Genomic DNA, 47,168 nt, shown 5'->3' on the forward strand with positions numbered 1-47,168 from the left:
AAATTAGCGGCACGGCCACGTGGGGCTATTCGCGCGCGCACACGGCGGAGACCTTCCTCGATCTGTACCGCGACCTGCTATTTGCCGTCAACAACACCTTCATGTTCAGCGGTTTTTGCTACACCCAGTTTGCCGACACGTTCCAGGAAGCGAACGGCTTGCTGTGCGCCGACCGCACGCCGAAGGTGCCGCTCGACCAGATTTACGCGGCCACCCGCGGCGTCAAATATTTACACACAGGGGAGGGGCCGGGACCCGGTGGTGCCTGAGCCGCCCGGCGGCGGCCGCTGGCCCCAGGTCCCTTGCAGCAAGTCATTCTTCAGATCACGCGACGCCCGCAAGGGGCGAAAAGGAGCAAGCATGAAAACGATCGTCGTCTTTTGTCACCTGCGCTGGGACTTCGTCTACCAGCGGCCGCAACAGTTACTGACGCGGCTGGCGCAACATTACCGCATCTTGTACGTCGAGGAGCCGGTGTTCGATGACGCCGCGCCCTTCATGGAACAGACCAGTCCGGCCCCGAATGTGACGGTCTGCCGCGCCCATACGCCGATCCTGGCCGGCGGCTTCCACGACGATCAGATTCCGCTGCTGCAGCCGCTGCTGGCGGACCTGGTACCGCCAGGCGAGCAACCGATCGCCTGGTTTTACACACCGATGGCGCTGCCGCTGCTGCAACAACTGCAGGCGAGCCTGGTGGTGTATGACTGCATGGATGAACTGGCGGCGTTCAAGAATCCGCCGAAGCAAGTGCTGCAGCGCGAAAGCGCGCTGCTGAACCTGGCCGACCTGGTGTTCGCCGGCGGCCCCAGCCTGTACGAGGCCAAGCGCGAGCGCCATGCCAACGCCCACTGCTTTCCGAGCAGTGTCGACGGCGCCCATTTCGGCCAGGCTCTGGCGCGCGCGGCGAGCCATCCGGCGCAGCGACATATCCCCCATCCGCGGCTTGGCTTCTATGGCGTCATCGATGAACGTTTCGACGCCGCACTGACGGCGGCGCTGGCCGATGCGCACCCGGAGTGGCAGATCGTACTGGTCGGCCCGGTGCTCAAGGTCGATCTCGCCAGCCTGCCGAGCCGGCCCAACATCCATTACCTGGGCCAGCAGCCGTACCAGGCGCTGCCGCAAATGCTGGCCGGCTGGGACGTCTGCCTGCTGCCGTTTGCACTGAACGAGGCGACCCGTTTCATCAGCCCGACCAAGGTGCTGGAATACATGGCCGCTGAATTGCCGAGCGTGAGCACGCCGATTGCCGACGTCGTCGAGCCATATGGCCACGTCGTCGCGATCGCCGCCGGCGCCGCCGAATTCATCGCCGCCTGCGAGGCCGCGCTGGCGATGACGCCGGAACAGCTCGAAGCGCAGCGGGCATCCATGCGCGCCATCGTTGCCAGCACGTCGTGGGAGGTGACGGCCGACGCCATGCGTGAATTGTTGATCAGCACGGCGCCGCGTCAGGCGCCGGCGCGCTTCGCGGCGCGCGGCGCAAACGGCGCCGCCGCCACGGCCGCCGCCGCATCGCCGAAAGTCAATCCCTTGCGTTCCCAGGGTGGCGCGCAGAACGTGCGCACCGTTATCGTCGGCGCCGGGCCGACCGGGCTGTCGGCGGCCTACCACTTGCGCGAAGGCGCCGTATTGCTCGACAAGAACGCCAATGTCGGCGGCTGGTGCCGTTCGATCGACGACCACGGCTTTACGTTCGACTACGCCGGCCACATCATGTTCTCGAACGACCAGTATGTCCTCAAGCTGTATCAGCGTTTACTGGGCGATAACGTGCACTGGCAGGACCGTGAAGCGTGGATTTACAGCAAGCAGGTGTACACGCGCTACCCGTTCCAGGGTGCCTTGTACGGCTTGCCGCCGAAGGTGATCAGCGAATGCATCGTTGGCGCCGTCGAAGCGCGTTTCGGGGCGCTCGAATCGGTCGGCAGCGCCTCTGCAGGCACGGCAGCGCCCGTCAAGCCGATCGACGATTGCTGCGCCGACGGCACCGCCGGTGTTGCCAATACGACCGCCATCGCGCCGCGCAAACGCGACACCCAGAACTTCGAGGAATTCATTTACAAGGTATGGGGGAAGGGCATCGCCAAACACTTTGCCATTCCATACAACCGCAAGCTGTGGACGCTGCCGCTGACAGAGATGGAAACGTCGTGGCTGGGCGGTCGGGTGCCGCTGCCCGACCTCGAACAGATCATCGAAGGCGCGCTTGAGCCAGTGGCCAAGCCGATGGGCCCGAACGCGCGTTTCGGCTACCCGCTGCGCGGAGGCTTTCAGGCGCTGATGGAAGGGTTCCTGCCGCACATTATGGGCAAGCTCGAATTGGGCGCGGAGGCGGCGCAATTGCTGCCGCGCGAACATGTGCTGGTGATGGCCGATGGCAGCCGCTACCGTTACGAACATCTGGTCAGCACCATGCCGTTGCCCGAACTGGTCAAACTGGCCGGCGCCGAAGTGCCGGAAGAGGTGCGCGCCGCCGCACGGGGCCTGCGCCATTTGTCGGTGCGCTGTGTCAATCTCGGCGTGGCGCGCGAGAAGCTGACCGACAAGCACTGGATCTACTATCCGGAAGAGACGATATTCCACCGCATTTTCGTGCAGGGGAATGCCAGCCCGCATTGCAACCCGCCAGGCGGCTTCGGCTTGACGTGCGAGATTTCGTATTCGCCGTGGAAGTCGCTGCCGGTCGATGGCCAGGAACTGATCGAGCGCTGCATCCAGGATTGCATCGACGTGACGATGCTGCGGCCGGACGACAAGATCATCACCGCCAACATGGTCGACATGCCGTACGCGTATGTTGTCTACGACCACGCGCGCGCCGCCAATGTGGAACTGGTGAAGGCCTGGCTGGCCCGCTACGACATCATCCTGGCGGGACGTTACAGCGAGTGGGAATATTACAACTCGGACCACGCATTCTTGGCCGGCAAGAAAGCTGCCGAGACCGTACTGGCGCAACGCGCGGACAGGGCGAAGACGGTCGGTTCAGACTGATGTGCAGCGGCTTCGACCGAGGCCGGCGATCAAATTGCCGGCATGCGTCAAGTTCTGGCCGGTCTCTTGGGCAGGGCTGTTCGGCTCGCGCCGGTCACAACTAGCGGTACTTCATGCGAGGAGATGACCCGTGTTGCGCTAGCGTGCATGACAGCTTTGCCTGTTGCGCGAAACTCGGGTGATGCGGGGATCAACTTCCGCGCCTCACCCGATCTCCCTTTTAGGGCAGGGGCCTGGGTGCGCGCCTGCCCGCGGCTCGGGTGGTGCGCCGCGGCAGTCGACTCCATCATCTGCGTCGTGACTGCTTATAAACCGTCATCTGTGTCGCACGTGCTCACCGTCTCGACTGCTCCCAAAAATTAATCTGCTTTCGCGACTGTTTACAAGCCATGATCTGCGCCGGGACTGCTCACGAACATCATCTGCATTGCGACTGCTCACTCGCCATCATCTGCGTGGCGAGTGCTTGCAAGCCGGTCCCTTGCGCACGGCACGTGACGGCGGTTAGTGGGCGCATCGCGCAATCGGCAAACAAGTACGCGACTTCATCGCCAAAACCAGAATGGACCGTTGATCTGCTTGACCGCGGACCCGCTTCCCCTGCATGCGTGACCCGCGCGACGCCGGCCCGCATGCCGCTGCTGGGAAGCGGATGCCGTAGCCGCTCGCGTCAGTGGGAGATCGCGCCGTCGGTCATATTGACCCGGTCGCCCATGCGGTAGGTTGGAGGAGTTGCCTGGGTCACGACCAGGGTCGTGCCATCGTCCATGCGCAGCGTGACGCGGTACATTCTGTCCTCGCCCATCGACGATGAGCCGGTGGAGCCGGTGCCGCCGCTGCTGCCAACCGCGCCCGTACCGCTTTTGGGCACCGCTTCAATTGCCATCACCATGGCGTTGGGCGCCATCGTGCCGGCAGAAGACGAGCCGGTCGGCGGAGTTTGTTGCGACTGGCCAGCCGCACTGCCGCTGGCGGTGCCCGCCATGCCGCCTGCGCCACCTTCGGTTCCCATGGTGCTGGTCGAACCAGTGGTGCCAGTGCCGGTGGTGGTGCCCGAGCCGCTGGTGCCGCCACTCCCAGTGCTGCTACCGCTGCCCATGCTGCTGCCACTGCCGCTGCCGCTGGTGCCGCTGCCGATGCTGCTGCTGCCGCCGCCACCGCTGCTGGTGCCGCTACCCGTGGCGCCTGAGCCATCGTCCGACATCTTTCCGCGCATCGTGCCGCAGCCTGCCAGCGCCAGTGCCAGCATGCCCGCCAGTACCGCGCTCTGTTGTTTTCGATTCATGATCAACTCCTTATATTTGATGTCTTACAGTGGGTGTGTGCGTGACGTGCCGCTTGCCACGAGGGTAAGAGGGGCGAACCGCGCGTACGTTCGGCGGCACCGGGCAGCACCTGACGCAAATCAAACGAAGCTTGTCTCGTTCTGGTTGCTGCCACCGTGTTGCGGCCGAAGTCTGATCGACATGTTGCAAGTCCTCGGACGCACCGCCGCGATTTCTAGTTCTGAACGCTTCCTGCCCCTGCGCCGGTAGTGCTCCTGGCAGTCGTGTTGCCAGCGCCGGCATCACCGGTACTGGCGGCCGGAGGCGTTCCGGCGCTTGGACTTGCGGCCGGGCTGGTGCCGCTGGTGTTTCTCCAGGGGAGATAGCTGCACGCCGCCAGCGATAGCGCCAGCAGGCCCAGGATCACGCTTTGTGTACGCTTCATATTCAACTCCTCGATTGTTGGTGTTTTCGATGTGTGTGCGTGACGATGCCGCGTGCCACTGGAGTAAGAGGGGCGAATCGGCGCGATGTTCCGGCTGAGCGGAGGCCGCGTGAGGCAGATCAAACTGTCGAGCAGTTAGTTTCTGGCTGTTAATGTTTAGCGCGTGCTTGGCGTGTTGGGCAGGACGGCCCACAGCAGGGCGGAGGTGACGGTTGCGGCGCTGCAATCGACCAGCCAGTCACCGATCGAGGCGCCCCGATAAGGAAACATGCTTTGCAGCAGTTCGTCGCCGGCGCCCATCAGTGCAATCGTCAGCAGCGCTTTCAGCGCGCGCCTGCGCATGCTGCCTTCGCTGCCGGCAAACACAAGGAACGTCAGGCCGGCATAAGCCAGCGAGTGCAACACCACGCCGGTGGCGTACTGGCCGATTTCGGCACGGGCGCCGGGAATCGAGCCCATCACCAGGATTGCCGCATAGATCAGCAGCGCGCACAGATAGCGCAGTTTGCGCAGCTTCGGGTCAAGTACGAGCAGGGAAACGAGGGCGTGCATCACGGCAACCGGGGCGAAAGCGACAAGGATAGCATGTCGCCGCGAACGCCCTGGCGGGGCGGACGGCTTGTTGCCGCCGGCTCGGTAATCAGATTGTCAACGCACTGGCGCCGTTGGGATAATGGGCGTCAAAACAGCCGTGGCAGCTGGCGCAGAACAGGTGGGCGGACCGCACGCTACGTTGGCGCAGCACCAATTTCAGGTGGGTTTGGGCGCACTTTGGGCAGGATTCGCGAATGCTGCCGCAGGTGGTCAGGTTGATGGGCGTATCGTCGTCGTCGAGATGATCGATGGCGGCGCGCGGATCGAGTTCAGTCAGGATCAGGCGATCTTCATCGCGTGGCTGGCGCCGGCTGTGAACCGGAATGGATTCACTCGCGTGGTTCGATGTTGTTTCATAGGCGAGAAAGCTCATTCGATAGACTCCCTTTACTTCCAGGTGTTGATAGATAAACCAGTCGGAGGAACTTCATCATAGTAGATGCTGCGCCAGGTTCAAGCTGTTAATCCTGCTATCTAGCTGATGTGTCTCAAAGCGGGTTGCTCGAAAAAAAAATGCCCACCGGCTAAGGCGGGCAAACCCAAGATCGGGCCAAGAGAGGGGAAACCGGAGTGGCGTGCCGCCGTTAGAGGAAGACACGCCTGGCTGCGATCACGCATATCGGTTGCGTGTATGCAGGTGAATTAAGTATAGGGAGCGCGTGTGACGCGGGCATGACAATGATCAAACGTGCATCGCTTTGCTGGCGAACCAACTGGGCTGAATTTTGTCGCAGCCGGCGCCGGACAAAAAAAAGCCCGCTGGTGAAAGCGGGCTGAAGACTATTTTCTTGGAGGAGAATAGTGGAGACAAGGCAGAGTATGCTGCAGTGCCACATATATGTCCAATTGTAAATTTAGATATCTGACATATAAAATAGCTATAACTACTGTGGATTCACCGCGATAGTGACTTCGACATTGCCGCGCGTCGCGTTCGAGTAGGGGCAAACCTCGTGCGCCTTGGCAACGACCGCTTCGGCCGCAGCTTGGTCTATGCCAGGAGTGGACACCGTCAACGTCACTGCCAGGCCGAAACCGCCGGCGCCGTTCGGGCCGATGCCGACCTGGGCGCCAACACTGGCCGTCGCCGGCAGCGGGGTCTTCAGGGAACCGCCGACGAGCTTCATCGCCGACAGGAAGCACGCCGCGTAACCGGCCGCAAACAACTGCTCAGGATTGGTGCCTTCGCCGCCCGCACCGCCGAGTTGCTTCGGGGTCGACAGCGCCACGTCGAGCACCGTGTCGCTGGAAGTGGCGCGGCCGTCTCGGCCTCCGGTGGCGGTAGCTTGTGCGGTGTAAAGAACTTGCATGGATGACTCCTGGAGTATGGGGGAAGGCAGATGCGACTGCCAATGAAGCTATGGTATAGAGCAATTAAATTGTGTGCAATCTATTTATCGCTATCAGCGCCATAGGCATTGCCATCGGTGCTCACACGCTGTCGTCGATCGACTTGAACAAGGCGTCGCGCACCGCCGACAGTTCAGCGCGCAGGCACCCGAGCGCGGCCGCTTCCTGGCCACTGGCACACAGCAACTGTTCCGGGATCGGCAGCGCCTTGGTGCGCAGCGCACGGCCCGCGGCGCTGAGCGAGATGCGCACCTGGCGCTCATCGTGCTGGTCGCGGTTGCGATCGACCAGGCCGTTCGCCTCGAGCCGTTTGAGCAGCGGGGTCAGGGTGCCGGAGTCGAGAAACAGGCGGGCGCCGATGTCCTTGACGAGGATGCCATCCTGTTCCCATAGCACCAGCATCACCAGGTATTGCGGGTACGTCAGGCCGAGGCCGTCGAGCAGCGGCTTGTAGGTGCGCGTGACCGCATGCGAAGCGGAATACAGCGCAAAGCAGAACTGCTTGTCGAGCGCCAGCATCGGCGATGGCGCCGTACCCGCGGCGCCGTCCTGCTTCGGCCGCTTGGTCATGGCTTCACCGGCACCGTGTAGTTCAGCGCCAGCCGGCCGCCGTCGGCGTAGATGGTCTGGCCGGTCATGTAGGAAGCGTCCTCGCTGGCAAGGAAGGCGGCGATCGATGCGACTTCTTCCGGCTCGCCGCAGCGCCCCAGCGGAGTGCGCGACAGGATGGTGTGACGCGCCTCGGGGCTGCCCAGCACGGCTTTCTTGGCCAGCTCGGTGAGGATGGTGCCAGGGCCGATGCCGTTGACGCGGATGCCGTGCGACGCCAGGCTCAGCGCCATGACGCGGGTCAGCTGGTTGACGCCGCCTTTCGAGACGACGTACGGGACCTGGTTCGGAATCGCCAATTCAGAGTTGACGCTGGACATGTTGATGATGCAGCCGCTTTGCTGCTTGACCATCTCGCGCGCCGCTGCCTGGCCGCACAGGAACATCGATTTCAGGTTGATCCGCAGCACGCGGTCGAAATCGTCTTCATCGAGGTCGAGAAAATCGGCGGCGTGGGTGACGCCGGCGTTGTTGACGAGGATGTCGATGCGGCCGAACGCCTGCAAGGTGGCGGCGATCATCGCGTCGACGTCCACTTTCTGGCTGACATCGGCGGCGAAAAAGCGCGCCGCGTCACCGATCTGGGCGGCGGCCTGTTCGCCCTCCGGCCTGATGTCGACCAGCATCACGCGCGCGCCCTCGCGCACCAGGCGCTGTGCGCAGGCCAGGCCGATGCCCTGGGTGGCGCCGGTGACAATCGCAACTTTTTCGGCTAGCTTCATGGATCGCTTTCAAACTGTTCGGTAATAGCGAATTTTACCTACAGCCGGCGACCCATGTGCGGATTTCCTGCAAGGCGACTTACATGAGGATCGGTTGGTCCGACAGTTCGTTGGCGCGATCGCCGTTGGTCGGGAAGTGCTGGCGCAACAGGGCGTTGACATGCTCCACGGCAGCGATGCTGCTGTCGTGGAAATTGCCGCGCCCGAAGCCTTCGGTCATGGCGCGGCACACCGCCTGCCATATGGCGCTGTCGATCTTGCGATTGACGTTGCGGTCCGCCACGATCTCGACCTTGTGTTCGGCCAGGTTCACGTAGATCAGCACGCCGCAGTTGTCTTCGGTATCCCACACGCCGTGCTCGGCAAACAGTGCCAGGGCGCGCTGGCGCGTGGTGACGTCGTCCCAGATGGCGTCGAACGGTATCGAGGCCTCGACGATCAGGCGCAGTTCGCCGCGATGGGTCTGCTCGCCGCCGGTGATGGCGGCCGCAATGGCAGCCAGCGTTTCCTGCGGAAAGGCGCGGCGTCCGACGGCGGCGCTGGTTTTCCAGTGCCGCAAGGCGCGCGACATGCGGTCGATGAAGCTGCTCATCACCAATCCCCCGAGGCGCCGCCGCCGTCGAAACTGCCGCCGCCGCCGGAAAAGCCGCCGCCGCCAAAACCGCCGCCGCCGCCGCCGCCACCACGGCTCAGGCTACCGAGCGCGGTGCCGAGGATAAAGCCGGTTGCGCCGCCGCCCCAGCCGCCGCGCGACAGGCGCGAGCGGCGGGGCCGGAAGATCGACATTAGCACGAAGGCGCCGAACAGCAGCAACGGAATCAGGAAACTGCCGCCTTCCGACTGGGCCTGGCGCTGGCGCTGCTGTTCTGGCGCGGCGGGAAATTGTTCCTGGTTGAGCAGGGTGGCGATCGCGCCGATGCCGGCGACCAGGCCGTCGTAATACTGGTTCTGCTTGAAGTGGGGCGCGATCACATCTTGCAAGATGCGCTTGGACTGGGCGTCGGTCAGCACACCTTGCACGCCGCGGCCGGCTTCGATGCGCAGGCGCCGCAGCGCCGCCGGATTGTCCTTGGCTACGAGCAGCAGCACGCCGTCGTCGACGCCTTTGCGCCCGAGCTTCCAGGCATCGGCCACGCGGATGCTGTACTGCTCAATCTGTTCGGGCTCGGTCGAATTGACCAGCAGCACTGCGATCTGGCTGCCGGTCTTGGTTTCATAGTCGGTCAGCACCGCCTCGAGCTTGTCGCGCTCGCCTGGCCCGAGCATGCCGGCCTGGTCCGTCACATGGCCGGTTAGCGGCGGCACCGCGGCCAGCTGGGCATGGGCGGCGCCGCCACACAGCAGCGACAGCGCCAGCACGGCGGCCCACAGGAAGCGCAACCTCGTCATCATCTTACTTGCCGAAATTAACGGTCGGCGCGGTCGAGATCGCCTTTTCGTTTTCCACCGTGAACGATGGCTTGACCTTGTAGCCGAAGATCATCGCCGTCAGGTTGTTCGGGAAGCTGCGCGTGAGCACGTTATATTCCTGCACCGACGCGATGTAGCGCTGGCGCGCCACGGTGATGCGGTTCTCGGTGCCTTCGAGTTGCGACTGCAGGTCGCGGAAGCTGGCGTCGGCTTTCAAATTCGGGTAGTTCTCGGTCACCACGAGCAGGCGCGACAGTGCGCTCGACAGTTCACCTTGTACCTGCTGGAACTTGGCGAACGCGGCCGGGTCATTGAGCACCTCGGGCGTGACCTGCATGCTGGTGGCGGCGGCGCGCGCCTTGGTCACCGCTTCGAGCGTGTCTTTTTCGTGCGAGGCGTAGCCCTTGACGACGTTGACCAGGTTAGGGATCAGGTCGGCGCGGCGCTGGTACTGGTTGACCACTTCGCTCCACGCGGCCTTGGTCGCTTCGTCCTTGGACTGGAACTGGTTGTAGCCGCAGCCCGAAAGCAGTGCGGACATGAAAGAGAGTGTCAGCAGCAGGCGAGTCCAGCGGGCAAATCCGTGATTGGTCATGATGTCTTTTCCAGGCAAGTTGTCGAATGTATAAAAATATACCCTAAATGATTCGACTGCGCCTGTTCAATAGTGCGCCGCCCGGGGCCGGCTGGCCCGGGTGGACGCGGTACAATGCCGCGTTTGCAAAAAAATGAACGAGGGTCATGCCGTGAATTTCATCAACAAGCTATCCGCCGCATGGGCCGGCAACAATTCCCTGCTGTGCGTCGGGCTCGACCCCGACCTGGGGCGCATTCCGGCGCACTTGCAGCAGCGGCCGGACGCCATTGTCGCGTTCTGCAAGGCGATCATCGATGCGACGGCCGACCTGGCGTGCGCCTTCAAGCCGCAGATCGCCTATTTTGCAGCGCTCGGCGCCGAGGACCAGCTCGAAGAAATCTGCGCCTACCTGCGCCAGCACCATCCGCACATCCCGTTAGTTCTGGACGCCAAGCGCGGCGACATTGGCGCGACCGCCAAGCAATATGCGCGCGAAGCGTACGACCGCTACGGCGCCGACGCGGTCACGCTGAGCCCGTACATGGGCTTCGATTCGGTCGAACCGTATATGGAGTGGAGCGGGCGCGGCCAGATCATCCTGTGCCGCACCTCCAATGCCGGCGGCTCCGACTTGCAGTTTCTCAATGTCGACGGCAAGCCGCTGTACCAGCACGTGGCGGCGCTGGTGGCCGACAAGTGGAACAGCAACGGCCAGTGCGCGCTGGTGGTGGGCGCCACGTTCCCTGAGGAACTGGCGCAGGTGAGGGCGATTGTCGGCGACATGCCGGTATTGGTGCCCGGCATTGGCGCCCAGGGCGGTGACATCGAGGCGACCATCGCAGCCGGCAAGAACGGCGCCGGCGCCGGCATGATGATCAGCTCGTCGCGCGCGATCCTGTATGCAACGCCGGCTGCCGACGAAGACTTCGCCGCGGCCGCCCGCCGCGTCGCGCTGGAAACGCGCGACGCCATCAACCTGCACCGCTAGGCTCGACAAAAAGCTGGGCAGCGTTTTTCCGCCGGCGCGTAGCGCTAGCGCCGGCTCGGCGCGATCGACTCCGCATAATCGTACAGCGCGCCGAGGATGTCTTCGGCGCGCTCATCGGCGTTTTCCGATAGCGCGTCGATCTCGCCGAACAGCTGCTCGATGGTGCGGGCGCCACCGTCGCCGTCGAACAGGCGGGCGGCGCGGTGCTGCTCCCACTGCGTCGACTCGGCCGGAGTGAGCGTGTGCGGAAAATTGCGCGCCCGGTATCGGAAGAACAGCTCCGTCAGGCGCTCGTCGTCGAACGCCGGGCGCACCGCCGCCAGTTTCTCCGGCGTCTCGGCGCGCAGCGACTCGAGCTTGCGGCGATCGTTGTTGCCGACGAAGCCGCCATATAAATCCTCGTCGACATCGGCCGCCGGCGCCGCCGGCCGGCGGTAGACTTCGGCCCAGATGGCAGCCATGTCGGGTCCGGCCGCGGCGGCCTGGGCGTAGGCGCGGCCCTGGTCGAGGTCGATGCCCCAGCGCTGGGCCATTGCAGGATTCAGCGTCTTCAGGTTACCGACAAGCATCGGCGACTTGTTGACGTGCACGCTCTTGATCGGCAGCCGCGTCATCCCTTCCGGCAGGTCGGCACTGCGGCTGAACAGGCGCAGGCGAATGGTGTCGGCGTCGAGCGTGAACAGCTCTGCCGGATCATGGCTGCAATCCCATACCAGCACCTCGTTCGTGTTGGTCGGATGGGTCGCCAGCGGCCACACCAGTGCCAGGCAGCCGCGCTCGGTCGGGAACATGCCGGACACGTGCAGGAACGGCTGGCGCGTGGTCGCTTCCAGGTGCATCCCCATCTCGGAGGAAACCTTGTCCTTCTTGTGCAGCCCTAGGCAGAAATCGAACAGCTTCGGCTGGTGCTCGCGGATCAGGCGCGCCAGCGCGATCGTCGCGCGCACGTCCGACAGCGCATCGTGGGCGGCCTCGTGCAGCAAGCCGTTGGCGCGCGCAAGGTCTTCCAGCCGGAAACTTGGCTTGCCATCCTCGCGCAGCGGCCATTCGATGCCTTCCGGACGCAGCGCGTACGTCATGCGGATGACGTCGAGCAAGTCCCAGCGGCCGCAATTGTTTTGCCACTCGCGCGCATACGGATCGATCAGGTTACGCCAGAACAAGTGGCGGGTGATCTCGTCGTCGAAGCGGATGGTGTTGTAGCCGACGCCGATCGTGCCCGGCTGGCTGAACGCGGCCTCGACCGTCTTGGCGAACTGGTGCTCGGGCACGCCCCATTCAAGGCACTGCTGCGGCGTGATGCCGGTAATCAGGCACGACTGCGGATCGGGCAAAAAATCGGGCGCCGGCTGGCAATACAGCATGATCGGGTCGCCGATTTCGTTCAGGTTCGCGTCGGTGCGGATCGCGGCGAACTGGGCGGGTCGGTCGCGACGCGGCACGGCGCCAAAAGTTTCGTAGTCGTGCCAAAGAAAGGTATGGGTCGTCATGTATGTCAGTCGGTGGGCGCGGTCGCGCGGCGGCTCGTATGGTGTCACAAAAACGGCCGGCGCGGCGTCGGTGGCGCCAAGTTTCGGCCAACGGATCGGGGTCAGACCTAGGTCTGACCCCAAATTTACAGGTCGTCATGTATGTCAGTCGGTGGGCGCGGTCGCGCGGCGGCTCGTATGGTGTCACAAAAATGGCCGGCGCGGCGTCGGTGGCGCCAAGTTTCGGCCAACGGATCGGGGTCAGACCTAGGTCTGACCCCAAATTTAGACCTAGGTCTGACCCCAAATTTACAAATTTATGTTTCTACAAGGAGACGCGGTCGCGGCCGGCTTCCTTGGCGCGGTACAGCGCGGAATCGGCGGCGGCCAGCAGTTGCATCTCGTCCATGTCGGCGCCGAGGCAGGCCACGCCGAAGGAGCCCGTCAGCTGCGGCAGCGGCAGGCGCATGTCGTCGAAAATGACGGCTTTGCGCAAGCGCTGGCATAGCCGCTCGGCCACCATCCGCGCCAGGTTTTCGCTCGTGTCGGGCAGGATGACGAGCATCTCTTCGCCGCCGTAGCGCACCGCATAGTCGGACGGGCGCAGCGCGGCATTGATGACGCCGGCCGCGGCGCGCAACGCGTCATCGCCGGCCAGGTGGCCATGGGTGTCGTTGAAGCGCTTGAAGTGGTCGAGGTCGATCATGACGAGCGACAAGGGACCCTCGGCGCGCAGCGCGGTCGACACCATCTTCGGCAGCATGTCGTTGAGCCAGGCGCGATTGTAGAGGCCGGTCAGGCCATCGTTCATCGACAGCTGGCGATAAAATTCGCCGAGCTTCTGGCGCCGCCGCAGCAGCGCGCTGGCGGCGCGGATGCGAAACGACAGCAGCCGCAACAGATTGCGGGCAACGCCATTCGACTCGTCGATCAGCTGCCACACGAGGTCCGCTTCGATGACCAGCAGCTCGGTGTCGTCGACCGCGGTGATGTCGGCCAGGTTGGTCGCTTCGTCCAGCACAGATTGCTCGCCGACGCTTTCGCCGCGTAGAATCTTGCTGATGGTGCCGTCGGCCGCCGCCTCGGCCAGCGCGCCGCGCAGCACGATGTACAGGCGCGCGCGGAAAGTGTCCTGCAGCCGCTTGCCATCGGCGAGACGAACAATGGCACACCGCGCCAGCGCGGCGGCAATGTGCTGTTCGTCTGCATCGCGAAACAGTTGCAGCTCGCCGATGCGGTAGGCGGAGGCCCCGAAGGTGCCGATGTGTTCCACAGTAATCCTCTTTGCGTATTACAAATATAATTCTTATAAGCAATAGCATGATAGCGCATTGCCACGGCCACAAGGCACTGGCGCCCGATAAACAACAGTGTTTCAATAGCCGCTACACGCCACACCTGGAGAGCGCATGACCCTGATCGACGCCGTTGGCGCCCGCCACATCCCCGACCCGGCAGCTCGCATTGTCTCGCTGGTGCCGTCGATCACCGAGTTGCTGTGCGACCTGGGCCTGGCCGCGCAAGTTGTCGGGCGCACCGGCTTTTGCATCCATCCCGCCGACATGGTGAAAAAAATCGCAAAAGTGGGCGGCACCAAAGATGTCAATATCGACAAGATCCGGCGCCTGGCGCCGACCCACCTGGTCGTCAACATCGACGAGAACGAGAAGCCGACGGTCGAGGCGCTGGCCGAATTGGTGCCGCATATCATCGTGACCCACCCTCTGGCGCCGCGCGACAACCTCGACCTGGCGCGCCTGCTGGGCGGCGTGTTCGGCGCCAATGCCGCGGCCGACGCCTGGTGCACGCAGTTCGAGGCCGAATACGCGGCCCTGCAGGCAACGCCGAAAGGCCCACCGCAGAGCATGCTGTACTGCATCTGGCAGGACCCTTGGATGGCAGTGTCGCAGGATACCTATATCGCCCGCATGATGGCCGAGATCGGCTGGAGCGTGCCGCAGCTGGACGACGCGTCGCGCTATCCGCGCTTCGAGTGGAGCGATCAATTGGTGGCGCGCATCGATGGCGTGCTGCTGTCGACCGAGCCGTACCGTTTCACCGAGGCGCACGCGGACGCCTTGGAGCGCCAGATCGGCAAGCCGGTGCACCTGGTCGATGGAGAAATGATGTCGTGGTACGGCAGCCGTTCGCTGGCAGGCTTGCGCTACCTGCGCCAGATTGCCAACGGCAATCTGCTGGCCTAAAAGAAAAGGCGGCCACGCGGGCCGCCTCGTTGCATCCCGCCGCGAGGCAGGAATTATTCGTTGACTTCGTCGAGCGTCTGGTCGGCCAGGGTCGGCGTGCGGTGCAGCTGCTTGTCGTGCAGGCGGCCGAGGGCGCTGTCGATGGCGCGCTTGAGCTTGTCGGCGGCGCCGGAGATGGCCATGTGCAAGGTCGCCGCATGGTCGCTGACGGCAATTGGCTGGTAGCCGGTAACCCGTGCTTCGAGCATGCAGCGGTTGCCGCCGTCTGCCGATTTCTGGCTGTTCTCGTCACTGAGGTGCACTTGAACGCGCGTAATGTGTTCGCCAAATCGGCCAATCGCAGCATTTACGACGGACTCGACATGGTCGTCCAGTCCTTGATGGCGTTCGATGGTCTTGTCGGTATTGATGTTGATTTGCATAAGTCACTCCTGGTTGTTCATCAAGTGCTCGCCCCAACCTCGGGCTTGGTTCACTGATTTATCTTACACCTTTCGACGATTTGACAACGCTCTGCTGGAACGGCGTCAGGACTTGATCAGTCCTGCGGCAATGTTGATCGACAGTCCGAGGATGACCAGGTTGAAAAAGAAGTTAAGTACCGAATGCCCGAGCGCCAGCTTGCGCATGCCGCGCGTCATGATGGCGACGTCGGACGTCTGCACCGCCACCGTGATGGTGAAAGAGAAATACAGGAAGTCCCAGTAGTCCGGTTCCAGCTCGCCTTCCGGGAATTTCAGCGGTGGCGACTGGCCGCTAGCGCGGTAATACGCATGCGCATAGTGAAAGCAGAACAGCGCGCCGACCAGCAGCCACGAGCCAACCAGGGTCGTCACAGTCAGCAGATAACGCATCACCCGCTCCGTTCCTTGCGCGCCGGCCAGTTCGCTCAATTCGAAAAAGATCGCGCACATGCTGAACACGGCGCCCACCAGCAGCGTCACCAGCACCAGCGCCGCACTCTCGTCCTGCTTGGCTGCAATCTCTCGGACGCGATGATGATCGGCGCGCGTGATCAGCCACATCATGAAGACGAGGTACGACCACACCGCGGCGTTCCACCCCACCAGCGCGCGCGTCATGATGGTGATGCTGTCGGGAAGCAGCGGCGCCAGCACCGCGCCGAACAGGATGGCCAGCGACAGATGCGGCCGGCTGCGGATGAAACGGTGCAGCAAGGTCGGCTGCCTGGAAGGCTTGGTGTCGGGGGAAGTGTCGGTCATAGCGACGTATTACACCACATCAACTGCTCGCTGGCCGTGTTGCGCGCGGTAACCTGGAATCCCAGCGCCACGTAGAGGCGCCGCGCACGTGGATTACTGTGGTGCACCGACAGCGTCAGCGGCATCGCCATATTCTGCGCGCATGCTTGCAGTGCGCGCAGAATATGGCTGCCAAGCCCATGCCCGCGGGCAGCCGGCAACAGCGCCATGTCGACCAGCCTCAGCGCAGCCGCGCCGGCATCGATGACGATGCGCCCGCACGGTGAGCCGGACTGTTCCAGCAGCAGGTAGTGCGCGTTCGGAAAGGCCTGGCGATAGTCGGCCGCCTGCAAGCGCTGCTGCATGCCGATGATCGACGCCACCAGCGTGGGATCGGCGGTGGCCGATTGCAGGTCGGTGCGGGTCGAGGCGTACAGGCGGGCAAGAAAATCGGCGTCGGCCGGGTCCGGTGCGCGTATCTGGAGCGGCGCCAGCAGCGCGGCGAGGGCATCAAGCTGCATCGTGACAAAGCGCCGCTAGGGCGCCAGCTCCTTGTCGTGGTGCGGAAGGCGGTCCATGCGCGAGAGCACGGGAAACGCCCACGCCCAGATGCCGGTAACGGTCAGCGTCAAGGCGCCGCCGAGCAGGATTGCGCGCACCAGCCCGAACCAGCTGGCCGTCATGCCCGATTCGAATTCGCCCAGCTCGTTGGAGGCGCCGATGAAGACCGAATTGACGGCGCTGACGCGGCCGCGGATGTCGTCCGGCGTTTCAAATTGCACCAGCAGGTGGCGGATGTAGACACTGACCATGTCGCCCGCGCCAAGCAGAAACAATGCCACGAGCGCGACGGCAAAGCTGCTGGTGCTGCCCAGCACCAGGGTCGCCGCGCCGAAGACGGCGACGCCGCCGAACATGAAGGCGCCGACATGGCGGCGGATCGGCGCCATCGCCAGCGCCACCGAACACAGCACGGCGCCGGCGCCGGGCGCGGTGCGCAGCAGGCCCAGTCCGGTCGGGCCCACCTGCAGCACGTCGCGGGCATACGCCGGCAGCAGCGCGGTGACGCCGCCGAACAGCACGGCGAACAGGTCGAGCGAAATGGCGCCGAGCACGATCGGCCGCGAGCGCACGAAGCGCAGGCCTTCGAGCACGGTATGCCAGCTGGCCGGCTCGGTATTGGCCGCCTGCGGCGCGCTGCGCGTTTTGCTCATCAAGAAAATCGACAGCAGCAGCAACGTGACGGCGGTCAGGTAGACGCTGCGCGGACCGGCCAGGTACAGCAGGCCGCCCAGTACCGGGCCGGCGATGACGGCAACGTGGAAGGCCGACGAACTGAGCGCGACGGCCTGGCTGAAGCTCTCGAGCGGAACCATGTTTTTCAATATCGCCTGGGTCGCCGGCATCATGAACGCGCGCGCGCTGCCGAACAGCACCAGGATGGCGAACACCGGCCACACCACGTGCCTGCCGCTGAGCGTAAAGGCAAGCAGCAGCAGTGAGCACAGCAGCTGCACGCCCATGCAGAGGACGATGATGTTGCGGCGGTTGTAGCGGTCGGCGGCGTGGCCGGCGAACAGGATCAGCACCAGGAAGGGCGCAAACTGCGCCAGGCCGATCAGGCCGAGGTCGAACAGGTCGCCGGTGATGTCATACACTTGCCAGCCAATCGCCACGCTTTGCATCTGGATCGCCAAGGTGCCGAGCACGCGCGCCGACAGGTAACAGGCGAAGTTGCGGTTGCGCAGGACGGCGAAACCGCTGGAAGAAGAGGTGAGGGACATGGACGCTTCATTGACAAGATGCTGTCAGGAATTATGCCCGATGTCTATCAGGCGCGCTGGCCACGCGCCTTTCGCGCTTTTCCAACGCTTGCGTCGTGCTATCGCTTGACGAAGTGCAGCGCGAACTTGTCGTCCGGCTTGCCTTCCATCTTGAAGAACGGCTGGTCGCGTGGGTCGCCCGGCGCGCGCAGGTAGTCCGATTTGGTCTCCAGCGCAAAGCCGGCCCTGGTCACTTCCGCCACCACCGCCACCTCGTCGATCCGGTGCAGCGTGTTGGTCGCGGTCAGGCCGCTGCCTTCCTTGGCAGCGTTATCGATGATCACCAGCGCGCCGCCCGGCTTGAGCGCGTCGTACAGGTGCTTGTTCATCGCGGCCCGGTCGGCTGGCGTATTGACGATGTCGTGATACGACATGTCAATGGTGATCAGGTCGAGCGGGGGTGTGCCGGCCGGCACTGGATTGTCGAACGGCGCCACCACCGGACGCAGGTTCGGCATCGGCGAGGCGGCCAGGCGCGCGTCGAGCTTGGGCGACGGCTTGGCGCTTTGCGCCCACACTTGCCCGCTCGGGCCGACCGCGGCGGCCAGCAGCGCCGAGGTGGCGCCGCCGCCGGCGGCGACGTCGAGCACCTTCATGCCGGGCCGCACCTTGGCGAACGCGAGGAACTCGGCAGGCTTGCGCCTGGCGTCGCCCTTGCGGTCGTCATCGAGGCGCGCCGGGTTGGTGATCGCGGCCTTGTACTGGGCCGCGGCATCCTGCGTCAGCACCGGTGCGGCAAGCGCGGTGGCGCAGGCGGCGAGCAGGGCGTGGATGAGGTGGCGGGCGAAGCGCTGCCGGTGCATGTGAAATCCCTTCAGAGAAATGCGGAATACCCGAACACGGGGAAAGCTACCGACAAACTACCTCAAAAGCCGGCCCGGCGGCGAGACGTTATGACTGGGCCAGATCCGCTTCGCTGGTAAACGCGTCGGCGAAGAATTCTTCGGCCGGCAACTTGCCCAGGGCAACGTAATCGCGCCGCGCCGAATCGACCACGATCGGCGAGCCGCAGGCATACACGTGGTGACCGGCCAGGTCGGGCAGGTCTTGCAGCACAGCAGCGTGGACGAAGCCGGTGCGCCCGCTCCAGCGGTCTTCGGGCAAGGGATCGGACACCACCGGCACGTAACGGAAGTTCGGCAAGATCATCGCCCATTGCTCGCACAGTTCGTTCATGTACAGGTCGTGCGGCCGGCGCCCGCCCCAGTACAGGCTGACCGGGCGCGTCGACTTCAGGTGGATCAAGTGTTCGACCAGCGCCTTGACGGGCGCAAAACCGGTGCCGGACGCCAGCAGCACGATCGGCTTGTCGGATTCCTCGCGCAGGAAAAACGTGCCGTGCGGACCCTCGAAGCGCAAGATGTCGCGCTCCTTCATCGTATTGAAGACATGATCGGTAAACAGGCCACCCGGCATGTGGCGAACGTGCAAGGTCAGCGGCGAGTCGAGGCTGCTTGGCGCATTGGCCATGCTGTAGCTGCGCCGCTTGCCGTCCTTCAGCAGGAATTCGACATACTGGCCGGCGCGATAGGCCAGCGCTTCGTTGGCCGGCAGCTGCAGGCTCATGATGATGACGTCCGGCGCCACCTTGTCGAGCTTGGCCACGCGCGACGGCATCTTGCGCACGGGATACTCGCTGCTTCCCGACACTTCGCGCGCTTCGATCACCAGGTCGGACGAGGCGAGCGCGCAGCAAAACAGCGAAAAGCCGCCGGCCGCTTCCTGCTCCGACAGCGCGCGCTGCTGGTGCGCCTTGTGCGTCACCTGGCCCTCGACGACCTTGCCCTTGCACGAGCCGCAGGCGCCATTCTTGCAGCCGTACGGCAGGCCAATGCCGGAGCGGATCGCAGCGGAAAGGACGGTTTCGTCCGTCTCGCACTCGAAGCGATGCCCGCTGGGCTGGACAGTGATCTGGAAAGTCATACAATCCTCAACATGAAAAACACGATAAAACTGAAAACAAAGCAAAAAATTGGCTTGCCGCGCCTGTTGATCATCGGCTGCGGCGATGTCGGCATGCGCCTGCTGCCGTTGGTGCGCGACCGCTTCCGCGTGTTTGCCGTCACCAGCAGCCCGGAGCGGCGCGCCGAACTGCGCGCGGCCGGCGCGATTCCGATCGTCGCCGACCTCGACAAGCCGGCCAGCCTGCAACGCCTGGCGCGGCTGGCACCGAACGTGGTCCACCTGGCGCCGCCGCAAGGCGACGGCAGCCTCGACAAGCGCACGCGCAACCTGACCGCCATTCTACCTGACGGTGCCAGGCTGGTTTATGTCAGCACTACCGGGGTGTACGGTGATTGCCAGGGCGCGTTGATCGACGAAACGCGCCCTGTTGCGCCGCACAATGCGCGCGCCCGCCGCCGCGTCGATGCCGAGCGCGTGCTGCGCGACTGGGCCCGGCGCGCGCGCGCTCGCCTGGCGATCGTGCGCGCGCCGGGCATCTACGCGCGTGAACGGCTGCCGCTGGCGCGCTTGCAGCAGGGCACGCCCGCGCTGATCGCACAGGACGACGTCTACACCAACCACATCCACGCCGACGACCTGGCCGTCATCGTCGCGCTGGCGCTGTTTCGCGCCTTGCCGGGGCGGGTGTACCACGCCGTCGACGACACGCACATGCTGATGGGGGATTACTTCGACAGCGTGGCCGATGCGTTCGGCCTGGCGCGCCCGCCGCGGGTGGCGCGCGCCGAGCTGGCCGCCGAGGTGTCGCCGATCAAGCTGTCGTTCATGTCCGAATCGCGCCGCATCGACAACGGGCGCATCAAGGCCGAACTGGGCGTGCGGCTGCGCTATCCGCAGGTGCTCGGCGCGCTGGCCGGGATGGCGCTGTTAAAATGACGCCCTGAACAAGGAAAAGCGCCATGACCTACGAAGAATACCTGGACGAAGTAACCACCATCCTCACCGAACTGTACGACCTGGAGGACGCCGCCGCCATCAAGCTGGTGGTCGACGCGCAAGACGCGGAGTTTTTCGTCCAGCATGACGACAAGCCGGACATGTGCACGCTCGAGCAAGCCAAGAAGGATGCCGTCACGCTGTTCGAGGCCAAGCAGAACAAGTCGCAGACCCAAAAGAAGCAGCAGCAACGGGTGCGCGAGAAGAAATAATGTGGCGGGCCGCGGCCCGCCATCCGGATCGCTCCGTTGCCGGTCAGAATTTCAACGTGGCGCCAAACGTCACGTAGCGGCCGACCGCATCGTAGTTCTGCGGAAAGGTGTTACCGCTGTTGGTCAAGGTCGTGCCGATGGTGCCGCCGACAATTGGCGGGCGCTTGTTGGCCACGTTGTTGACGCTGACGGCCAGGCGCAGCATCTTGCTGACGTTCCACGCCGCGTTCAGGTCGACGTAGTGATACGCATCGATCTTGGCAAACGCCGGCAGGAAGTCGGTGCCGCCCGGTTCCTCGATGACGCCGCTCAGATAGCGCCAGTTGTACCCCACCGCCAGGGCGCCGATCGTCCAGGTCGTGCGCTGGCTGAACTTGCGCTTGTAGATCGGCGCGCCGCACGCGACGCTGTAGTAGCCGAGGCAATTGCGTTCCAGCGACGCCGGCGTTGCACGAAACTTGAAGCTCTCCACCCGGGTGAAGCCGCCGCTGAAGTCGAGGCTGCCGAGCCGCGGGTCGGAGGTCGCTTTCATCCGGTAGGCGACATTCACATCGACGCCGCTGGTGCTTTGCGTGCCCAGGTTCGACAGCGCCGTGCGCACCCCTTTCGCCTCGACGCCGTTGAACGTGCCGTTGATCGTGTTGCGCCCGATTAGCGCGCACGAGGCGTTCAGCTGCAGGCTCGGATTGAACGCGGTGCTGTAGCAGCCGTCGAGGATGTCGGTGGTCGTCGGGCTCGAAATGGCATGGTCGATGTCGATCTTGTAGTAGTCGACCGTCAGCGCCAGTTTCGGCACCGGTCCCCACACGAAGCCGATGGTCCTGGTGTTCGCCTGCTCCGGTCCCAGCGCGGAGTTGCCGCCGGTCTGGGTGCCGATCTGGCTTGACGACGGCGCCGGCAAGCTGCCGATGTCGCCTTGCGGCACGCCGGTCAGCCGGCACAGGTTCGACAAGGTGCCGGCCACGTTCGACGTTGCCTGGCTGATCCGGTTGCCCTGGCAAGGATCGACGGCCAGGTTCGACAGGCCGGGCACGACGGGCGCGAACAATTCGTTGACGTTCGGCGCGCGCGTGGCCTTCTGCACCATGCCGCGCAGCCGCAGCGACCTGACCGGCGCCCATTCGCCGCCGTATTTCCAGCTGCCGTAGTCGTGCGCCATGCCCGTAGTGGAAAAAGCGGTTTGCCGATATCCGAGTTCCAAACTGAGGGACTTGATGAACGGTTTGTCGCTGACCAGCGGCACCAGCATTTCCAGCGCGTATTCGCGCAGCCTGAAGGCGCCTGAGCGGTCCGGCGTCGTTGCGGCATTGCCGAGCACTTCGCCGGCAACTTGCAGCGCGGCGTCGGACTGTGTCGATGCCGCGACCTTGCGCTGCTCGAGCGACAGCGCCAGCGTGATCGGCTGGCCGGCTAGCGGACTTGCCAGCCGGCCCAGGTTGCCGGAGACTGTCAGCGCACCGACATGCTGCTGCACCGCCTGCAGCAGCAGGGTGCTCAGGTTGATGAATCCGAGCTGGGCCGGCGTGATCGAGCCGGCGGCGCCGAATACGTCCAGCGGTACGCAGCCGTTGGCCGGGTTGACGCAGTTCGGGCGGTTGAGCGCGTTGAGCGCCTGGCTCACTTTCGACTGCGATCCCCAGTTGCGGCGAATCTGCACCTGGCCGGCGGTGCCGCGGCTCCAGTACGCATCGTACGTCCAATCGCCTGCCAGCTCGCCCTTCAGGCCAAGGTTGTACTGCAGCGTCTTGCTGTCGAAGTCGAAGTAGCGCGGGCCCAGTTCGACGAAGCGGCGGTTGATCAGCAGCGCGACGATGGTGGGATTGCCTTCGACGCAGCTGGCGGCGGGAATGGCGCGGCGCGCGCACAACTGCTGGCGCGCCGGCGCCGGAATAAACGGGTTACCGATAGGCACGTTGTAGGTGCTGCCGAAGGTGCCGGTCGCGCCAAGCACGACACCGACCTTGCTATGGGTGTAGAACAGTTCGGCATACGCTTCGGCGTGCCGGTTGAACCTGAAGTTGCCGAGCGAAGTGGCCTGGGTGCGGTCAAGTGGCGTCTGATAATACGTCATTGGATTGGCGTTGTAGAGCTGCACCGGTTGCACTAGCGCCCCGCTGGTGGGGTTGATTTGCCAGGTTCCAGCCAGCGCATCGGTGCCGCAACAGCTTTTCGCCACCGAGAACGTGGATGGCACCGTTGTCGCGGAGCCGGTCTCTGCCCCGGTAACCGAGTTCAGGCTGCTGATGCCGTAACTGCGTGCGCCCTGGGTCAGCGGGTCGGCGTTGGTTTTTTCCACGCTGAGTACGACGTTGCCGCCGTTGTCGGCCAAGTTGGCGCCGATGGTCAGGTCGGTGCGGCGACCGCTTGTGTCGCGCTGTTCTGTGGTGGCGCCGTACGACGTGGCCAGTTCGACGCCGGTGAAGTTGCGCTTGAGGTTGAAGTTGACGACGCCGGCGACCGCGTCGGCGCCGTACGCGACCGATGCGCCGCCGGTCATCAGGTCGACCCGGCTGATCAATGCAAGCGGAATGGCGTTGGTGTCGACCGCGCCGGCCAGGCTGAACGGCACCAGGCGGCGGCCGTTGATGAGCACCAGCGTGCGGTTCGGGCCCAGTCCGCGCAAATCGATGGTGGCGGCGCCGAGGTTGCCATTATTGGTGCCCGGGCCGATTGCCGGCACGGCGGCTGGCAAGTGCTTGAAGACCTCCTCGATTGCGATCGGCTGGGCGGCGTGGATGTCATTGGCACTTATCGATGCAATCGGGCTATTCGAATTGGCGCCTGGCGTAGTGATCCTCGTCCCGGTCACTTGCACCACCGCCAAGTTCTCTTGCGCGGCCAGCGGCGGCGCTGTGCCAATCAAGCCACATAGCATTCCGCCATAAAACATCCGCCGTATCGAACGTGACAATTCCTTTTCACGGATCATTTTTTGCCTCCGGTTTTGCATCAGTTTGGCGGTCCGCGTCAGCGCGACGGATGCCAGCGGCGGACATGCCACCCCGGCACTCGCGATCGGCCTGGCCAAGGTGTTGCCGATGCTAAATCCATAAGACCATAGCCGCCGCAATAGCGTCATCTCGCAGTTATGCTAGGTAGTAATGTATTTACGCAACAACTGGCACCCATGCGCGATGGCACACGATTGAGATCGGTCATTCCGAAAATGCGCCTCGGTCCTATCGGGGAGCAATATCTCATCAGGATCTTTCGGTATGTGATCACTGCCATGGACAGTCAAATTACCCATCCAACCAAAGAGCAGGTGCGCGCCTACACGTTGCGGCGCGAAGCGGAGTGCCGTCCGCCGCCGCCGCTGGCGGAAATTCGCCGCCAGCTCGGCCGGCGCATCGCTCCCGCCGACCCAGTGCCGGCCACTCGTATTCGACTGGATATTCGGTTCGTCTCGCGCGTTCGCCGCCGCCGGTAGCGCCAAATAAGTCTCGCTTAAGAAAACGCCAAGTCCGGTGTGTATCATTTCCTGAACGATCGCAGCCACTGCAAGGCTGGATCGCGCAGGACACGCCACCATTAATCTATGAAGGCGACATGGCGCAGGCAATGGCGCCGACTCGCCTTCTTTCGAAGGAATCAGGACATGGCAAAGACACTTCCGCCGGCAGCCGTTTACAACCCCGACAATCTGCTCGACGCGATTATCGCGAAGCTGAAACTCAAAAACGATGCAGCGCTGTCGCGCGCATTGAAGGTGGCACCACCAGTTATCAGCAAGATTCGTCACCGAACCTTGCCGATCGGCGCCACCATCCTGTTGCGCATGCACGACGTGAGCGACTTCAGCATTCGCGAGCTGCGCGCCCTGATGGCGAGCCCGAAAAAATCCGGCATGCGTTCGGCCGCCTGACAACTGATTTTGCCTACGCCGCGGCGCCCGATAGAGTAGGGCGTAATTGAACGAAGGCCCGGCCAATGCTGACGGGCCGGTCGAGACAGACGACGCCATGTTTCCTGGAGCGATCGACCAGGCGACGGGCGGGGTCAGGCCGTCATCGCTGCGGTGAGAAGTTGTATTCTCCACGCGCGCACAAGCTGGCGTTTCCCGGTACGTGATTTCTCCGCCAAAGGTCTGTGCATACAAATCGCGCATGCGATCGCCGACACAGCGATGGAATTCCAGGTCATCTTCGCCGCGCAGCCCGACGTAGGGAAAATGGTGGAGGAAATAGCCGAGCACGGCGTCACAGTCGGCGGCGTATTTCATCGTATCGAGAATGTGGTAATGCCAAAACACATCGACATCGAACAGCGGCGCGACCTGCTCATGAGGGAACTTCTTTATCAAATACAGAAAACGGCGATAGTCGAATTCGACCTCGTCTGCGTATGCGCGCGTCCACCCTTCGCCGGATTCCTTGTGCATCAGTTTTACCTTGATTGCGTCCAGGTCGAGCGCCTCAATAGGCGCGAAGTGATGTGCAAAGTTCATTTTGTTGTTCTCCGATGAAAAGATGAAGTAACTCCCAAAAGCGATTTGGCCGTTTTTTTGGCGGCCTCAAGCGTTTGACAGGGATCAACTATCGGTCGGTTATCGAAATACCAATTTGATGTAGATCAATCGAAGATGGACTTCCCGTTGTGCATAGCAAGCACGACAAGCGGAAGTGCTGCCACATGGTCGGCATGCGGATCGCGTCACAGGACAGGGGAGGGGGTGTAAACGGTTAAAACACAGATTGTGTGCTGGATGAATCGTTCATTGCGACGTGTCGTCGGCTAACCAAGCACCTGCTTGCCGACGACCTCACATCCACATCGACACTACGCTGCCATGGCCGACGTTTGGCGCGAATAAACGATATCATTTTGCGCCGCCGCGGCCACCCCGCCGGCGATCGCCATGGCTCCCTGACACCAGGCAGCTTTCATCATTACTCCCTGGCACCAGGAAGTCTTCTCCAGTGCGCCTTGGCACCAAGCGGATTTCGTCATCAACCCCTGGCACCAGGCCGTCGGCGACATCGTCCCGTGGCACCAGGCCGAGGTTGCCATTGCGCCCTGACACCATGCCGCGTTCGCCATCTTTCCAGGCACATTGACTGCTGCGTTACCGAGCTGGTCATCGCCGATGTACGCTGCGCCGAAGGTCGCTTCGTACAGTTCCTGCGTGCGTGTGCCGGTGCGATCACGGATGGCGGCGTCGTCTGCTTTGCCCTCCAACCCGCTGTACGGGAAATGATGCAGGAAGTGGCCAAAGACTTGGTGGCAATCGACGGCATACTTCATGGTGTCGAGAATGTGGTAGTGCCAGAAGATGTCGACGTCGAAGCGCGGCGCGATTTGCTCGTGAGGAAACAGTTTCGTCAAAGACAGAAAACGGCGGTAGTCGAATGCGACGGCATCGGCCTGTTTCTGCGTCCAGCCTTCGCCGGACTCCTTGTGCATCAATTTCATTTTGATCGCGGTAAAGTCCAGCTTGGCGATCGTATCGAGTTGCGCGTTCGAGTTCATGGCAATATCCTTTGTGTTGGAGTTGTAACTTTTGGTTGTTTTATACATCGAATTGCGACGGTGATCGTGCTGCTTGAAGGTCTTACTCGATTCAGGGCTGTCCTCGGGATTTCGGCGGGAATTTCTGACTGCTTGTATTGACTCGAAGCATTAAGGTGATTCTTGCTTACAAGTTGAAGCCTGGATTTGCGCTTGATCAATTATTTCTTGGCGTGGGATCGGAGCAACAGGCGGTCTTTCACCACCATGCTCGGCATTGCACTGACGTCGGTGTAGGAATGCGGTCAGTGCCGTTCAGACGAGTGCACCGGCGTGGTGCACGCCGCCGGTATCGATGAACTCGCCAGATCCGCGTAGCGCGACACGCATCGGAACGGCCACGCGTATGGTGGTGCCGTTGCCGGTTTCGCTGTGAATGTCGAATGTCCCGCCGATGATGTTGATGCGCTCCTCGATACCGACCAGGCCGAACGAGCCGGGCTTGTAACGGCCATCCGGGTGAAGGCCGATCCCATTGTCACCGACCGACATCCAGATCCAGTCGCGCTCGACGCGCAGCACCACCTGCACGCGCGTCGCGCGGGCGTGACGCGAAATATTACTCAGCGATTCCTGCAGGATGCGGAACAGCGCTGTAGCGCAGCGATCGCTGACAGCGATGTCCTGGTGGGTTTCCGCCAGATCGCATTCGATCCCTGTGCGCTGGCGAAACTGTGCGATCTGCCAGCCCACTGCCGCGCTCAGGCCAAGGTCGAGCACGTTCGGTCGAAGGTCGTTGATGATTTGGCGAACGCTCTTGATCGTCGCATCGATATGGTTGACGGTGGCCCGCGCGCGCGCGTGCAAGCGCGGATGCCGCTCACTCGTGCGTGCACAGAGCATGTCGGCCTCGATGCGAAGCACGAGCAGGTTTTGCCCCAGGTCGTCGTGAATTTCGCGCGCAATGCGTTTTCGTTCGTTTTCCTTGATGTGATCCGCATGTGCCGCAAGCCGCCGCAAGTTTTCGTTCGACATCTGCAGTTTCGCCTCGCTTGCGCGTAACTCCCGGGTCATGACTTCGGCGAGCGCGACCGCATTGCGGCGCGACGAACTGAGCGTTTGGAACAGAACGTACAGCAGCATGGTGCTGATAAAACCGGCCATCATGGCCAGCCAAGGGACGTTCGTATCGAAACCCGTATAGAGGTTCGATTTCCGGATACTGAAGTGGGCTTCCCATAGACGAAGGTTGTAGCCTATTGGCAAAGTTACGACGAAGGTCGCGCGGTTCGGCCGAGCCACTGGGGGGCGCGGCAATGCCGGAGTGGCCAAGCTGTCAAGTAGCACGCGAGGCGGTTCGGCGGGCAGCCCTTGCGACGGATTTGCGCGAACGCCGACGTCGGTCAGGGTCAGGCGCACGCCGTTCACAGGCATCTGGTCGATGACGCCCTCGATCAGTTTCTGTACGCGAAAGCCGATGCCGACGCTGCCGGCAAAAGCGGCGTGTCGCTCTTCGAGCGTGGTGGTCGGCATCCCCACCCGGTAAATCGGAATACGTAGCGCCAGCCCTGTCCGGTTGATGCCGGACAGGAATGGCACCGGAGTTGCCGAACCGGCCATCTGGCCCGTCTCGCGCGAGTTGCGATGCGACGGCAATTCGCCGTGTCCGGTGATGTCGACGCCGAAGCGATTCGCCCAGCCGGCAATCGGCTCGATGTAGGTGACCACGTTGTAGTACGGGCGCCGGCCCGGTGGCGTGATCTGAAACGGTGGATAGCCGTCAGAGAGCGCGGCCAATTCCTTACCCATCCTCGCTTCGAACGCCGGCCGCTCCGCCTCCGTCACATGGCGGGCGAAATTGACCGCTTCAATGCCCGGAAATTCCTTTTCCAGCGACAAGCCTTCGACATAGCGGTGAAACTGTTCGCGCGTAAGGTCGGACGAAGTCATGAACAAGCTCGCGCTGCCGCGCAGCACGTCGGTATAGCTCTTGATGCGGCCGTTAATGGCGGTTTGCACGCTGGAGGCCATATTTTGAAAGCGTTGTTGCGCGTCGCGTTCGATGGCGTTCGCCGTTGCGACGTAGAATATGGCGCCAACCGTACATGACAGCAGCACGCCGGTCCACGCTGCAGGCCGCGTAACCGATAGCGCTTTCATCGAGTCGGAGAGAAGTCGCATCACCCTTGGCTTTCGATCGCGACCTGCACGCGTTACGGCACGCTGCAAGTTCTTGGATTGATATAATCCTAAGTTACTCAAAATAATTAAGTTCGTACCTAGCAGGACAGGTAGGAAAACGACAAATATGACTGGACGCGACGCGCGCAAATATCAAAAATCCCGCCGCGGCGCTCGACCGGGGCGGGATTTTGCAGAGCAGTACCGTGGCTTACTTCACCCAGCTGTCCTTCAGTGTGGTCACGCGGTTGAACACCGGCTTGCCGGCCACGCTGTCGACGCGGTCGGCGACAAAATAGCCGTGCCGCTCGAACTGGAAGCGCTGGTCCGGCTGCGCCGCGCTCATGCCCGGCTCGAGGTAGGCGGTTACCACTTCCAGCGCGTTCGGATTGAGCGCGGCGAGGAAGTCCTTGCCGCCGCCGTCGGGCTGCGGGTCGTTGAACAGACGGTCGTACAGGCGCACTTCCGCCGCCAGGGCGGTCGCCGCGCTGACCCAGTGAATGTTGCCCTTGACCTTGTACGTGTTCGACCCCTCGGTGCCCGACTTGCTGTCCTCGAAATACTTGACGTGAACGGCGGTAACGTTGCCGTCGGCATCCTTGTCGTAGCCGGTGCACTCGGTCACGTAGCCGTGGCGCAGGCGCACCCGGCTGCCGGGCGCGTCGCCGATCGGCGGGTAGAAGCGGAAGTAGCCCTTGGTCGGCACTTCCATGAAGTCGTCCTGCTCGATCCACAGGTGCTTGGTGATCGGGAAGGTGCGCAGGCCGCGTTCCGGGAAATGCGGGTGGACGGGCGAGGTGCACTCGACCGATTCGCCTTCCGGGAAGTTGTCGATGATCAGTTTCAGCGGACGCAGCACCGCGGTGGCGCGCGGCGCCTTGGAGTCGAGGTCGTCGCGCAGCGATCCTTCGAGCGTGCTCATGTCGATCCAGCCGTCCGCCTTCGACACGCCGATGCGCTCGCAGAACAGCTGGATCGATTCCGGCGTGTAGCCGCGCCGGCGCAGGCCCACCAGGGTCGGCATGCGCGGGTCGTCCCAGCCGGACACGATGGCGTCGTCGACCAGCTGGCGCAACTTGCGCTTGCTCATCACCAGGTAGGTCAGGTTCAGGCGCGAAAATTCGTACTGGCGCGGCACCGGCTGCTTGAAGAAGCCGCCTTCGGTCAAGGTCGCCAGCAGCCAGTCGTAGAACGGCCGGTGGTCCTGGAACTCGAGCGTGCAGAGCGACTGCGTGATGTTTTCCAGCGCGTCCGAAATCGGGTGCGTGTAGTCGTACATCGGGTAGATGCACCAGGCGTCGCCGGTGCGGTGATGGTGGGCGTGACGGATCCGGTAGATCGCCGGGTCGCGCATGGTCATGTTGGGCGACGCCATCGCGTCTTCGCTGATTTTCGCCCGCAGGATGTGCTCGCCGTCCTTGTACTTGCCGGCGCGCATGTCGCGGAACAGCGCCAGCGACTCGTCGGCCGGGCGGCTGCGGAACGGCGAGTTGGTGCCGGGCGTACCGAAATTGCCGCGGTTTTTCGCCATGTCGTCGGCGCTCTGGCTGTCGACATAAGCGCAGCCGGCGGTAATGAGGTACTCGGCCATCTGGTACAACTGCTCGAAATAGTCGCTCGCGTAATACAGGTGGCTGGTGCCGTTGTGCTCCCAGCTGAAGCCCAGCCACTTGACCGTGTCGATGATCGTGTCGACGTATTCCTGCTCTTCCTTGGCAGGATTGGTGTCGTCGAAGCGCAGGTGGCACACGCCGTTGTAGTCGCGCGCCAGGCCGAAATTGACGCAGATCGACTTGGCGTGGCCGATGTGCAGGTAACCGTTCGGTTCGGGCGGAAAGCGCGTGATGACCGGCGGCAAGCCGTCGCGGCGATAGTTGCCGGAGGCAATATCGGACTCGACGATGGCGCGCAAAAAGTTCGAGGAGGGCGCGTTCGCCGCCGCCGTGTTGTTTTTATCGTTGCTCATTGAAAAGTGCTTTGACATGATGGGGTTGCGGCATTTTACCGTATGCAGGGGTGAACTTGCGCGGCCGACCGCGTTCTATAGGATAATCTCCCTTTAGATGGTTTTGGCCGCGGCCGGAGATCTCACGTGGAAAACTTATATGCCGTTCTCGGCGTTGCGCCGAACGCGAGCGACGACGAGATCAAGAAAGTCTATCGTTCGCTGGCGATGCGCTACCACCCGGACCGCAACGATGCGCCGGCCGCCGAAGTGCGCTTCAAAAGCGTCACGAAGGCGTACGAAATCCTGTCCGATCCTGCCAGGCGCAGCGAATACGACCAGAGCGTCAACCATCGCATCATTCTCGACGCCGAGGCAGAGGCCTATGAATTATGGCGTTCGCTGTTCCGCCTGAACGGCGTGAACCTGCCTGCCTGAGCTGCTGCCCGCGCGCCTGCGGGCGCGGCCACAACCGAACATAAGGACCAGAAAATGAGAAAAGTACATCCCGAATTTGCCTATCAGTCACGCGAGCTGGAAGGCCAGATCGAAGGCATCCTGGGCGACCCGCCTAACCGCAAGAACTACCAGATGATGCAAAGCGCGCTGGCCAGCGAGTACGCCAGCGGCGGCGGCATCGAAGACGTCAACATGATGAGCTTCGCGCTGGTCGACCACATCACGTTCAGCAATCCGAAGGGTCTGCTGGCCGAAGCTGCCGAATACGAAGGCGGCGATCCGGCGGCCGTGTTCGCCATGGCCAGCTGCGAAGGCGAAGCCGGCAAGATGTACCAGGCGATGACGCAGAACCATCCGGAACTGGCGCGCCAGGCGATCATCGCCGCGTTCCTGTTCAAGCATCCGCGCAGGTGGGATGACGACGACCAGTCTCTCGAGCAGCTCAGCCGCAACGACGACGGCGACGACGATCAGGACGAGGATGGCGTCACCGACGACTTCGCCGGCATGTTCGACTCGGAGGACAATCAATGAGCACCAACAGCAACTTGCCGGCACTGACGCGGCAGGTCAGCGAGCTGGTGCTGGCAGGCTCGCTGGGCCATGCCGAGCAGGCGTTCTCCGATGCGGTCGAAGCGCACGGCGACCTGGCCGTGGTCGAAGTGCTGGCCACGCTGGCGCCGCAAGTGACCGCCTTGCACCTGGCCGGTTTTGACGGCGGCAAGACGTCGCTGGCGACCTTGCTGGTGCCGCCCAAGGCGTGGGCCGACAGCCTGGCGTTTTTCGCCGCGACGTGGTCCGACGACATGATCGAGGACGACCCGGAACGCGTCGCCGAGAGCCTGTTCTCGCACGTGCACGGCATCGTCTTTTCGACCGACGATGCGGACCGCCGCATGGAGCTGCTGGCCGAAGCGTCCGCCAGCGACCATGGCGCCACCATCTTCGCCATCCTGTTCTCGATGGCGCCGAAGGAAATCCTCGAAGTGGCCGGCGAGATCATCTCGAAGGGGCCGTACATCACCGGCCAGACCTCGTCCGACAGCGACCTGGTGCCGCTGGCGATCGAACTGGCCAAGGCCAGCGAAGACGGCTGGGACCGCTCGCTGTTCGAGCTGTTCCCCGATTTCCGCCACAGCGCCGACCTGGCCGACGCCGAGTTCTCGGACGACCCGGACGAAGAGCCGAAGTTCATGCAGCGCTCGACCAAGGAATTGCTGTACCGCTTGCGCAAGCAGGTGCCGACCTCGCGCAGCAACGTGCCCAAACGCGGCGCGCGCAAGAGCATCGGCACGGGCATTTTCTCGTGAACGCGGAAGTCCAGACGATGCAGCTGGCTGTTGTCGAAGAAAAACTGCCGCGCCTGGTGCGGGCGATCCGTTGCCTGGAAGGCTGCGGCGAGGATGACGAGGCGATCATGCTGGCCGACGAACTGGCCGGCATCACCGCGATGGTGGCCGAAAAATTCACCAACGACCGCACCGCCGAAGGGATCCAGCGCGCCTTTTTCCTGACCGTCGGCGGCGTCTCGCTCGGACTCGACCATGCGGTGCAGCATGGAAGCGACGATGCCGCGCTCGAGTTCCTGGTCGAGCATGGCGCCGAGGCAGCGTTCCAGGCCGGCTTTCGCATGATCCGCGACCTGTCGCAGCTGCCGGAAGATTCGCTCGTCGGCGAGTACGATCTCGACCCGGTGTACGTGCAGCGTCGCCTGAAGGAGTTGTTGGTTGACATCTGCAGCGCCGACCCGAGCCAGAACTGGTCCGGTCCCGAGCGCTACGAGCTGCAGTTCAAGCAGCGCAAGGGCGTGCAGGCGATCGTGCGGGCGGCCGGCTGGCTGCGGCGCCATCACTACGCCGGGCCGATCACCGATCCCGACCTGAATGCCGAAGGTGTGATTGCGCTGGCGATCATTTTCGCGGTGGAGGGGGGCGGGCGGATCGTCGCGCGCACCGGGCAGAAAGACTTCGAGCGGCTGATCGGATCGGTGCGCAAGAACAAGCCCGACTACGAAGCCGGCTGGGCCGAACTGATGGCGCAGGTGCCGCCGCAGCACCAGGCGGTGATGGCCGAGCGCATCGACTCGTACCGGGAGCACTGCACCGTGATCCAGAAGATGCGTACGCGCACGGCGATGAAGACGCTGTTCGCCGAGCTGGAAAACTACGCCGGCTCCGAGCTCGACGCCGATTATTCGTAATCGCGCTGGGGTTGCGGGTCTTGATCTGGTAGCGGTTTGACTGTATCGGTCACCAGCGCAACGAAGGCGTCGACCAGCGGCGCGTGCTCGCCGCCGCGCCGCGCCAGCAGCAGCATCGTGGTCGCATCCGCATCCAGGATCGGCCGGTAGCACACGCCATCCATGCGGATGCGGTCGAACGACGCCGGCAGCAACGTCACGCCGCTGCCTGCCGCCACCAGTCCGATGATCGTCGACGCTTCGCCCGCCGTCTGCCCGACCCGCGGCACGAACCCGGCCGCGCGGCACAGCCGGAAAATCTGCGGATAGATGCCGGTGCCGCCGCCCGGCGGATACATCACGAACGGCAACTCGGCCAGCTCGCTGATCGCCAGCGCCGGCTTGGCCGCCAGCCGATGCCAGGTCGGCAGCACCACCACCAGCGGATCCTCGCGCAGCGGCGTCATGACGATGCCGGCCGGCAGCGCCACCTCGGGCGGGCGGACAAAGCCCAAGTCGAGCGTGCGCTGGCACAGCGCGTCGAGTTGGCGCAACGTCGCCATCTCGTGCAAGGTCAGCGTCACGTGCGCAAAGTCCTTGCGGTAGCGGTTGATGACGTCGGCAAACAGCGGCGTCAGCGGCGTCGAATAGGTGAAACCGATGCGCAATTCGCCCGCTTCGCCGCGCTCGGCCCGCCGCGCCGTCTCGCAGGCCTGCTCGGCCAGCGCCAGGATCTTGCGCGCATCGGCCAGCAACAGCGCGCCGGCGCCAGTCAGCCGCACCCAGCGCTTGGTGCGCTCGAACAGGCGCGCGCCGACGTCGGCCTCCAGCACCTGGATCGCGTGGCTGAGCGGCGGCTGGCCGATATGCAGGCGCTCGGCGGCGCGGGTAAAATGCAGCTCTTCGGCCACTGCAATGAAATACCGCAGGTGTCGCAATTCCATGATCGATTTAAAGTATGACAAACGCTTCAAATATATATTGGACAGTATTAAAGCGCAATCCTATGATGGTCGCATGACCTCTAGCGCCACCAACGCCGGCAGCCCCGCCTACAAGCGCATCAATCGCGCGATGGTGTTCGGCGGCTTTTCCACCTTCGCCTTGCTGTATTGCGTTCAGCCGCTGATGCCGCTGCTGGCGCTGCAGTTCACCTTGACGCCGGCGCAGAGCAGCCTGGTGCTGTCGGTGTCGACCGCCGCGCTGGCGCTGTCGCTGCTTGCCAGCAGCGTGCTGTCGGACCGCATCGGCCGCAAACCGCTGATGGTCGCCGCCATGCTCGGCGCCGCCGTGTGCACGCTGGCGTCGGCGTTCGCCCAGGATTACCTGCAGCTGCTGGTGCTGCGCGGCCTGCTGGGCGCAGCGCTCGGCGGCATGCCGGCCATCGCCATGGCCTACCTCGGCGAAGAGATCGAAGCGCCATCGCTCGGCGCCTCGATGGGGCTATACATCGGCGGCAGCGCGTTTGGCGGCATGTTCGGCCGCGTGGTGGGCGCCACGCTGAGCGACGCCTACTCGTGGCGCGTGGCGCTGGCGGTGATCGGCGCGGCCGGCCTGTACGCGGCGTGGGAGTTCCGCCGCAGCCTGCCGCCTTCACGCCACTTCCGGCCGGGCCAGCGCCGCGGCGTCGACGCGCTGCTCGGCGGCGTGCGCGCCCACATGGCCGACGCCGGCCTGCCCTGGCTGTTCGCGCTGTCCTTCCTGCTGATGGGCTGCTTCGTTGGCCTCTACAACTACATCGGCTACCGCCTGCTCGGCGCGCAGTTTGGGCTGAGCCAGACCGCAGTCGGCCTGCTGTCGATGCTGTACCTGCTCGGCGTCGTCAGTTCGGCGTGGGCCGGCCGCCTGGCCGACCGCCTCGGCCGGCGCAATGTGCTGTGGGTGTTCATGGCACTGATGGGCGCGGGCCTCTTGCTCACGCTCGCCAGTTCGCTCATCGTGATCGTGTTCGGCGTCGGCGTATTCACGTTCGGGTTTTTCGCCGCCCACGCCATCGCCAGCAGCTGGGTAGGCATGCGGGCGCGCGCACCGAAGGCGCTGGCCTCGGCGCTCTACCTGTTCTTCTACTATCTCGGTTCGAGCGCGATCGGCTGGTTCTGCGGCGTGCTGTGGAGCCGCGCCGGCTGGCCCGGCGTGGTCGGCCTGCTTGGCGCGACGCTGTGCGTCGCCTGCGCCATCGCGCTGCGCCTGCGCGGCCTGGCCCCGCTGGCGCCGGCCCAGTTGGTGCCTGCCGCCTGAGTGCAACTTTCTCGCCATCGCAAGGTCGAACTTACCCGACTCACTTGATGGGAGCATGGCCATGTTACAAGCGAACGAGATCAAACAGCGGATGACCCAAATCCAGCAAACCATCGAGCAGGCCGAGCAAGCCTGCATGGCGTCGGCCGATACGCCGCCCGAGCTGAGGGAATGCATCCAGAACCTGGCGCGCGAGACGCAGCAGGCCGACCAGGTGCTGCAGTCGAACGACCAGGCGAAAATCGCCGAATGCGTCGACCGCCTGGAGGACATGGGCGACGACGCCAAGCGCATCAGCCGCAGCGAAGCGCATATTTCGCCGCAGGTGGAGACCGCCGTCACCCGCGTGCATGCCGAGCTGTCGCAGCTCAAGCACCAGCTGCACTGACGCCTTTATACCCGCTACAGCACGCCGCGCGAGCGCAGTACGGCAATGTCGGCGTCGCTGCGGCCCAGCACTTCGCGCAGCACCTCGTCGGTGTGCTGGCCCAGCAGCGGCGGCGGCAGGGCGGCCGATGCCGGCGTGGCCGACAGCTTCATCGGGCTGCGCACCAGGGTCACCTTGCCGGCGCTCGGATGCGCCATGTCTACCGCGATGCCGCGCGCGCGCACCTGTTCATTGTCGAACACCTCGCCGATATCGTTGATCGGCCCGCACGGCACGCCGACCGCTTCGAGCGTGGCGATCCATTCGGCGCGGGTGCGCTGCGCCACCATCTGTTCGAGCAGCGGCACCAGCACCGCGCGGTTGTTCACGCGCAGCGGATTGCTGGCAAAGCGCGCGTCGGCCGCCAGTTGCGCGCACCCGCCGGCTTCGACGAACTTCTGGTACTGGCCGTCGTTACCGGTGGCGACGATGATATGGCCGTCGGAACAGGCGAAGGTCTGGTACGGCACGATGTTCGAGTGGGCGTTGCCCATGCGCTTGGGCGCCTCGCCGCTGGCGTGGTAGTTGCCGGCCATGTTGGCCAGCATCGCCACCTGCACGTCGAGCAGCGCCATGTCGATGTGCTGGCCCACGCCGGTGCGGTCGCGGTGGGTCAGCGCCGCCAGCACCGCCACCGTCGCGTACATGCCCGTCATCAGGTCGGTGATTGCCACGCCGGCCTTTTGCGGGCCGCCGCCGGGCAGGTCGTCGCGCTCGCCGGTGATCGCCATGAAGCCGCCCATGCCCTGGATCAGGAAGTCGTAGCCGGCGCGGTGCGCGTACGGGCCGTCTTGGCCGAAGCCGGTCACCGAGCAGTACACCAGGTCCGGCTTGATCGCCTTGAGTGTTTCGTAATCGAGGCCGTAGCGTTTCAGGTGGCCGACCTTGAAGTTCTCCAGCACGACGTCGGCGTGGGCGGCGAGTTCGCGCACCAGCGCCTGGCCTTCAGGGCTGGCGATATCGACCGTGACGGAGCGCTTGCCGCGGTTGGCCGACAGGTAGTAAGCCGCCTCGGTGGTATCAATGCCGTCGGCGTCCTTCGCGTACGGCGGCCCCCAGGCGCGCGTGTCGTCGCCGCTTCCCGGCCGCTCGATCTTGATGACGTCGGCGCCGAGGTCCGCCAGGTTCTGCGAACACCACGGCCCGGCCAGCACGCGCGAAAGGTCGAGTACGCGGATGTGGCCCAGCGCCTTTGGCATAACGGAGTTGTTCATCGTGCTTCCTGTACGAAAGTGGCAGCGAGGCTGCAAACGCTGGTGTCAGGTCTGACATTAAGACATTCACGCGTGAATGTCTTAATGTCAGACCTGACACCAGGACGTGATTATATCGGTGCGCCCGGCGGTATCGCGGGCAGGGCGCGCAGTTCGACCTTGGCCGGATCGGCCAGCCAGCGCCGAATCAGGTCGGCCGCCTGCTTGCGGCTTTGGCCGCTGGCGCCCTTGGCCGGATGCGCGGCCAGCCATTGCGCGAAGTCGGCGCTTTGCTGGCGCACTTGCGCGGCCACGCCCGGATGCAGCTCGGCGCTGGTGGCCAGCTTCAGCATGGCGTCGAGCACCACCCAGTTGGCCGCCATCTGCACCGCTTCGCCGGCCGGCACCGACTGGGCCACCGCCGTCCGCTTCCAGCTGCGCGACAGCACCAGATCGAGCGCTTCCTGCACGCCGGGCTGCTTCGGGTCGCGTGCATGCTGCCACGCCAGCCGGTTGAAGCGGCTGGCGTCGAACAGGTAGGTGCAGGTCTGTGCGGCGGCCGCTTCGACCGCCGACATGGCGTCGAACACGCTGTTCATCCGGGTGCCGAAGTATTCGCGGTTGCGTTCAAAGCCCATCGCCGGCGGCGTCATCAGGTCGAGCACATTGGCCGGCAGCGCCAGGCTCTCGGCACCAAGGCTGGCAGCGAGCCGCTCGAGCGCCTGGCGCTGCTGCCCGGCCGGCACCGCGCGAACTCCGCCGCGGGCCGCGCCGGAGCGCACGTCGGCGCTGGTGCTGTATTCGAACTCGCCGCCGCCAACCAGGCGCGCCACCGCTTCGAGCTGGTAGCGGTGCAGCAGGTACAGCGGCACCAGGCGCGCTTCCAGTTCGCCGGCCTGGCGCCCGTCGGGCAGCACGTCGATCGAAAAGCCGGTCAACGCGCGCTGGCGTACCGCCATCAGCTGGTCGTAGGTCTGGATCGAATCGCCGCCGAAATCCCACAGCAGGCCGTTCGGATGGCTCGAGCCGGCCGCGCGCGAGTCGCCGTCGCTGACGTACTCGAAGCCGTTTGCGCGCGCCTGCCGGCGCAGCTGCGCCAGCGCCGCCGCTTCGTCCTTTGGCTCGAACTGGGCGTAGGCGTGGCGCACGATGTAATCGTCCCACGCGCCGACCCCGACGCCGTACGCGTTGCCGATGTCGATCGCGCCGGCGGCCGTCATGGCCACGATCGGGTGCGGATAGTCCATCACCGAACCGGTGCCGTTGCGGCTGGCGGCAAAGTTGTGCGCGAAGCCGAGCGTGTGGCCCACTTCATGCGCGGCCAGCTGGCGCAATCGCGCAAGCGCCATCTGCTCGGCCAGCTTTTCCTTGCCCACGCCGGTCTTGCCGAACGGCGCCAGCAGCGCTTCGGCGATCAGGATGTCCTGCCGCACCCGCTGCGAGCCGAGCGAGACGACGCCCTTGATGATTTCGCCGCTGCGCGGATCGAGCGTGGCCATGCCGTACGACCAGCCGCGCGTGGCCCGGTGTACCCACTGGATCACGTTGTAGCGTACGTCCATCGGGTCGAGCCCGGCCGGCAGCAGCTCCACCCGGTAGGCGTCCTTGAAGCCGGCCTTTTCGAACGCGCTGGCCCACCAGCGGGCGCCTTCGAGCAGCGCACTGCGCACCGGCTCCGGCGCGCCGCGATCGACGTAGAACACGATCGGCTTTTTCACTGTGCTTGAAGCGGCGAGCGGATCGGTTTTCTCGAGCCGGAAGCGGGCCTGCCAGCGCACGTCGATGCTGGCGCCGATCGGCGTGCCGAAATCCATGTAGCCGCTATCGAAGCCGCCGGAATACGGATCGTAGGCGCGCCGCCTGAAGGCGCCGTCGGGCAGCCGCACCAGGCTCACGTGCTGGCGCATGGTCAGGCTGGCCGGGTCGGCGGCGACCTGGCGCACAAATTCGGCGGTGCCAGGGCCCTCGAACGTCAGCATCGCTTCCAGTTCGGTATTGTCGGGGAAGCTCTTGGCCTGTTCGGCGAGCACCGCGCTGCGCTTGTCGTCGACCTTGTAGCTGCCTTGCTTGGCCTGGCTCAGACGTGCGGCGATGCCATGACGGTCCCCTTCCAGGAAGCTGGAGAAGTCGATCAGGTGCCGGCCGTCGTCGCTGGCGAGGATGCCGCCCGACCACAGCACGGCGCTGGCGAATGCTTCGACCGCGCTGGCGCGCTCGTCGGCATCGAGCGAGCCGGCGACAAAGCGCGTGTTCTCCTGTACCAGCAGCAGGCGGGCGCCGCGCCTTTCGAAGCGAACGATGCGCGGCTCGCCTTGCAGGCCGCGGTCAAGGCCAACGTCGTTCGAACCCAGGCCGTACGGCAGCGATACCAGCAGAAGGAACGGTGTATCGAGATTGGCGACCGACAGCAGCACGCGGCCTTTCTCGGTGTCGCGCCAGACGTCGACGAAACCCGGCTGCGCCACCAACGATCGGGTCAGTTCGCCCATCGTTTTCGGCGCCTCGGCGAAAGCGGTCCCGAACGCGCCGGCGCACAGGGCGGCAACGAGCAGCAAGCGAGGTGTCATTAAATTTCCTGGGTAGTGGCGGCGGCGCCGCGCGAGATGGTCTGGATGCTGCGCGAGGAAGGCGTCAGCGCGGCGTCGATGATGGCTAGCGCCAGCTGCGGCTGCGCGTCGCCGCACATGAAGATGTCGGCCGCGGCAAAACCATATTCGGGCCAGGTGTGGATCGAGATGTGCGACTCGGCCAGCAGCAGCACGCCGGTCACGCCCTGCTGCGGGCCGAAGCTGTGAAAGTGGCCGTGCAGAATGGTGGCGCCGGCCGCCAGCGCGGCCTGGCGCAAGAGGGTGTCGATGGTGTCGCACGACAGCAGCAGGCCGGCAGCGATTCCATGAAAATCGGCGAGCAGGTGGATGCCGGCGGGGCGATGGGCGGGCGCGCTCACTTGTGGCCGCCGCCGCTGTAGCCGCCGCCGCCGGTGTAGCCGCCCGAGTTCGACGTCCAGCTGCTGCCGCCGCGCGTGCCGGTGGCCGAGACGAACATTTTCGTCCAGCTGGTCGCGGTCGTGATGAGCGTGACGAAGATGGCGTAGATGAAGTACTTGTTGTTCATTGCTTGCCCTTGTCGCCTGGTGCGAACAGCTTCGCCGGCAGATAGATCGCCAGCAGCGCGAGCACGACATAAAAGATGGTGCCTGAAAAATTGAAGACCAGCGGAATGGCATTCAGGCCGAGGGTCCACCACAAGAACTTCTGCGCGATGCTGGCGGGAGCGGCCGCCTTCGCCGACGCGGCCGGCGCAGCGCCCTGCAAGTCGCTCAGAAACCAGGTCTTGACCTGGTCGAATGCGACCGGGGTCGAGCGCGACCAGGTCAGCTCATGGTCGGTCAGTTCGGCCGCCAGCGTGGTCTGGCCCTGCTCGAATTCGACCACGGTGACTTCGTCGCCGACCGCCACGCGCCAGTTGAACGCGCCGGCGGCGAACGTCACCGTCGCCAGGTATTCGTAGGTCTTGTCGTAGGTGAGGTTGTCCAGCTCCACCTGCTCCGAGCCAGTCGAGTCCCACGCCGGCCAGGTATTCATCACGGTCGCGCGCGACCAGCCTTCCTCGGTTTCTACCAGCCAGAAAAACGCCGATTTCGTGTTGTAGAGCAGGTACTCGGTCCACTCGGTGCCTTCGTCGTCGGCGCGCACCATCACGCCGATGACCTGGTGGTCGATGCCGTTGATTTTTGCGCTGGCGCCCAGGGCAATGGTGGTGCGCACGCGCGCCACGGCCTCGCCCTTGGCGAGGATCTGCGTCTGCGGTCCGGCGGCGTCCAGCTGCGCCGCGCACGCCGGGCACACCAGTGCGGTCGTCACGCCCGGCAGGTACTTGATGGCGCTGCCGCAGGAAGGGCAGTCGAGCGCATCGAGCTTGCCGCGGTATCTGCCTGCGCTGGCCTTGATCTGTTCTTCGTCGCGCAGCAGCTGGCACTGCATTTCTTCCAAGGTTACCGAAGCGCCGTGGTACAGCGCCGCAGTGTCGCCATCGGAGTAGTCGAGCGTGAGAAAGGAAGCCCCGGCCCGAAAGTCCGCTACCCGCGCCTGCCAGCCTTCGCCGACCTTGAACGGCAGTTCGCCGGCGCCTCCCACGCATTCGGCCACGCGCTTTTCGGACGCGGTGTAGCGCTGGCCGGCGATGCTATAGAGCCTGCCGGGCACGATCATGTCGAAAACGGGCAGCCCGCCATCGACCTTCGCTTCGGTCGTGATGGTGTACAGGCCCGACGAATCGCCCAGCCAGCCGGTGCCGGCATCGTCGAACAACAGGAACCACTCGTTCCACATGCCGGCTGAATAGCGCAGCTGGATACGGCCGACCACGGTGAAATTGCGGCCGCCGGCCACGCCGGCGGTGCCGATCTGGATCGGGCTGAAGTCTTCCAGCACCGACGACATCTTGCCAAGGTCCTTGACGGCGTCGGCATCCTTCATCACCGTCGCGCGGCAGAATTCGCACACCGCCACGACGGAGGCGTGCGAACGGAACGTGACTTCGGCGCCGCAACTCGGACAGGAAACGGTCTGCATGAACAGCCGCTTAGCCGATCAGCTTCTTGAGCAGTTCGGCCTTGGTGCTGTCGTAGTCGGCGGCCGAGATCAGGCCCTTGTCGAGCAGTCCCTTGAGTTTTTGCAGCCGGCCTTCGACCGAATCATCAGGCGCGGCGGCAGGCGCCGGCGCCGCCGTCTGCGCAAAAGCGCCGCTCATCCCCTGCGCCATCGCCTGGCCTACCGCCACGCCGGCGCCAAGGCCGGCGCCGATGCCGGCCAGGCCGCCTTCATTTTGCGCCGCCAGCGGGATGCTCGAGGCGACCTGGAACTGGGTGAAGCCGCCCATCTTGTCGGCCGACAGGCTGCCTTTCATGCCGGCGCCGATGCGCTCGTCGAGCGCGGCCTGCAGTTCTTCCGGCAGGCTGACCGAGGCGACGTTGAATTCGTCGAGCCCAACGCCGTAGCGCGCGAACGCGGTGGCCAGGTCGCCCTTGACCTGCTGCGCCATCAGCGCCTGGTTGGCCGCCATGTCGAGGAAGGCCACGTTCGAGCCACCCAGCGAGGTGGCCATCGTGGCGAGCATGATGCCGCGCAGCTGGTCTTCGACGTCGTCGCGGGTGTAGACCTCGCGCGTGCCGCTGATCTCGGTGAAGAACTTGCGCGCGTCGGCCACGCGGTACGAGTACATGCCGAAGGCGCGCACGCGGATCATGTCGAAGTCCTTGTCGCGGATCGTGATCGGCTGCGGCGTGCCCCACTTGCGGCCGGTCTGCACGCGCGTGCTGAAGAAGTAGACGTCCGACTTGAACGGCGAATCGAAGAACTTGTCCCAGTTGCGCAGGTTCGTCAGCACCGGCAGCGTTTGCGTGGTGAGCTTGTGGGTGCCGGGCGCGAACACGTCGGCGATGGTTCCCTCGTTGACGAACACGGCCACCTGCGACTCGCGCACGTTGAGGATTGCGCCATTCTGGATCTCGAAGTCCTGCATCGGGAAGCGCCAGGCCAGTACGCCTTCGGTCTCCTCGTTCCACTGCAGGACGTCGATAAACTGCTTCTTGATGAATGAGCCAAGTGACATGATGGGCCTTTCGTTGAATCCGGGTTGATCAGGAAATGCAGCCGGCGTTGATGACGCCGATCGACAGTGCGATGGCGCCGAGCAGGCCGCCGAACGCCTTGTTGTTCGCTTCGATCTGGTCCTTCGACATGTTCAGCAGCCGGGTGGCGACGGCGAACACGACCACCTGCACCAGCATGCCGCCGGCGCCCCATCCGAGGAACTGGTAGTAGCCGGCGGTGTGCCACAGCGCCGACGCCAGCGTGATCGAAAAGCCGAGCAGGGTGCCGCCGAGCGAGAACGCGGCGGCCTGGTTGCCGGCGCGGATCAGCGTCACTTCGTCGTACGGGGTGACGCGCGTGTAGATGACAAAAAATACCAAAACCATGGCGACCGCCGTCAAAAGGTGCAGCAGATAGGCTAGGATGGCGGGCACGTGGTTTCCCCTATTAAATATAGTCAGAATGACAGGACAGCACGATCTTAGATCAAAAGCTGATTTATGACCAAACGAATTCTCATCCTCTCCGTCTTCGTGGTCGCCTCGTGCGGCCTGGCGTATGAGCTGATCGCCGGCGCCTTGTCGAGCTACCTGCTGGGCGACTCGATCCTGCAGTTCTCCACCATCATCGGCTGCTACCTGTTCGCGATGGGCGTCGGCGCCCACTTCTCGAAGTATGTACGCGACGAGGATGTGCTGGCGCGGTTCATCGACATCGAGCTGGCGGTGGGCCTGATCGGCGGCGTGTCGGCGGCGCTGCTGTTCATGACGTTTTCGTGGATGGCCGGCCCGTTTCGCACGCTGCTATATGTATTGGTGTTCATGGTCGGCTGCCTGGTCGGCATGGAAGTGCCGCTGGTGATGCGCGCGCTGAACGCGCGCCAGACCGAGTTCAATGAACTGGTCAGCCGCGTGCTCACGTTCGATTACCTCGGCGCGCTGGCCGTGTCGCTGCTGTTCCCGCTGGTGCTGGCGCCGCACCTCGGCCTGGTGCGCACCGCCTTCCTGTTCGGCATGCTCAACGTGGCGGTCGGCTTCTGGACGCTGCACGCCTTTCGCCACGAGCTGGCCAACCTGCATGGGAAGGTGCTGCGCGCCTCGAGCGTGATGGTGGTGCTGCTGTTCGGCTTTGCGCTGTCGGACCGGATGGTGGCATGGGGCGAGCAGGCGCTGGTCGGCGACAAGATCGTGTATTCGACCACGACGCCGTATCAGCGGCTGCTGATCACCCGCTGGAAGGACGACCTGCGGCTCTACATCAACGGCAACCTGCAGTTCTCCTCGCGCGACGAATACCGCTACCACGAAGCGCTGGTGCACCCGGCGCTGCAGGCCTTGCCGTGGGCGCGCAGCGTGCTGGTGCTCGGCGGCGGCGACGGCCTGGCGCTGCGCGAGATCCTGCGCTACCCGAACATCAAGCACGTCACGCTGGTCGACCTGGACCCGGCGATGACGGCCGCTTTCACCACCCGCCCGGAACTGGCCAAGCTGAACGCCGGCGCGTTGTCCGACCCGCGCGTGACGGTGGTGAACGCCGACGCGGCGGTGTGGCTGAAGGACAGCGGCGCCATGTTCGACGCCGCCATCATCGACTTTCCCGATCCGTCCAGCTTCGCCCTCGGCAAACTGTACTCGGTGCCGTTCTACAGCATGGTGAAAAAGCACGTGGCGGCGAACGGCCTGGTGGTGGTGCAATCGACGTCGCCGTTCTTCGCGCCGCATGCCTACTGGACCATCGACGCCACCTTGCGCGACGTCGGCATGCGCACGTATCCGTATCACGCCTACGTGCCGTCGTTCGGCGAATGGGGCTTCGTGCTGGCGTCGCCGCAGCAGCAGTTCGTGCCGCCGACCAGCTACCGGCTGCCGATGCGTTTCCTGAACGCCGATACCACGCGCGAGATGTTCCTCTTCCCGCCCGACATGAAGCGCATCGAGATGGAACCGAACCGCCTCAACACCCAGTCGCTGGTACGCGAGTTCGAGCACGACTGGGGCCAGGTGATCCGCTGATGGACCGCCGCTCGTTCCTCGCCGCCGGCGGCACCGGCCTGTCGGTGCTGGCCGGCGCCGCCGTGTTCCAGCAATGGCAGGAGGTGACGCCGAACGTGCACTATCCGGGCCGCGCGGAAGGCCACTACCTGCGCGAGCGCGGCGCGCTGCCGGCGCCGTCGAACGTCATCGACACCGACGTCGTCATCCTCGGCTCCGGCATCGCCGGCCTGGCCGCGGCGTGGCAGCTGAACCGCGACGGCCACCGCGGCGCCTTGATGATCGACGGCCCGCAGCCGTTCGGCAATGCCGCCGGCGGCCACTTCGGCGAGCTGGCCTATCCGACCGGCGGCCACTACCTGCCGCTGCCGTCGCCCGAGTCGCGCCACGTGCGCGAGATCCTGTTCGACCTCGGCATCATCGTGCGCGACCCGTACGCCGACAAGCCGCTCTACGACGAGCGCTACGTGCTGCATGGGCCGGAGGAGCGCCTGCTGTTCAACGGCGCCTGGCAGGACGGCTTCATTCCCACCGAAGGGGTGGGCGAAGCGGAACTGGCGGAGCATCGCCGCTTTTTTGCCGAAGTGGAGCGACTGCGCGCGCTGCGCGGCAGCGACGGCCGGCGCATCTTCGTGTTCCCGACCAGCGAGTCGTCGCTCGATCCGGCCTTCGACGCGCTCGACGGCATCACGCTCAAGCAGTGGCTCGACCAGAACGGCTACACCTCGCCGACCTTGCACTGGTACCTGAACTACTGCTGCCGCGACGACTACGGCACCCGCTACGACAAGGTGTCGGCATGGGCCGGCCTGCATTACTACTGCAGCCGCTGGGGCCAGGCGGCCAACGCCGGCAATGGCGCCTGGCTGACGTGGCCTGGCGGGATGGCGCCGGTGGCGGCGGCACTGGCGGCCAGATCGGGCATTCGCCGCGAGGGCGGCACCGCGGTGTCGCTCAAGCGGCGCGGCGCCGGCGTCGAGGCGCTGTGCTTCACGCTGGAGAACGGCGTGGCGCGCAGTTACGTGGTGAGGGCGCGCAAGGCGATCTGCGCGATGCCGCTGTACGTGGCCGCGCGCGTGGTCGAATCGATCCGCGACTACGGCTTCGACCCGAAGCTGCACACGCCGAGCTACGCGCCGTGGATGGTGGCGAACTTCCTGATGAAGGCCTTTCCGGCCGAGCTGCCGGATGCGCCGCTGGCGTGGGACAACGTGGTGTACCAGGAGCCGGGGCTCGGGTATGTGGTGTCGACCCACCAGGACATCCGCGTGGGCCCGCCGGAAAAGACCGTCTTCAGCGCCTACGTCGCGCTGTCGGACCGCACGCCCGACGAAGCGCGCAAGTGGATGATGAAAGCGAGCGCCGACGACCTGGTGGCGCTGGCCAGCGCCGACCTGAAGGCGGCCTATGGATGGAAGTTCGCGCCGTGCGTCGAGCGCGTCGACATCACCTTGCGCGGCCACGCGATGGCGGTGCCGCTGCCCGGCTTTCGCGCCAACACCGGCCTGAAGGCGCTGCGCGAGGTGAACGGACCGATCGTGTTCGCGCATGCCGACCTGTCCGGGTTCTCGGTGTTCGAGGAAGCGGCGTGGTGGGGCTGCCGCGCCGCGCAGAAGGTGATGATCTGAGGTCGTTCTAGCGGTGGCTCGGGCGCGATGCAAGGCCTGAATTTGCGCGGGTTCGTGTTGCAGGGAAATTCGCCGCGCTATCGCCATCGAGATCGCCGCGTTTTTAACGAGCTGGACTGATGATGCGCAACGATGAAAGAGGCGGCTCTCCAAGAATGGGCGTTAGACAGCCGTCGGTCGAATCGGTTCGAATCACAGCAGGTTGAATGATTTTGGTCACGAAGCAGGCCGACTGTGCAGGTTGAACGCGTATCGGCGCAGGCACATCGGTTCAACTCGCTTGAGGAGACCACCATGTCGACTTTCTTCCACCGCCGGTTCGCGCTGGTGGCGCCGGCGATTGCCCTACAACCGGCCGCTACCACTGTACGCGCGGGCCAAAGCGCTACTGTCACGGTGGCCGCCTGCGGCAGCGCCCCGTTCTCGTTCCACTGGCTGCGCACGGCGTCCCGATCGAAGGCGCGACCATGGCCCGCTACAGCACGCCGCCCACCGGCGAGGCAGACAACGGCGCGCTGATCAGCGTCGTCGTCGGCAATGCTGGCGGGGAAGCCACAACCAGCGCCGCCGCCCTGACTGTCGTCAGCCCGGCGGCGCCGGCGATCACGCAGCAGCCGGCGAGTGCGAGTGCGGCGCTGGGCAGCACGGCCACTTTCACAGTCGGTGCTGCCGGCACTGACCTGGCGTACCAGTGGCGCAGGAACGGTGTCGATATCGCCGGCGCCACAGCCGCCCGCTACACCACGCCGCCGGCGACCGATGACGGCGCCAGGTTCAGCGTCGTCGTCAGCAATGCCGACTTGGCCTCCACCGTCAGCACCGATGCCGTGCTGGCCGTGTTCGCTGGCTGGGCAGGCATCATCGAGGACGGCGCACCTGGGCTGGCACGCGACTCCGCCCTTGCGGTGGCGGCCGATTGGCAACGCAACCTGGTCATTTCCGGCACGTCCGACGCGGGTGATTTTGCCGGCGATCCGGCTTGTACACAAAAGCGAACCTTCTAGCCTGAATTTTGCATAAAAAAGGGCAAGAATGCCGTAAGTGATTGATAAAATGTGAGTTATCGAGAAACACAATTTACAACACGAACACCACCTTGCCCGATATGAATTCT

Annotated in this window: 45 protein-coding genes and 1 pseudogene (1 of these 46 only partly in view); 16 read left to right on the top strand and 30 right to left on the bottom strand. The window is 64.4% G+C overall.

Annotated elements, in window-relative coordinates; genetic code table 11:
• Both ACP7DD_RS17115 and ACP7DD_RS17120 read left to right on the top strand, forming a co-directional pair.
• On the top strand, positions 1-269 hold the 3' portion of the coding sequence (locus tag ACP7DD_RS17115) for a glycoside hydrolase family 2 protein (RefSeq protein ID WP_426176001.1). It extends 1,528 nt beyond the left edge of the window; 269 of the gene's 1,797 nt are visible here — the last part of the coding sequence; the start codon falls outside the window, past its left edge; it ends in the stop codon at positions 267-269.
• A 91-nt stretch (positions 270-360) separates the two neighbouring features.
• Positions 361-3,000: an NAD(P)-binding protein gene (locus ACP7DD_RS17120; protein WP_426176002.1), complete on the top strand. Its 2,640-nt coding sequence runs from the start codon at positions 361-363 to the stop codon at positions 2,998-3,000.
• A 670-nt stretch (positions 3,001-3,670) separates the two neighbouring features.
• On the opposite strand, the gene ACP7DD_RS17125 is transcribed toward ACP7DD_RS17120, so the two are convergent.
• The 9 genes from ACP7DD_RS17125 to ACP7DD_RS17165 form a co-directional block, all read right to left on the bottom strand.
• Positions 3,671-4,285: a hypothetical protein gene (locus ACP7DD_RS17125; RefSeq protein WP_426176003.1), complete on the bottom strand. Its 615-nt coding sequence runs from the start codon at positions 4,283-4,285 to the stop codon at positions 3,671-3,673.
• A 581-nt stretch (positions 4,286-4,866) separates the two neighbouring features.
• Positions 4,867-5,262, bottom strand: coding sequence for a VanZ family protein (locus ACP7DD_RS17130; protein WP_426176004.1), 396 nt, complete (start codon positions 5,260-5,262; stop codon positions 4,867-4,869).
• 88 nt (positions 5,263-5,350) lie between these two features.
• Positions 5,351-5,677 (bottom strand): hypothetical protein, encoded by a 327-nt coding sequence (locus ACP7DD_RS17135; protein ID WP_426176005.1) that lies wholly within the window; start codon positions 5,675-5,677, stop codon positions 5,351-5,353.
• 511 nt (positions 5,678-6,188) lie between these two features.
• Positions 6,189-6,614 (bottom strand): organic hydroperoxide resistance protein, encoded by a 426-nt coding sequence (locus ACP7DD_RS17140; RefSeq protein WP_426176006.1) that lies wholly within the window; start codon positions 6,612-6,614, stop codon positions 6,189-6,191.
• Between the two features lie 121 nt (positions 6,615-6,735).
• Positions 6,736-7,224 (bottom strand): MarR family winged helix-turn-helix transcriptional regulator, encoded by a 489-nt coding sequence (locus ACP7DD_RS17145; protein WP_426176007.1) that lies wholly within the window; start codon positions 7,222-7,224, stop codon positions 6,736-6,738.
• Positions 7,221-7,985, bottom strand: coding sequence for an SDR family NAD(P)-dependent oxidoreductase (locus tag ACP7DD_RS17150; RefSeq protein ID WP_426176008.1), 765 nt, complete (start codon positions 7,983-7,985; stop codon positions 7,221-7,223). The genes ACP7DD_RS17145 and ACP7DD_RS17150 overlap by 4 nt, the downstream gene beginning before the upstream one ends.
• 79 nt (positions 7,986-8,064) lie before the next feature.
• Positions 8,065-8,577: a TPM domain-containing protein gene (locus ACP7DD_RS17155; protein WP_426176009.1), complete on the bottom strand. Its 513-nt coding sequence runs from the start codon at positions 8,575-8,577 to the stop codon at positions 8,065-8,067.
• The gene (locus ACP7DD_RS17160) at positions 8,577-9,374 is read right to left on the bottom strand and encodes a TPM domain-containing protein (RefSeq protein WP_426176046.1); all 798 of its coding nucleotides are present in this window, start codon (positions 9,372-9,374) and stop codon (positions 8,577-8,579) included. Before ACP7DD_RS17160 ends, ACP7DD_RS17155 begins: the two co-directional genes overlap by 1 nt.
• A 4-nt stretch (positions 9,375-9,378) precedes the next feature.
• Positions 9,379-9,936, bottom strand: a complete 558-nt coding sequence (locus ACP7DD_RS17165; RefSeq protein ID WP_426176047.1) for a LemA family protein — start codon at positions 9,934-9,936, stop codon at positions 9,379-9,381.
• Positions 9,937-10,141: 205 nt separating this feature from the next.
• On the opposite strand from ACP7DD_RS17165, the gene pyrF reads away from it, so the two are divergent.
• Complete coding sequence (pyrF, locus tag ACP7DD_RS17170) at positions 10,142-10,960, top strand: orotidine-5'-phosphate decarboxylase (RefSeq protein WP_426176010.1); 819 nt, start codon at positions 10,142-10,144, stop codon at positions 10,958-10,960.
• A 44-nt stretch (positions 10,961-11,004) separates the two neighbouring features.
• Here the strand turns inward: pyrF and sbcB are convergent, their stop codons facing one another.
• Together sbcB and ACP7DD_RS17180 are read right to left on the bottom strand one after the other, a co-directional pair.
• Complete coding sequence (sbcB, locus tag ACP7DD_RS17175; RefSeq protein ID WP_426176011.1) at positions 11,005-12,450, bottom strand: exodeoxyribonuclease I; 1,446 nt, start codon at positions 12,448-12,450, stop codon at positions 11,005-11,007.
• A gap of 304 nt (positions 12,451-12,754) precedes the next feature.
• A complete protein-coding gene (locus tag ACP7DD_RS17180; RefSeq protein ID WP_426176012.1) occupies positions 12,755-13,702 on the bottom strand; it encodes a diguanylate cyclase in 948 nt (315 codons plus the stop codon).
• A gap of 136 nt (positions 13,703-13,838) precedes the next feature.
• On the opposite strand from ACP7DD_RS17180, the gene ACP7DD_RS17185 reads away from it, so the two are divergent.
• The gene (locus ACP7DD_RS17185) at positions 13,839-14,633 is read left to right on the top strand and encodes a helical backbone metal receptor (protein ID WP_426176013.1); all 795 of its coding nucleotides are present in this window, start codon (positions 13,839-13,841) and stop codon (positions 14,631-14,633) included.
• Between the two features lie 53 nt (positions 14,634-14,686).
• Here the strand turns inward: ACP7DD_RS17185 and ACP7DD_RS17190 are convergent, their stop codons facing one another.
• From ACP7DD_RS17190 to ACP7DD_RS17215, 6 genes are all read right to left on the bottom strand, one after another.
• Complete coding sequence (locus ACP7DD_RS17190) at positions 14,687-15,055, bottom strand: HPF/RaiA family ribosome-associated protein (protein ID WP_426176014.1); 369 nt, start codon at positions 15,053-15,055, stop codon at positions 14,687-14,689.
• A gap of 105 nt (positions 15,056-15,160) precedes the next feature.
• Positions 15,161-15,856 carry a DUF1345 domain-containing protein gene (locus tag ACP7DD_RS17195; RefSeq protein ID WP_426176015.1) on the bottom strand — a complete coding sequence of 232 codons (696 nt, stop codon included), beginning with the start codon at positions 15,854-15,856 and terminating at the stop codon, positions 15,161-15,163.
• Complete coding sequence (locus tag ACP7DD_RS17200) at positions 15,853-16,356, bottom strand: GNAT family N-acetyltransferase (protein ID WP_426176016.1); 504 nt, start codon at positions 16,354-16,356, stop codon at positions 15,853-15,855. The genes ACP7DD_RS17195 and ACP7DD_RS17200 overlap by 4 nt, the downstream gene beginning before the upstream one ends.
• A 15-nt stretch (positions 16,357-16,371) precedes the next feature.
• Complete coding sequence (locus ACP7DD_RS17205) at positions 16,372-17,619, bottom strand: MFS transporter (protein WP_426176017.1); 1,248 nt, start codon at positions 17,617-17,619, stop codon at positions 16,372-16,374.
• 98 nt (positions 17,620-17,717) lie between these two features.
• On the bottom strand, positions 17,718-18,461 hold the full coding sequence (locus ACP7DD_RS17210; RefSeq protein ID WP_426176018.1) for a class I SAM-dependent methyltransferase: 744 nt from the start codon (positions 18,459-18,461) through the stop codon (positions 17,718-17,720).
• A gap of 88 nt (positions 18,462-18,549) precedes the next feature.
• The gene (locus ACP7DD_RS17215) at positions 18,550-19,581 is read right to left on the bottom strand and encodes a CDP-6-deoxy-delta-3,4-glucoseen reductase (protein ID WP_426176019.1); all 1,032 of its coding nucleotides are present in this window, start codon (positions 19,579-19,581) and stop codon (positions 18,550-18,552) included.
• Positions 19,582-19,593: 12 nt separating this feature from the next.
• On the opposite strand from ACP7DD_RS17215, the gene ACP7DD_RS17220 reads away from it, so the two are divergent.
• Both ACP7DD_RS17220 and ACP7DD_RS17225 read left to right on the top strand, forming a co-directional pair.
• Positions 19,594-20,499, top strand: a complete 906-nt coding sequence (locus tag ACP7DD_RS17220) for an SDR family oxidoreductase (protein ID WP_426176020.1) — start codon at positions 19,594-19,596, stop codon at positions 20,497-20,499.
• 23 nt (positions 20,500-20,522) lie between these two features.
• The gene (locus ACP7DD_RS17225; protein ID WP_426176021.1) at positions 20,523-20,771 is read left to right on the top strand and encodes a hypothetical protein; all 249 of its coding nucleotides are present in this window, start codon (positions 20,523-20,525) and stop codon (positions 20,769-20,771) included.
• A gap of 43 nt (positions 20,772-20,814) precedes the next feature.
• Here the strand turns inward: ACP7DD_RS17225 and ACP7DD_RS17230 are convergent, their stop codons facing one another.
• Entirely contained in the window at positions 20,815-23,634 is a 2,820-nt protein-coding gene (locus tag ACP7DD_RS17230; protein ID WP_426176022.1) for a TonB-dependent receptor domain-containing protein, read from the bottom strand.
• A gap of 735 nt (positions 23,635-24,369) precedes the next feature.
• Between ACP7DD_RS17230 and ACP7DD_RS17235 the strand changes: the two genes are divergently transcribed.
• On the top strand, positions 24,370-24,636 hold the full coding sequence (locus ACP7DD_RS17235; RefSeq protein ID WP_426176048.1) for a hypothetical protein: 267 nt from the start codon (positions 24,370-24,372) through the stop codon (positions 24,634-24,636).
• A gap of 351 nt (positions 24,637-24,987) precedes the next feature.
• Here the strand turns inward: ACP7DD_RS17235 and ACP7DD_RS17240 are convergent.
• From ACP7DD_RS17240 to ACP7DD_RS17255, 4 genes and pseudogenes are all read right to left on the bottom strand, one after another.
• Positions 24,988-25,218 (bottom strand): annotated as a pseudogene (locus ACP7DD_RS17240) (glycine-rich domain-containing protein-like); the annotation flags it as partial.
• Positions 25,219-25,550: 332 nt separating this feature from the next.
• On the bottom strand, positions 25,551-26,240 hold the full coding sequence (locus ACP7DD_RS17245) for a glycine-rich domain-containing protein (protein WP_426176023.1): 690 nt from the start codon (positions 26,238-26,240) through the stop codon (positions 25,551-25,553).
• A 294-nt stretch (positions 26,241-26,534) separates the two neighbouring features.
• A complete protein-coding gene (locus ACP7DD_RS17250) occupies positions 26,535-28,400 on the bottom strand; it encodes a CHASE domain-containing protein (protein WP_426176049.1) in 1,866 nt (621 codons plus the stop codon).
• 211 nt (positions 28,401-28,611) lie between these two features.
• On the bottom strand, positions 28,612-30,366 hold the full coding sequence (locus ACP7DD_RS17255; RefSeq protein ID WP_426176024.1) for a glutamine--tRNA ligase/YqeY domain fusion protein: 1,755 nt from the start codon (positions 30,364-30,366) through the stop codon (positions 28,612-28,614).
• A 126-nt stretch (positions 30,367-30,492) separates the two neighbouring features.
• Between ACP7DD_RS17255 and ACP7DD_RS17260 the strand changes: the two genes are divergently transcribed.
• From ACP7DD_RS17260 to ACP7DD_RS17275, 4 genes are read left to right on the top strand one after another with little or no spacing between them, the layout of a single operon-like run.
• Entirely contained in the window at positions 30,493-30,783 is a 291-nt protein-coding gene (locus ACP7DD_RS17260; protein ID WP_426176025.1) for a DnaJ domain-containing protein, read from the top strand.
• 54 nt (positions 30,784-30,837) lie between these two features.
• Entirely contained in the window at positions 30,838-31,338 is a 501-nt protein-coding gene (locus tag ACP7DD_RS17265; protein WP_426176026.1) for a hypothetical protein, read from the top strand.
• Positions 31,335-32,114: a hypothetical protein gene (locus ACP7DD_RS17270; protein ID WP_426176027.1), complete on the top strand. Its 780-nt coding sequence runs from the start codon at positions 31,335-31,337 to the stop codon at positions 32,112-32,114. The genes ACP7DD_RS17265 and ACP7DD_RS17270 overlap by 4 nt, the downstream gene beginning before the upstream one ends.
• 17 nt (positions 32,115-32,131) lie before the next feature.
• Positions 32,132-33,004 carry a hypothetical protein gene (locus ACP7DD_RS17275; protein WP_426176028.1) on the top strand — a complete coding sequence of 291 codons (873 nt, stop codon included), beginning with the start codon at positions 32,132-32,134 and terminating at the stop codon, positions 33,002-33,004.
• Here the strand turns inward: ACP7DD_RS17275 and ACP7DD_RS17280 are convergent.
• Positions 32,995-33,927, bottom strand: coding sequence for a LysR family transcriptional regulator (locus tag ACP7DD_RS17280; RefSeq protein WP_426176029.1), 933 nt, complete (start codon positions 33,925-33,927; stop codon positions 32,995-32,997). The genes ACP7DD_RS17275 and ACP7DD_RS17280 overlap by 10 nt on opposite strands.
• Before the next feature lie 73 nt (positions 33,928-34,000).
• Between ACP7DD_RS17280 and ACP7DD_RS17285 the strand changes: the two genes are divergently transcribed.
• Complete coding sequence (locus tag ACP7DD_RS17285) at positions 34,001-35,221, top strand: MFS transporter (RefSeq protein WP_426176030.1); 1,221 nt, start codon at positions 34,001-34,003, stop codon at positions 35,219-35,221.
• 61 nt (positions 35,222-35,282) lie between these two features.
• Positions 35,283-35,609, top strand: coding sequence for a hypothetical protein (locus ACP7DD_RS17290; RefSeq protein WP_426176031.1), 327 nt, complete (start codon positions 35,283-35,285; stop codon positions 35,607-35,609).
• A gap of 14 nt (positions 35,610-35,623) precedes the next feature.
• Here the strand turns inward: ACP7DD_RS17290 and ACP7DD_RS17295 are convergent, their stop codons facing one another.
• From ACP7DD_RS17295 to ACP7DD_RS17325, 7 genes are all read right to left on the bottom strand, one after another.
• Entirely contained in the window at positions 35,624-36,862 is a 1,239-nt protein-coding gene (locus tag ACP7DD_RS17295) for a CaiB/BaiF CoA transferase family protein (protein ID WP_426176032.1), read from the bottom strand.
• 110 nt (positions 36,863-36,972) lie between these two features.
• Positions 36,973-39,408, bottom strand: coding sequence for a zinc-dependent metalloprotease (locus ACP7DD_RS17300; RefSeq protein ID WP_426176033.1), 2,436 nt, complete (start codon positions 39,406-39,408; stop codon positions 36,973-36,975).
• Positions 39,408-39,788 carry an adenosylmethionine decarboxylase gene (gene speD, locus ACP7DD_RS17305; protein ID WP_426176034.1) on the bottom strand — a complete coding sequence of 127 codons (381 nt, stop codon included), beginning with the start codon at positions 39,786-39,788 and terminating at the stop codon, positions 39,408-39,410. Before speD ends, ACP7DD_RS17300 begins: the two co-directional genes overlap by 1 nt.
• Entirely contained in the window at positions 39,785-39,955 is a 171-nt protein-coding gene (locus ACP7DD_RS17310) for a hypothetical protein (protein WP_426176035.1), read from the bottom strand. Before ACP7DD_RS17310 ends, speD begins: the two co-directional genes overlap by 4 nt.
• Positions 39,952-41,415 carry a DUF4178 domain-containing protein gene (locus ACP7DD_RS17315; RefSeq protein ID WP_426176036.1) on the bottom strand — a complete coding sequence of 488 codons (1,464 nt, stop codon included), beginning with the start codon at positions 41,413-41,415 and terminating at the stop codon, positions 39,952-39,954. The genes ACP7DD_RS17310 and ACP7DD_RS17315 overlap by 4 nt, the downstream gene beginning before the upstream one ends.
• 10 nt (positions 41,416-41,425) lie before the next feature.
• Complete coding sequence (locus tag ACP7DD_RS17320) at positions 41,426-42,454, bottom strand: SPFH domain-containing protein (RefSeq protein WP_426176037.1); 1,029 nt, start codon at positions 42,452-42,454, stop codon at positions 41,426-41,428.
• 28 nt (positions 42,455-42,482) lie between these two features.
• Complete coding sequence (locus ACP7DD_RS17325; protein WP_426176038.1) at positions 42,483-42,869, bottom strand: DUF350 domain-containing protein; 387 nt, start codon at positions 42,867-42,869, stop codon at positions 42,483-42,485.
• Between the two features lie 66 nt (positions 42,870-42,935).
• Here ACP7DD_RS17325 and ACP7DD_RS17330 point away from each other — a divergent pair, with 66 nt between their 5' ends.
• The 3 genes from ACP7DD_RS17330 to ACP7DD_RS17340 all read left to right on the top strand — a co-directional run bounded on the left by ACP7DD_RS17330 (position 42,936) and on the right by ACP7DD_RS17340 (position 47,058).
• Positions 42,936-44,447, top strand: a complete 1,512-nt coding sequence (locus tag ACP7DD_RS17330) for a polyamine aminopropyltransferase (RefSeq protein ID WP_426176039.1) — start codon at positions 42,936-42,938, stop codon at positions 44,445-44,447.
• Positions 44,447-46,054 carry an NAD(P)-binding protein gene (locus ACP7DD_RS17335; protein ID WP_426176040.1) on the top strand — a complete coding sequence of 536 codons (1,608 nt, stop codon included), beginning with the start codon at positions 44,447-44,449 and terminating at the stop codon, positions 46,052-46,054. Before ACP7DD_RS17330 ends, ACP7DD_RS17335 begins: the two co-directional genes overlap by 1 nt.
• Positions 46,055-46,521: 467 nt before the next feature.
• Entirely contained in the window at positions 46,522-47,058 is a 537-nt protein-coding gene (locus ACP7DD_RS17340) for a hypothetical protein (RefSeq protein WP_426176041.1), read from the top strand.
• Positions 47,059-47,168 lie beyond the last annotated feature (110 nt).

Source organism: Massilia sp. TWR1-2-2 (assembly GCF_049897565.1).
Classification (GTDB): domain Bacteria; phylum Pseudomonadota; class Gammaproteobacteria; order Burkholderiales; family Burkholderiaceae_D; genus JAFCUW01.

Coding starts and splice junctions, on each gene's coding strand:
- ACP7DD_RS17250 (WP_426176049.1), bottom strand. CDS start 28,400: ATGCGACTTCTCTCCGACTCGATGAAAGCGCTATCGGTTACGCGGCCT.
- ACP7DD_RS17140 (WP_426176006.1), bottom strand. CDS start 6,614: ATGCAAGTTCTTTACACCGCACAAGCTACCGCCACCGGAGGCCGAGAC.
- ACP7DD_RS17310 (WP_426176035.1), bottom strand. CDS start 39,955: ATGAACAACAAGTACTTCATCTACGCCATCTTCGTCACGCTCATCACG.
- ACP7DD_RS17125 (WP_426176003.1), bottom strand. CDS start 4,285: ATGAATCGAAAACAACAGAGCGCGGTACTGGCGGGCATGCTGGCACTG.
- ACP7DD_RS17135 (WP_426176005.1), bottom strand. CDS start 5,677: ATGAGCTTTCTCGCCTATGAAACAACATCGAACCACGCGAGTGAATCC.
- ACP7DD_RS17315 (WP_426176036.1), bottom strand. CDS start 41,415: ATGCAGACCGTTTCCTGTCCGAGTTGCGGCGCCGAAGTCACGTTCCGT.
- ACP7DD_RS17225 (WP_426176021.1), top strand. CDS start 20,523: ATGACCTACGAAGAATACCTGGACGAAGTAACCACCATCCTCACCGAA.
- ACP7DD_RS17265 (WP_426176026.1), top strand. CDS start 30,838: ATGAGAAAAGTACATCCCGAATTTGCCTATCAGTCACGCGAGCTGGAA.
- ACP7DD_RS17255 (WP_426176024.1), bottom strand. CDS start 30,366: ATGAGCAACGATAAAAACAACACGGCGGCGGCGAACGCGCCCTCCTCG.
- ACP7DD_RS17290 (WP_426176031.1), top strand. CDS start 35,283: ATGTTACAAGCGAACGAGATCAAACAGCGGATGACCCAAATCCAGCAA.
- ACP7DD_RS17120 (WP_426176002.1), top strand. CDS start 361: ATGAAAACGATCGTCGTCTTTTGTCACCTGCGCTGGGACTTCGTCTAC.
- ACP7DD_RS17205 (WP_426176017.1), bottom strand. CDS start 17,619: ATGTCCCTCACCTCTTCTTCCAGCGGTTTCGCCGTCCTGCGCAACCGC.
- ACP7DD_RS17195 (WP_426176015.1), bottom strand. CDS start 15,856: ATGACCGACACTTCCCCCGACACCAAGCCTTCCAGGCAGCCGACCTTG.
- ACP7DD_RS17295 (WP_426176032.1), bottom strand. CDS start 36,862: ATGAACAACTCCGTTATGCCAAAGGCGCTGGGCCACATCCGCGTACTC.
- ACP7DD_RS17300 (WP_426176033.1), bottom strand. CDS start 39,408: ATGACACCTCGCTTGCTGCTCGTTGCCGCCCTGTGCGCCGGCGCGTTC.
- ACP7DD_RS17130 (WP_426176004.1), bottom strand. CDS start 5,262: ATGCACGCCCTCGTTTCCCTGCTCGTACTTGACCCGAAGCTGCGCAAA.
- ACP7DD_RS17160 (WP_426176046.1), bottom strand. CDS start 9,374: ATGACGAGGTTGCGCTTCCTGTGGGCCGCCGTGCTGGCGCTGTCGCTG.
- ACP7DD_RS17165 (WP_426176047.1), bottom strand. CDS start 9,936: ATGTCCGCACTGCTTTCGGGCTGCGGCTACAACCAGTTCCAGTCCAAG.
- ACP7DD_RS17200 (WP_426176016.1), bottom strand. CDS start 16,356: ATGCAGCTTGATGCCCTCGCCGCGCTGCTGGCGCCGCTCCAGATACGC.
- ACP7DD_RS17185 (WP_426176013.1), top strand. CDS start 13,839: ATGACCCTGATCGACGCCGTTGGCGCCCGCCACATCCCCGACCCGGCA.
- ACP7DD_RS17220 (WP_426176020.1), top strand. CDS start 19,594: ATGAAAAACACGATAAAACTGAAAACAAAGCAAAAAATTGGCTTGCCG.
- ACP7DD_RS17155 (WP_426176009.1), bottom strand. CDS start 8,577: ATGAGCAGCTTCATCGACCGCATGTCGCGCGCCTTGCGGCACTGGAAA.
- ACP7DD_RS17235 (WP_426176048.1), top strand. CDS start 24,370: ATGGCAAAGACACTTCCGCCGGCAGCCGTTTACAACCCCGACAATCTG.
- ACP7DD_RS17330 (WP_426176039.1), top strand. CDS start 42,936: ATGACCAAACGAATTCTCATCCTCTCCGTCTTCGTGGTCGCCTCGTGC.
- ACP7DD_RS17215 (WP_426176019.1), bottom strand. CDS start 19,581: ATGACTTTCCAGATCACTGTCCAGCCCAGCGGGCATCGCTTCGAGTGC.
- ACP7DD_RS17285 (WP_426176030.1), top strand. CDS start 34,001: ATGACCTCTAGCGCCACCAACGCCGGCAGCCCCGCCTACAAGCGCATC.
- sbcB (WP_426176011.1), bottom strand. CDS start 12,450: ATGACGACCCATACCTTTCTTTGGCACGACTACGAAACTTTTGGCGCC.
- ACP7DD_RS17335 (WP_426176040.1), top strand. CDS start 44,447: ATGGACCGCCGCTCGTTCCTCGCCGCCGGCGGCACCGGCCTGTCGGTG.
- ACP7DD_RS17280 (WP_426176029.1), bottom strand. CDS start 33,927: ATGGAATTGCGACACCTGCGGTATTTCATTGCAGTGGCCGAAGAGCTG.
- ACP7DD_RS17145 (WP_426176007.1), bottom strand. CDS start 7,224: ATGACCAAGCGGCCGAAGCAGGACGGCGCCGCGGGTACGGCGCCATCG.
- ACP7DD_RS17340 (WP_426176041.1), top strand. CDS start 46,522: ATGGCCCGCTACAGCACGCCGCCCACCGGCGAGGCAGACAACGGCGCG.
- ACP7DD_RS17275 (WP_426176028.1), top strand. CDS start 32,132: ATGCAGCTGGCTGTTGTCGAAGAAAAACTGCCGCGCCTGGTGCGGGCG.
- ACP7DD_RS17190 (WP_426176014.1), bottom strand. CDS start 15,055: ATGCAAATCAACATCAATACCGACAAGACCATCGAACGCCATCAAGGA.
- ACP7DD_RS17320 (WP_426176037.1), bottom strand. CDS start 42,454: ATGTCACTTGGCTCATTCATCAAGAAGCAGTTTATCGACGTCCTGCAG.
- ACP7DD_RS17270 (WP_426176027.1), top strand. CDS start 31,335: ATGAGCACCAACAGCAACTTGCCGGCACTGACGCGGCAGGTCAGCGAG.
- ACP7DD_RS17245 (WP_426176023.1), bottom strand. CDS start 26,240: ATGAACTCGAACGCGCAACTCGATACGATCGCCAAGCTGGACTTTACC.
- ACP7DD_RS17150 (WP_426176008.1), bottom strand. CDS start 7,985: ATGAAGCTAGCCGAAAAAGTTGCGATTGTCACCGGCGCCACCCAGGGC.
- ACP7DD_RS17210 (WP_426176018.1), bottom strand. CDS start 18,461: ATGCACCGGCAGCGCTTCGCCCGCCACCTCATCCACGCCCTGCTCGCC.